Annotated in this window: 59 protein-coding genes and 1 riboswitch (1 of these 60 only partly in view); of the genes, 35 read left to right on the forward strand and 24 right to left on the reverse strand. The window is 65.2% G+C overall.

Annotated features, from left to right (window positions below):
• Positions 1-105 precede the first annotated feature (105 nt).
• Positions 106-711, reverse strand: a complete 606-nt coding sequence (phaR, locus tag PZ895_RS12155; protein WP_275839260.1) for a polyhydroxyalkanoate synthesis repressor PhaR — start codon at positions 709-711, stop codon at positions 106-108.
• A 195-nt stretch (positions 712-906) separates the two neighbouring features.
• Here phaR and PZ895_RS12160 point away from each other — a divergent pair, with 195 nt between their 5' ends.
• Positions 907-2,094: an acetyl-CoA C-acetyltransferase gene (locus PZ895_RS12160; protein WP_275839261.1), complete on the forward strand. Its 1,188-nt coding sequence runs from the start codon at positions 907-909 to the stop codon at positions 2,092-2,094.
• An 87-nt stretch (positions 2,095-2,181) separates the two neighbouring features.
• Positions 2,182-2,904: a beta-ketoacyl-ACP reductase gene (locus PZ895_RS12165; RefSeq protein WP_275839262.1), complete on the forward strand. Its 723-nt coding sequence runs from the start codon at positions 2,182-2,184 to the stop codon at positions 2,902-2,904.
• A 199-nt stretch (positions 2,905-3,103) separates the two neighbouring features.
• On the opposite strand, the gene PZ895_RS12170 is transcribed toward PZ895_RS12165, so the two are convergent.
• Positions 3,104-3,721 (reverse strand): class I SAM-dependent methyltransferase, encoded by a 618-nt coding sequence (locus PZ895_RS12170; protein ID WP_275839263.1) that lies wholly within the window; start codon positions 3,719-3,721, stop codon positions 3,104-3,106.
• A gap of 158 nt (positions 3,722-3,879) precedes the next feature.
• On the opposite strand from PZ895_RS12170, the gene PZ895_RS12175 reads away from it, so the two are divergent.
• The 5 genes from PZ895_RS12175 to PZ895_RS12195 all read left to right on the forward strand — a co-directional run bounded on the left by PZ895_RS12175 (position 3,880) and on the right by PZ895_RS12195 (position 9,971).
• Positions 3,880-7,011, forward strand: coding sequence for a helicase-related protein (locus tag PZ895_RS12175; protein ID WP_275839264.1), 3,132 nt, complete (start codon positions 3,880-3,882; stop codon positions 7,009-7,011).
• Entirely contained in the window at positions 7,012-7,392 is a 381-nt protein-coding gene (locus tag PZ895_RS12180; RefSeq protein WP_275839265.1) for an RNA-binding S4 domain-containing protein, read from the forward strand.
• Between the two features lie 128 nt (positions 7,393-7,520).
• Positions 7,521-7,859 (forward strand): ferredoxin FdxA, encoded by a 339-nt coding sequence (gene fdxA, locus PZ895_RS12185; protein ID WP_275839266.1) that lies wholly within the window; start codon positions 7,521-7,523, stop codon positions 7,857-7,859.
• 399 nt (positions 7,860-8,258) lie between these two features.
• Positions 8,259-8,837: a CarD family transcriptional regulator gene (locus PZ895_RS12190; RefSeq protein ID WP_024587270.1), complete on the forward strand. Its 579-nt coding sequence runs from the start codon at positions 8,259-8,261 to the stop codon at positions 8,835-8,837.
• Between the two features lie 273 nt (positions 8,838-9,110).
• A complete protein-coding gene (locus PZ895_RS12195; RefSeq protein WP_275839267.1) occupies positions 9,111-9,971 on the forward strand; it encodes an RNA polymerase factor sigma-32 in 861 nt (286 codons plus the stop codon).
• Between the two features lie 13 nt (positions 9,972-9,984).
• Here PZ895_RS12195 and PZ895_RS12200 read toward each other — a convergent pair whose 3' ends face one another.
• The 4 genes from PZ895_RS12200 to thiB form a co-directional block, all read right to left on the reverse strand.
• The gene (locus PZ895_RS12200; RefSeq protein WP_275839787.1) at positions 9,985-11,469 is read right to left on the reverse strand and encodes a M48 family metalloprotease; all 1,485 of its coding nucleotides are present in this window, start codon (positions 11,467-11,469) and stop codon (positions 9,985-9,987) included.
• A 179-nt stretch (positions 11,470-11,648) separates the two neighbouring features.
• Complete coding sequence (gene thiQ, locus PZ895_RS12205; RefSeq protein ID WP_275839268.1) at positions 11,649-12,374, reverse strand: thiamine ABC transporter ATP-binding protein; 726 nt, start codon at positions 12,372-12,374, stop codon at positions 11,649-11,651.
• Positions 12,371-13,978, reverse strand: coding sequence for a thiamine/thiamine pyrophosphate ABC transporter permease (gene thiP / locus PZ895_RS12210; RefSeq protein ID WP_275839269.1), 1,608 nt, complete (start codon positions 13,976-13,978; stop codon positions 12,371-12,373). The genes thiQ and thiP overlap by 4 nt, the downstream gene beginning before the upstream one ends.
• Positions 13,979-14,014: 36 nt before the next feature.
• Positions 14,015-15,010, reverse strand: coding sequence for a thiamine ABC transporter substrate binding subunit (gene thiB, locus PZ895_RS12215; RefSeq protein ID WP_275839270.1), 996 nt, complete (start codon positions 15,008-15,010; stop codon positions 14,015-14,017).
• Positions 15,011-15,048: 38 nt separating this feature from the next.
• A riboswitch (TPP riboswitch) is annotated at positions 15,049-15,149 on the reverse strand.
• 178 nt (positions 15,150-15,327) lie between these two features.
• On the opposite strand from thiB, the gene PZ895_RS12220 reads away from it, so the two are divergent.
• Together PZ895_RS12220 and PZ895_RS12225 are read left to right on the forward strand one after the other, a co-directional pair.
• Positions 15,328-16,353, forward strand: coding sequence for a class I fructose-bisphosphate aldolase (locus PZ895_RS12220; protein ID WP_275839271.1), 1,026 nt, complete (start codon positions 15,328-15,330; stop codon positions 16,351-16,353).
• Positions 16,354-16,494: 141 nt separating this feature from the next.
• Positions 16,495-17,226, forward strand: a complete 732-nt coding sequence (locus tag PZ895_RS12225) for an SGNH/GDSL hydrolase family protein (RefSeq protein ID WP_275839272.1) — start codon at positions 16,495-16,497, stop codon at positions 17,224-17,226.
• On the opposite strand, the gene PZ895_RS12230 is transcribed toward PZ895_RS12225, so the two are convergent.
• Positions 17,213-17,401: a hypothetical protein gene (locus tag PZ895_RS12230; protein ID WP_275839826.1), complete on the reverse strand. Its 189-nt coding sequence runs from the start codon at positions 17,399-17,401 to the stop codon at positions 17,213-17,215. The two genes, PZ895_RS12225 and PZ895_RS12230, sit on opposite strands and share 14 nt — an antisense overlap.
• 83 nt (positions 17,402-17,484) lie before the next feature.
• Between PZ895_RS12230 and PZ895_RS12235 the strand changes: the two genes are divergently transcribed.
• Positions 17,485-19,395: a propionyl-CoA synthetase gene (locus PZ895_RS12235; RefSeq protein ID WP_275839273.1), complete on the forward strand. Its 1,911-nt coding sequence runs from the start codon at positions 17,485-17,487 to the stop codon at positions 19,393-19,395.
• 292 nt (positions 19,396-19,687) lie between these two features.
• Here the strand turns inward: PZ895_RS12235 and PZ895_RS12240 are convergent, their stop codons facing one another.
• Positions 19,688-20,524, reverse strand: coding sequence for a hypothetical protein (locus PZ895_RS12240; RefSeq protein WP_275839274.1), 837 nt, complete (start codon positions 20,522-20,524; stop codon positions 19,688-19,690).
• An 862-nt stretch (positions 20,525-21,386) separates the two neighbouring features.
• Here PZ895_RS12240 and PZ895_RS12245 point away from each other — a divergent pair.
• The 7 genes from PZ895_RS12245 to PZ895_RS12275 all read left to right on the forward strand — a co-directional run bounded on the left by PZ895_RS12245 (position 21,387) and on the right by PZ895_RS12275 (position 25,550).
• Positions 21,387-21,644 (forward strand): type II toxin-antitoxin system RelB/DinJ family antitoxin, encoded by a 258-nt coding sequence (locus PZ895_RS12245; RefSeq protein WP_275839275.1) that lies wholly within the window; start codon positions 21,387-21,389, stop codon positions 21,642-21,644.
• A gap of 829 nt (positions 21,645-22,473) precedes the next feature.
• On the forward strand, positions 22,474-23,262 hold the full coding sequence (locus PZ895_RS12250) for an SDR family oxidoreductase (protein ID WP_275839276.1): 789 nt from the start codon (positions 22,474-22,476) through the stop codon (positions 23,260-23,262).
• Between the two features lie 58 nt (positions 23,263-23,320).
• Positions 23,321-23,485, forward strand: coding sequence for a hypothetical protein (locus tag PZ895_RS12255; RefSeq protein ID WP_275839277.1), 165 nt, complete (start codon positions 23,321-23,323; stop codon positions 23,483-23,485).
• An 81-nt stretch (positions 23,486-23,566) separates the two neighbouring features.
• Entirely contained in the window at positions 23,567-23,938 is a 372-nt protein-coding gene (locus PZ895_RS12260) for a VOC family protein (RefSeq protein ID WP_275839278.1), read from the forward strand.
• A 12-nt stretch (positions 23,939-23,950) separates the two neighbouring features.
• Entirely contained in the window at positions 23,951-24,676 is a 726-nt protein-coding gene (locus tag PZ895_RS12265; RefSeq protein WP_275839279.1) for a YafY family protein, read from the forward strand.
• Between the two features lie 42 nt (positions 24,677-24,718).
• Positions 24,719-24,946, forward strand: a complete 228-nt coding sequence (locus PZ895_RS12270) for an NINE protein (RefSeq protein WP_275839280.1) — start codon at positions 24,719-24,721, stop codon at positions 24,944-24,946.
• Between the two features lie 82 nt (positions 24,947-25,028).
• A complete protein-coding gene (locus PZ895_RS12275; RefSeq protein WP_275839281.1) occupies positions 25,029-25,550 on the forward strand; it encodes a hypothetical protein in 522 nt (173 codons plus the stop codon).
• Positions 25,551-25,611: 61 nt separating this feature from the next.
• On the opposite strand, the gene PZ895_RS12280 is transcribed toward PZ895_RS12275, so the two are convergent.
• The 3 genes from PZ895_RS12280 to PZ895_RS12290 form a co-directional block, all read right to left on the reverse strand.
• Complete coding sequence (locus PZ895_RS12280; RefSeq protein WP_275839282.1) at positions 25,612-26,307, reverse strand: DUF1013 domain-containing protein; 696 nt, start codon at positions 26,305-26,307, stop codon at positions 25,612-25,614.
• A gap of 200 nt (positions 26,308-26,507) precedes the next feature.
• Positions 26,508-27,236, reverse strand: a complete 729-nt coding sequence (locus PZ895_RS12285; protein ID WP_275839283.1) for a L,D-transpeptidase — start codon at positions 27,234-27,236, stop codon at positions 26,508-26,510.
• Positions 27,237-27,304: 68 nt separating this feature from the next.
• The gene (locus PZ895_RS12290) at positions 27,305-27,622 is read right to left on the reverse strand and encodes a hypothetical protein (RefSeq protein ID WP_275839284.1); all 318 of its coding nucleotides are present in this window, start codon (positions 27,620-27,622) and stop codon (positions 27,305-27,307) included.
• A gap of 162 nt (positions 27,623-27,784) precedes the next feature.
• Between PZ895_RS12290 and PZ895_RS12295 the strand changes: the two genes are divergently transcribed.
• The 3 genes from PZ895_RS12295 to PZ895_RS12305 all read left to right on the forward strand — a co-directional run bounded on the left by PZ895_RS12295 (position 27,785) and on the right by PZ895_RS12305 (position 29,074).
• The gene (locus PZ895_RS12295) at positions 27,785-28,162 is read left to right on the forward strand and encodes a DUF6481 family protein (protein ID WP_275839285.1); all 378 of its coding nucleotides are present in this window, start codon (positions 27,785-27,787) and stop codon (positions 28,160-28,162) included.
• 85 nt (positions 28,163-28,247) lie between these two features.
• Complete coding sequence (locus PZ895_RS12300) at positions 28,248-28,541, forward strand: YkgJ family cysteine cluster protein (protein WP_275839788.1); 294 nt, start codon at positions 28,248-28,250, stop codon at positions 28,539-28,541.
• Positions 28,542-28,660: 119 nt separating this feature from the next.
• The gene (locus PZ895_RS12305; RefSeq protein WP_275839286.1) at positions 28,661-29,074 is read left to right on the forward strand and encodes an SH3 domain-containing protein; all 414 of its coding nucleotides are present in this window, start codon (positions 28,661-28,663) and stop codon (positions 29,072-29,074) included.
• A gap of 15 nt (positions 29,075-29,089) precedes the next feature.
• On the opposite strand, the gene PZ895_RS12310 is transcribed toward PZ895_RS12305, so the two are convergent.
• The gene (locus PZ895_RS12310) at positions 29,090-29,794 is read right to left on the reverse strand and encodes a BA14K family protein (RefSeq protein WP_275839287.1); all 705 of its coding nucleotides are present in this window, start codon (positions 29,792-29,794) and stop codon (positions 29,090-29,092) included.
• A 138-nt stretch (positions 29,795-29,932) separates the two neighbouring features.
• Positions 29,933-30,937 (reverse strand): NAD(P)H-quinone oxidoreductase, encoded by a 1,005-nt coding sequence (locus tag PZ895_RS12315; protein WP_275839288.1) that lies wholly within the window; start codon positions 30,935-30,937, stop codon positions 29,933-29,935.
• A gap of 82 nt (positions 30,938-31,019) precedes the next feature.
• Between PZ895_RS12315 and PZ895_RS12320 the strand changes: the two genes are divergently transcribed.
• The 3 genes from PZ895_RS12320 to PZ895_RS12330 all read left to right on the forward strand — a co-directional run bounded on the left by PZ895_RS12320 (position 31,020) and on the right by PZ895_RS12330 (position 32,887).
• Positions 31,020-31,214, forward strand: coding sequence for a DUF1192 domain-containing protein (locus PZ895_RS12320; protein ID WP_275839289.1), 195 nt, complete (start codon positions 31,020-31,022; stop codon positions 31,212-31,214).
• 138 nt (positions 31,215-31,352) lie between these two features.
• The gene (locus PZ895_RS12325) at positions 31,353-32,627 is read left to right on the forward strand and encodes an MFS transporter (RefSeq protein ID WP_275839290.1); all 1,275 of its coding nucleotides are present in this window, start codon (positions 31,353-31,355) and stop codon (positions 32,625-32,627) included.
• Complete coding sequence (locus PZ895_RS12330) at positions 32,624-32,887, forward strand: metalloregulator ArsR/SmtB family transcription factor (RefSeq protein ID WP_275839291.1); 264 nt, start codon at positions 32,624-32,626, stop codon at positions 32,885-32,887. The genes PZ895_RS12325 and PZ895_RS12330 overlap by 4 nt, the downstream gene beginning before the upstream one ends.
• A gap of 99 nt (positions 32,888-32,986) precedes the next feature.
• On the opposite strand, the gene PZ895_RS12335 is transcribed toward PZ895_RS12330, so the two are convergent.
• Complete coding sequence (locus tag PZ895_RS12335) at positions 32,987-33,166, reverse strand: DUF465 domain-containing protein (protein WP_275839292.1); 180 nt, start codon at positions 33,164-33,166, stop codon at positions 32,987-32,989.
• Positions 33,167-33,392: 226 nt separating this feature from the next.
• On the opposite strand from PZ895_RS12335, the gene PZ895_RS12340 reads away from it, so the two are divergent.
• Genes PZ895_RS12340 through PZ895_RS12350 form a run of 3 tightly spaced genes read left to right on the forward strand, consistent with a single transcriptional unit; the run spans position 33,393 to position 35,206 of the window.
• On the forward strand, positions 33,393-33,596 hold the full coding sequence (locus PZ895_RS12340; RefSeq protein ID WP_275839293.1) for a YdcH family protein: 204 nt from the start codon (positions 33,393-33,395) through the stop codon (positions 33,594-33,596).
• A 21-nt stretch (positions 33,597-33,617) separates the two neighbouring features.
• Positions 33,618-34,115 (forward strand): 5-(carboxyamino)imidazole ribonucleotide mutase, encoded by a 498-nt coding sequence (purE, locus tag PZ895_RS12345; RefSeq protein ID WP_275839294.1) that lies wholly within the window; start codon positions 33,618-33,620, stop codon positions 34,113-34,115.
• Complete coding sequence (locus PZ895_RS12350; RefSeq protein ID WP_275839295.1) at positions 34,112-35,206, forward strand: 5-(carboxyamino)imidazole ribonucleotide synthase; 1,095 nt, start codon at positions 34,112-34,114, stop codon at positions 35,204-35,206. Before purE ends, PZ895_RS12350 begins: the two co-directional genes overlap by 4 nt.
• A gap of 5 nt (positions 35,207-35,211) precedes the next feature.
• On the opposite strand, the gene PZ895_RS12355 is transcribed toward PZ895_RS12350, so the two are convergent.
• The gene (locus PZ895_RS12355; protein WP_275839296.1) at positions 35,212-36,117 is read right to left on the reverse strand and encodes an alpha/beta hydrolase; all 906 of its coding nucleotides are present in this window, start codon (positions 36,115-36,117) and stop codon (positions 35,212-35,214) included.
• A 210-nt stretch (positions 36,118-36,327) separates the two neighbouring features.
• On the opposite strand from PZ895_RS12355, the gene ykgO reads away from it, so the two are divergent.
• The 5 genes from ykgO to PZ895_RS12380 all read left to right on the forward strand — a co-directional run bounded on the left by ykgO (position 36,328) and on the right by PZ895_RS12380 (position 42,010).
• Positions 36,328-36,453 carry a type B 50S ribosomal protein L36 gene (ykgO, locus tag PZ895_RS12360; RefSeq protein ID WP_252911966.1) on the forward strand — a complete coding sequence of 42 codons (126 nt, stop codon included), beginning with the start codon at positions 36,328-36,330 and terminating at the stop codon, positions 36,451-36,453.
• Between the two features lie 106 nt (positions 36,454-36,559).
• Positions 36,560-37,147, forward strand: coding sequence for a tetratricopeptide repeat protein (locus PZ895_RS12365; protein ID WP_275839297.1), 588 nt, complete (start codon positions 36,560-36,562; stop codon positions 37,145-37,147).
• 67 nt (positions 37,148-37,214) lie between these two features.
• Entirely contained in the window at positions 37,215-38,279 is a 1,065-nt protein-coding gene (locus tag PZ895_RS12370) for an alpha/beta hydrolase (RefSeq protein ID WP_275839298.1), read from the forward strand.
• A 61-nt stretch (positions 38,280-38,340) separates the two neighbouring features.
• On the forward strand, positions 38,341-40,440 hold the full coding sequence (locus PZ895_RS12375) for an EAL domain-containing protein (protein ID WP_275839299.1): 2,100 nt from the start codon (positions 38,341-38,343) through the stop codon (positions 40,438-40,440).
• Between the two features lie 304 nt (positions 40,441-40,744).
• Complete coding sequence (locus tag PZ895_RS12380; RefSeq protein ID WP_275839300.1) at positions 40,745-42,010, forward strand: pilus assembly protein TadG-related protein; 1,266 nt, start codon at positions 40,745-40,747, stop codon at positions 42,008-42,010.
• A 129-nt stretch (positions 42,011-42,139) separates the two neighbouring features.
• On the opposite strand, the gene PZ895_RS12385 is transcribed toward PZ895_RS12380, so the two are convergent.
• From PZ895_RS12385 to PZ895_RS12395, 3 genes are all read right to left on the reverse strand, one after another.
• A complete protein-coding gene (locus PZ895_RS12385; protein WP_275839301.1) occupies positions 42,140-42,397 on the reverse strand; it encodes a DUF2312 domain-containing protein in 258 nt (85 codons plus the stop codon).
• Between the two features lie 156 nt (positions 42,398-42,553).
• Positions 42,554-42,862, reverse strand: a complete 309-nt coding sequence (locus tag PZ895_RS12390; RefSeq protein WP_275839302.1) for a DUF1244 domain-containing protein — start codon at positions 42,860-42,862, stop codon at positions 42,554-42,556.
• Between the two features lie 4 nt (positions 42,863-42,866).
• On the reverse strand, positions 42,867-43,673 hold the full coding sequence (locus PZ895_RS12395; RefSeq protein WP_275839303.1) for an N-formylglutamate amidohydrolase: 807 nt from the start codon (positions 43,671-43,673) through the stop codon (positions 42,867-42,869).
• A 187-nt stretch (positions 43,674-43,860) separates the two neighbouring features.
• Here PZ895_RS12395 and PZ895_RS12400 point away from each other — a divergent pair, with 187 nt between their 5' ends.
• Together PZ895_RS12400 and pyk are read left to right on the forward strand one after the other, a co-directional pair.
• On the forward strand, positions 43,861-44,424 hold the full coding sequence (locus PZ895_RS12400; RefSeq protein WP_275839304.1) for a DUF1036 domain-containing protein: 564 nt from the start codon (positions 43,861-43,863) through the stop codon (positions 44,422-44,424).
• Positions 44,421-45,857, forward strand: a complete 1,437-nt coding sequence (gene pyk / locus PZ895_RS12405) for a pyruvate kinase (RefSeq protein WP_275839305.1) — start codon at positions 44,421-44,423, stop codon at positions 45,855-45,857. Before PZ895_RS12400 ends, pyk begins: the two co-directional genes overlap by 4 nt.
• 21 nt (positions 45,858-45,878) lie before the next feature.
• On the opposite strand, the gene PZ895_RS12410 is transcribed toward pyk, so the two are convergent.
• From PZ895_RS12410 to tkt, 4 genes are all read right to left on the reverse strand, one after another.
• On the reverse strand, positions 45,879-47,075 hold the full coding sequence (locus PZ895_RS12410; protein ID WP_275839306.1) for a phosphoglycerate kinase: 1,197 nt from the start codon (positions 47,073-47,075) through the stop codon (positions 45,879-45,881).
• Positions 47,076-47,144: 69 nt separating this feature from the next.
• Positions 47,145-48,971, reverse strand: coding sequence for a potassium/proton antiporter (locus tag PZ895_RS12415; protein ID WP_275839307.1), 1,827 nt, complete (start codon positions 48,969-48,971; stop codon positions 47,145-47,147).
• A gap of 231 nt (positions 48,972-49,202) precedes the next feature.
• Complete coding sequence (gene gap / locus PZ895_RS12420; RefSeq protein WP_275839308.1) at positions 49,203-50,210, reverse strand: type I glyceraldehyde-3-phosphate dehydrogenase; 1,008 nt, start codon at positions 50,208-50,210, stop codon at positions 49,203-49,205.
• 144 nt (positions 50,211-50,354) lie between these two features.
• On the reverse strand, positions 50,355-52,349 hold the full coding sequence (tkt, locus tag PZ895_RS12425; RefSeq protein ID WP_275839309.1) for a transketolase: 1,995 nt from the start codon (positions 52,347-52,349) through the stop codon (positions 50,355-50,357).
• Positions 52,350-52,582: 233 nt separating this feature from the next.
• Here tkt and PZ895_RS12430 point away from each other — a divergent pair, with 233 nt between their 5' ends.
• Together PZ895_RS12430 and PZ895_RS12435 are read left to right on the forward strand one after the other, a co-directional pair.
• A complete protein-coding gene (locus tag PZ895_RS12430; protein WP_275839310.1) occupies positions 52,583-52,855 on the forward strand; it encodes a DUF4164 domain-containing protein in 273 nt (90 codons plus the stop codon).
• Positions 52,856-52,861: 6 nt separating this feature from the next.
• A complete protein-coding gene (locus PZ895_RS12435) occupies positions 52,862-53,233 on the forward strand; it encodes a cell division protein ZapA (RefSeq protein ID WP_275839311.1) in 372 nt (123 codons plus the stop codon).
• A 1-nt stretch (position 53,234) separates the two neighbouring features.
• On the opposite strand, the gene PZ895_RS12440 is transcribed toward PZ895_RS12435, so the two are convergent.
• Entirely contained in the window at positions 53,235-53,468 is a 234-nt protein-coding gene (locus PZ895_RS12440; RefSeq protein ID WP_275839312.1) for a CcdB family protein, read from the reverse strand.
• Positions 53,468-53,622: the 3' portion of a type II toxin-antitoxin system CcdA family antitoxin gene (locus PZ895_RS12445; RefSeq protein ID WP_275839789.1), read on the reverse strand. Its footprint extends 82 nt past the window's final position; only the last 155 of its 237 coding nucleotides appear in the window; its start codon lies off the right edge, out of view; the stop codon is at positions 53,468-53,470. The genes PZ895_RS12440 and PZ895_RS12445 overlap by 1 nt, the downstream gene beginning before the upstream one ends.

Raw genomic sequence — 53,622 nt, forward strand, 5'->3', positions numbered from 1 at the left:
CCTCCCTCCCCCTTGTGGGGAGGGATAAAGGGTGGGGGTCAATTCAGGAAAAACGACTCCGCGACCGACACAGGGACAACGTCCAGATGCGCCGAAATCCGTAACCTACCGCCCCATCTGGTCCAGCTTGCGCTGCATCGCGGCGATCTGTTCCTTCAGTTCGGAAAGGTCATCGCCCTTGGCCGGCTCCGGCGCGTCCTCGCGCGCCGCCTCGCCGCCAGCCCCCGCCATCGGAAACGGCGTGAACATGCGCATCGCGTTCTGGAACATCTCGGCATTGCGCCGCGCCTGTTCCTCCATCGCCTTCAGCGGCGCGGCGGCCATCGGCATCATGCCGATCGGCGATTTGCCGACAGCGTCCTTCATCTGCTGGCGAAAGCGCTCCTGCTCCTTGGCGAAGGCCACCATCGACTGTTCGAGAAAGCTCGGCACCACCATCTGCATCTGGTCGCCGTAAAAGGCGATGAGTTGGCGCAGGAACGGGATCGGCAGCATGTTCTGGCCGTCGCGGTTTTCCAGTTCGAAGATGATCTGCGTCAGCACCGAATGGGTGATGTCGTCGCCGGACTTGGCGTCCTGCACGGTGAAGTCCTCGCCGCGCTTGACCATTTCGGCCAGGTCCTCGAGCGTCACGTAAGTGCTCGTGCCCGTATTGTAGAGACGGCGGTTGGCGTATTTCTTGATGGCCACCGGATCGTTCTTTGCGGGCATTTAGCTGGCTCCCAGTGAATTAACCGACTGTTTCCGCTCGGCAAGCGTCGAGGATATGCGCAAAAGGCGGGCAATTGAAAGCCCTTTGTGCAGCGCACGAAGGCGCATCCCCGGTTTGACTTGGGCGCGCCGAAACGGCAAGAAATGGGTCAAAGCGCTTTTCGCGCGTCCCTCACTGACCCGGAGTAACCCGACATGTCCGAGATGAATTCGATCGTCGTCGCGAGCGCCGCGCGCACGCCCGTCGGCTCGTTCAACGGCGCTTTCGCCAACACGCCTGCCCACGAACTCGGCGCCGTCGCCATCAAGGCGGCGCTCGAACGCGCCGGCGTCGACCCGAAGGATGTCGACGAGGTCATTATGGGCCAGATCCTCCAGGCCGCGCAGGGCCAGAACCCCGCCCGCCAGGCGGCCATGGCCGCCGGCATCCCGCAGGAGGCCACCGCCTGGTCGATGAACCAACTCTGCGGTTCGGGCCTGCGCGCAGTCGCGCTCGGAATGCAGCAGATCGCGACTGGCGATGCCGACATCATCGTCGCCGGCGGCCAGGAATCCATGTCCATGGCGCCCCACGCCGCCTATCTGCGCTCTGGCCAGAAGATGGGCGATTTCAAGATGATCGACACCATGATCAAGGACGGGCTGTGGGACGCCTTCCACGGCTATCACATGGGCAACACCGCCGAGAACGTCGCCCGCCAGTGGCAGCTCTCGCGCGACGAGCAGGACCAGTTCGCCGTCGCCTCGCAGAACAAGGCCGAGGCCGCGCAGAAGGCCGGAAAGTTCAAGGACGAGATCGTTCCGGTCACGATCAAGGGCCGCAAGGGCGACTCGATCGTCGAGGACGACGAATATATCCGCCACGGCGCGACGCTCGACGCCATGCAGAAGCTCAAACCCGCCTTCGACAAGGAAGGCACGGTCACCGCCGCCAATGCGTCCGGCATCAATGACGGCGCCGCCGCCGTCGTGCTGATGAGCGAGGCGGAGGCCAGGCGCCGCGGCATCGCCCCGATGGCCCGCATCGTCTCCTGGGCGACCGCCGGCGTTGACCCGCAGATCATGGGCACCGGCCCGATCCCGGCCTCCCGCAAGGCGCTCGAAAAGGCCGGCTGGTCGGTTTCCGACCTCGATCTCGTCGAGGCCAACGAAGCCTTCGCCGCGCAGGCATGTGCGGTGAACAAGGACATGGGCTGGAACCCGGACATCGTGAACGTCAATGGCGGCGCCATCGCCATCGGCCATCCGATCGGCGCTTCGGGCGCCCGCGTCTTCAACACGCTGCTGTTCGAGATGAAGCGCCGCGGCGCGCAAAAGGGCCTCGCGACGCTGTGCATCGGCGGCGGCATGGGCGTCGCCATGTGCGTGGAAGCCATCGGGTGAATGGGAAAATGGTGAATGAAGGGCGTCAACTCCCTTTCAGGCCATTCACCATTCACTATTCACCATTCACCAACAGGGAGGACAAACATGACCCGAACAGCACTCGTCACCGGCGGCTCGCGCGGCATCGGAGCGGCGATTTCCGTCGCGCTCACCAATGCCGGCTACAAGGTCGCCGCGACCTATGCCGGCAATGACGAGAAGGCCGAGGCTTTCAAAAAAGAAACCGGCATTCCCGTCTTCAAATGGGACGTGTCGAGCTATGATGCCTGCAAGGCCGGCATCGAAAAGGTCGAGGCCGAGATCGGGCCGATCGACGTGCTCGTCAACAATGCCGGCATCACGCGCGACGCCATGTTCCACAAGATGACGCCCGACATGTGGAACGAGGTCATCAATACCAACCTGACTGGCCTGTTCAACATGACGCATCCGGTCTGGACGGGGATGCGCGAGAGGAAGTTCGGCCGCGTGATCAACATCTCGTCGATCAACGGCCAGAAGGGGCAGATGGGCCAGGCCAACTACTCCGCCGCCAAGGCCGGCGATCTCGGCTTTACCAAGGCGCTCGCCCAGGAAGGCGCCAAGGCCGGGATCACCGTCAACGCCATCTGCCCCGGCTATATCGGCACCGACATGGTGATGGCCGTGCCGGAAAAGGTGCGCGAGAGCATCATCGCGCAGATCCCCGTCGGTCGCCTCGGTGAGCCCGGCGAGATCGCCCGCTGCGTCGTCTTCCTCGCCTCCGACGAAGCCGGCTTCATCACCGGCTCGACCATCTCGGCCAATGGCGGCCAGTTTTTCGTCTGAACCTGCCTCCCCCGCATCGGCGGCGCCCGCGCGGCGCCGCCTTTTCTGTTAGCATCCGGTGCACGGCCTGTGGACACGCGGTGGACAAACTTCCCAAACGTAACCCTGAAAAACCGACCTAACGGAACAGACCGTGAACCCTCCGAGTCAGCGATTCGGTCCCGGTTCGTTCAGGACTCGTTCCGGTTGCGCCACATGTTCAACGGCGTGAGAAGCGCGCGTACTGGAAGTGCTGCACCGTTCCGCCGGGCGTCTCGTGCGCATGGTCGCGTGTTTCTTCCAGCCTGAACTCCGCCCCGAATTCCCCGGCGAGGGATTCCGCGTCGTGGCGCAGCACTGCAAGCCCGCTGCAACGTTCGGGGCCGTCCGGCGCGAATGTCGCGATGACGACATGGGCGTCCGTCGTCAGCGCCTGCCGCATCGCATTCACATAGGCGCGGCGGTCGGCGGCCTCCGTCAGGAAATGAAACACCGCCCGGTCATGCCACAACCGCCACTGTTTCGCCGGCTTCCATTGGGTGATGTCGGCCACGATCCAGTCGACCTTCGACGCCGCCGCGCCGATCCGCGCCTTTGCGACGTCGAGCGCTTTCGCCGATATGTCGAGGACCGCCAGATCCGTATGTCCAAGCGCGAGCAGCCGGTCGAGGAGACGCGACTCGCCGCCGCCGACATCGATGATCGGCGCATCGGGCGGCAGTTCGGCCGCCCGGATCAGGTCCAGCGAAATCCGGGGCTCGTCCTCGAACCAGCTCACCTCCGTTTCCGATTTCGTCCGATAGACCTTTTCCCAGTGATCGGCGCGCTCGCCATTCATGGCTGTCCCTCTTGGCCTCGGCCGAATGCCGCGATATTGCTGCAAAGTTGCGGGAAGAGGCGGATCGTTTGGCATCGGTCGTGCCTTGCACTATCTGACTCTCCAGCCGACGACCGGCATCATGAGTCATTGCCGTTGAAAGGTGAAGTCCCCCACCGATGAACATCCAGCCCCGCCCGTCGCAGCCCCTGATCCTGTCTGGCCGCGACGTGACCGCGATCCTCGGTCCGACCAATACCGGCAAGACCCATCTGGCGATCGAGCGCATGGTGGCGCACGAGACGGGCGTCATCGGCCTGCCGCTGCGCCTGCTTGCGCGCGAGGTCTATGCCCGCGTCTGCGAGAAGGTCGGCGAGAGGAAGGTCGCGCTCGTCACCGGCGAGGAGAAGATCGTTCCGCCCGGCGCGCGCTATTCGGTCTGCACGGTCGAGGCGATGCCGCGCGAGACCGACGCCGCCTTCGTCGCCATCGACGAGGTGCAACTCGCCGCCGACCTCGAGCGCGGCCACATCTTCACCGACCGCATCCTGCATCTGCGCGGCCGGCAGGAAACGCTCCTGCTCGGAGCCGCCACCATGCGCGGAATCCTGGAAAAGCTGTTGCGCGGCGTCTCGGTCGTCACCCGCCCGCGCATGTCGCATCTGGCCTATGCCGGCTCGAAGAAGCTGACCCGCCTGCCGCGCCGCACCGCCATCGTCGCCTTCTCGGCCGACGAGGTTTATGCCATCGCCGAGTTGATCCGCCGCCAGCGCGGCGGCGCCGCCGTCGTCCTGGGCGCGCTTTCGCCCCGCACGCGCAATGCGCAGGTCCAGCTCTACCAGTCCGGCGACGTCGACTACCTGATCGCAACCGACGCCATCGGCATGGGCCTCAACCTCGACGTCGACCACGTCGCCTTCGCCCAGAACCGCAAGTTCGACGGCTTCCAGTATCGCGAACTGACGCCGGCCGAGATGGGCCAGATCGCGGGGCGCGCCGGCCGCCATTTGCGCGACGGCACATTCGGCGTCACCGGCCAGGTCGATCCACTGCCCGACGAACTGGTGGAGCGCGTCGAGGCGCACAATTTCGACAGCGTGAAGGTGCTGCAATGGCGCAGCGCCGAGTTCGATTTCTCCTCGCTCGATGCGCTGAAGCGCTCCATCGACACGGTTCCCCCGGTCGAGGGACTGACACGCGCTTTGCCTGCGGTCGACGCCAAGGCGCTCGACATCCTCTCGCGCGACGAGCGCGTGCGCGATCTGGCGAACACGCCCAGGCGCGTCGCCATGCTGTGGGACGCCTGCGCCCTGCCGGATTACCGCCGCATCGCGCCCGCCCAGCACGCCGAGCTCATCGGCTCGATCTTCGTCGACCTCGCCACCAAGGGCCATGTCGATGCCGACTACATGGCCGAGCAGGTGCGCCGGGCGGATTCGACCGTCGGCGACATCGACGCGCTGTCGCACAGGATCGCCCAGATCCGCACCTGGACTTTCGTTTCGAACCGGCCGGGATGGCTTGCGGACCCGGTCCACTGGCAGGAAAAAACACGCGATATCGAGGACAGATTGTCCGATGCGCTCCACGAACGATTGACGAAACGCTTCGTAGACCGCAGGACATCCGTGCTGATGCGGCGCTTAAGAGAAAACAGTATGCTTGAAGCTGAAATCAATCCGACCGGCGAGGTTCTGGTCGAAGGCCATCATGTTGGCGAGTTGCAGGGCTTTCGCTTCACTGCCGACCAGAAGGCGGAGGGTGAGGACGCCAAGGCCGTGCGCACCGCCGCGCAAAAAGCGCTGGCGACCGAGTTCGAATCGCGCGCCGAGCGCTTTTCCGCATCGGCCAATGGCGATTTCGCGCTGACGGCCGATGGTCTCGTGCGCTGGGTCGGCGCGCCCGTCGCCACGCTGACGGCCGGCGATGATTCGCTGCGCCCGCGCGCGATTCTGCTCGCCGACGAGCAGTTGACCGGTCCCGCGCGCGACAAGGTCGCCGCCCGCATCGAGCGCTTCGTCAACTACCAGATCGAGACGGCCCTCAAGCCGCTCTTCGATCTCCAGGCGGCCGACCAGCTTACGGGCATGGCACGCGGCATCGCGTTTCGGCTCGTCGAGAATTTCGGCCTTCTGAACAGGCGCGATATTGCCGAAGATGTCCGCGCGCTCGACCAGGAGGCCCGCGCCGCGCTGCGCCGGCTCGGCGTGCGCTTCGGCGCCTTCCATGTCTTCGTGCCCGCGCTGCTCAAGCCCGGCCCGGCCGGCATCGTCACGCTCCTGTGGGCGCTGAAGAATGACGGCAAGGACAAGCCCGGCTTCGGCGACGTCGTCAACGCGCTCGCCTCCGGCCGCACCTCGGTCGTCGTCGACCCGGCGATCGACAAGGAATTCTACCGCCTCGCCGGCTACCGCAATCTCGGCCGCCGCGCCGTCCGCGTCGACATTCTCGAACGCCTCGCCGACCTGATCCGCCCCGCACTGGCATGGAAGGCCGGCAACGGCGCACGCCCCGAAGGCGCGTTCGACGGCAACGCTTTCCTCGTCACGCCGGCCATGATGTCGATCCTCGGCGCGACGTCCGAGGATATGGACGAGATCCTGAAGGGCCTCGGCTATCGCGGCGAAACGAAGCCGGAGACGGACGTCAAGGCGAAGCTCGACGCGCTCGATGCCGAGGCGCGCGCCAAGGCCGAAAAGGCTCCAGAGACGTCCGATGCGGCTGCGGCCGAAAGCGCTGAAGCCGTGTCGGAAGACGCGCAGCCGACGGACGAATCCGCTGCCGCGCCCGTCGCGGAGACCGTCGCTGAACCGGTGGCCGAAGCACCTGCCGAGCCCGCGGCGGAAGCGCCGGCAGACGCCGCCACCGAAACCGCCGCTGAGCCCGCAGCGGAAACGGCAGCGCAGGAGCCTGCCGCCGGCGAGGAGCCCGAGGAGACGCCGAAGATGATCACCATCTGGCGTCAGGGCCGCTTCGAAGGCCGTCCGCGCCGCGAGCAGGGCAACCGCAACGCGCGCGGCAACGACCGCAATCGCGGCGCTGCCCCGGCCGAGGGCGAGGCGCCCGGCGAAAAGCGCGCCTTCCGCGGCAAGCCGCGCGGCGACGGCCCGCAGCGCGGCCGCGACGAGAGGCAGCGCGGTGGAAAACCCGGCGGCAAGCCAGGTGGCAAGCGGGACGGCCAGAGAGACGCCAAGCCGTCCGGTGAGCGCCGCTGGGAAGCGCAGCCGCCGCGCGACGCCAGGCCGGCGAAGCTCGACCCGGATTCGCCCTTCGCCAAGCTCGCCGCGCTCAAGGAGCAGTTGAAGAAGTAGATGGAAGGGACCGCCCGCCAGCGGATCGACAAATGGCTGTTCTTCGCCCGCGTGGTGAAGTCCCGTTCGCTGGCGGCGAAGCTCGTCCAGGCCGGCAAGGTCCGACTGAACCGCGAGAAGATGGACCAGGCGGCGCAGGTCGTGAAGCCCGGCGACGTCCTCACCATTTCGCTCGACCGGCACATCCTCGTCCTGAAGATCCTGCTTCCCGGCACGCGGCGCGGCCCGTTCGAGGAGGCCCGCACGCTCTACGAGGACCTTTCTCCGCCGCCCGAGGCGAAGGCCGCCCAGCCTGCGCCCGTCGCCAAGCGCGATCCGGGGGCGGGCCGCCCGACCAAGCGCGAGCGCCGCGAGATCGACCGTTTCGAAGGCCGGGACTGAGCCGGAGAAATTCATTCCTTTCGGGCCGGCGCTGGCGCAACGCCCGACCCTTGTCAGGGCGACCCGAACTCGCTACGTGACCAGCCGACAGACATTGCAGCGCCTTTGGAAGGCCGGAGCCGGCACGTATGACCTACCTCGTCACCGACAATTGCATCAAGTGCAAGTATATGGACTGCATCGAGGTGTGCCCGGTCGACTGCTTCTACGAAGGCGACAACATGCTCGTCATCCATCCCGACGAGTGCATCGACTGCGGCGTCTGCGAGCCGGAATGCCCCGCCGAGGCGATCAAGCCGGACACCGAGCCGGGGCTCGAGAAATGGCTTGAAATCAACACCGAATACGCCCAGAAATGGCCGAACATCACGGCCAAGAAAGAGCCGCCGGCCGACGCCAAGGCGTTCGACGGCGAAGAGGGCAAGTTCGAGAAGTATTTCTCGCCCGAGCCCGGAACGGGCGATTAGGGCCTGAAATCCCGTCCGGCACGGGTGGCTGAGCCGCTTGCCTGGCGGGTCTGCGGCATCGCGCCGCAGCGATTGCGAATCACGCCGCGCCTTACCGGCGCTGGCGTTGCGCGCCTAGTGCAAATGGTTGATTCTGTCTACATTTTGTGTTACACAATCACGACATGCCGGTGACAAACGTCGATTCATTGCGCGAGCGCATCAATCACTGAAAGGTGGGACTCAATACGGACCAGGGTGATCTGGGCCGCGCTTCACCGTTCAGGTGGGTCTGGCTCTCTACCTTGGCGCCGATGTCCGCCTTTATTGTCCCGACACCATGCTGGCCGGTTCGACCCGGCCGTTTCCGGATGACTGGCCCTTTCAGAGGCCGGTATCGCAACAGGGAGTATCGGGCGTATGGCAACCCAGCAGAAGAAATCCGCGGCACGTAATGGTTTCAAGACCGGCGAGTTCATCGTCTACCCCGCCCATGGCGTGGGCCAGATCGCGACGATCGAGGAACAGGAAGTCGCGGGCCACAAGCTGGAACTCTTCGTCATCGACTTCCAGAAGGACAAGATGCGCCTCAAGGTGCCGGTCGCCAAGGCCGTGTCCATCGGAATGCGCAAGTTGTCGGAAACCGATTACGTCGACCGTGCGCTCAAGGTCGTCCAGGGCCGCGCCCGCGTGAAGCGGACCATGTGGTCGCGCCGCGCGCAGGAATATGACGCGAAGATCAATTCGGGCGACCTGATTTCGATCTCCGAAGTCGTGCGCGACCTCTACCGCGCCGAGAACCAGCCGGAACAGTCCTATTCCGAGCGCCAGCTCTACGAAGCGGCTCTCGACCGCATGGCCCGCGAGATCGCCGCCGTCAACCGCGTCTCCGACACGGAAGCGGTGCGCCTGATCGAGGTCAATTTGAACAAGGGTCCCAAGCGCGGCGCCAAGGCCGACAATGAAGAGACCGAGACCGAGCAGGAAGAAGCCGCATAAGGCCGACGCTTCACCGCATCCGACAAGGACCCGGCCCCGCGCCGGGTCTTTTCGTTTGGAGTGGCCTGACTGGCGCGATCACGCGCGCTTGACCGCGCGCCATGGAACCGCCGAGCACGCGTCGCGTTGGAGACATGCGCGCATCAGCGATCGCGCGCTGCGTCAATACCGGACGGCAGGCAGGCAGACGTCATTCTGCGCGATGATCCGAAATCTGGTGCGGACCGTAAGAAAGACAAGACACGTCGCTGCAATATCGGGAGCGTTCAGGCCATGGAAAGCAACTCGAGAAGTTCGATGATCCGGGCGGCCATGAAGGCTCCCTACCTCGCGCGCGAGGAAGAACTGGAACTGGCGATCCAGTGGAAGGAGAACCGCGACCAGAACGCGCTCCACAAGATCACCACCGCCCATATGCGGCTCGTCATCTCGATGGCCTCCAAATTCCGCCATTTCGGCCTGTCGATGAGCGATCTGATCCAGGAGGGCCATGTCGGCCTGCTGGAAGCAGCAGCCCGCTTCGAACCGGACCGAGAGGTTCGGTTCTCGACCTATGCGACATGGTGGATCAGGGCCTCGATGCAGGACTACATCCTGCGGAACTGGTCGATCGTGCGCGGCGGCACGTCGTCGGCGCAAAAGGCGCTTTTCTTCAATCTGCGCCGCCTGCGCGCCAAGCTCCAGAGCGGCCCCGAGAACCTCTCCAACGCCGATCTCTATCGCCAGGTTTCCGCCGCGCTCGGGGTCAACGAGGCAGATGTCGCGACCATGGATGCGCGCCTGTCCGGTCCCGACACCTCGCTCAACGCGCCCGTCATGGACGATTCGCCCGGCGGCACGGACCGCATGGCCTTCCTCGTCTCCGACGCGCCGCTGCCCGACGAGGTGGTGACCGAGACGATCGACACGGAGCGCCGCAGCCAGTGGCTGTCGGGCGCATTGAGCGCCCTCAATCCGCGTGAGTTGAAGATCATTCGCGAGCGCCGCCTGCGTGAGGACGGCGCGACGCTGGAATCGCTTGGCGAGCGGCTCGGCATTTCCAAGGAGCGCGTCCGTCAGATCGAAAGCCGCGCGATCGAAAAGCTGCGCACGGCCCTCGTCAACGGCAATCCGCACATGGCCGCCAGCGCCTGACGAATTTCCCGATCTAACGGTCGGAAACGATCTTCACCCGGTCTCCGACCGAAAGGCTGGCGCCCGGGCCCAGGCCGTTGAGCAACTGGAACAGTTCCAGCGGCCGGTTCGTCCCGACCATCCGTCCGGCCATCGAGGCGACGTTGTCGCCCGCGCCGACCTGCACCACGCGAATGCGCAGCGGCCTGATTTGCGCCTTTTCCGCATCCGACAGCGTGCGGAAGCTCGCTGCGACCGAACCGGCAACGTTCTTCAGATTGTTGCTGGAAAGCGGCGCGGCGGTCAGGAGCCGGTAGACCTGCCGTCCCGAGCGGATCAGCGTCACGTCGAACTGCCAGCCCTCGGCCTGCGCCTGCGCGTTGACAGCTTCGTTGCCGTTGATCGTCGTCTGCCGCACCGAGGCCGGATCGAGCCCGGCCACCCAGCCCGACTGCACATAGGCGGTCAGCGACTGGCGCGGCTCGACCGTCACGCCGTCGAAGCGCACGGCCATGTCGCCCGGCCCCGCCGCGGTGACGGCGGCGGCCGAATTGTCGATCACGAAGCCCTGCGGCACCTCGAACGAGATGCCGAGGATCGGATGGACGAAGGACGTGCCGCGCACGAAACCCTCTTCCGGCGTATCGCCGAACAGCATCCCGTCAATGCCGTCGAGGAATGAATTGCGTTCGCGATTGCCCACGCCCGGCATCCCGAACTGGCGGGCATGGCGCGTGGCAAGATCGATGCGCTGCGGCGGGTTGGGGTGGCTGGCGAGGAAATCGAGGCTGCGGTTGGCCGAGGATTCGACTGTACGCGATTCCGCATAGGCCGCCATCGACTGGAGGAAGCGCGAGGCCGCATAGGGGTCGTATCCCGCCCGTCCGATCGACCTGATGCCGATCGCGTCTGCTTCCAGTTCCTGGTTGCGCGAGAACTGCGCCAGCCGCAGCTTGCCGCGGATCAGCGCCACCTGCCCGCCCGTGTCGCCGCCGCCCAGCACATCGGAGACGACGCGCGCGGCGAGCACCTCCTCGGCTTCCTTCTGCTGGCGCTGGATGCCGTGATTGGCCGTCACATGCGCCATTTCATGCGCGACGACGGCCGCCACTTCGGCCGAATCGTTGGCGAGCGCGAGCAGCCCGCGCGTGAGGTACAGGAACCCGCCCGGCAGCGCGAAGGCGTTGATGTTGGGCGAGTTGAGGATGGTAATCTGGTAGGTCTGGTTCGGATTGTCCGGGTCGAGCGTCAGCGAGCCGACGATGCGCGCGATCGACCGCTCCAGCTTCGGGTCCGAATATTCGCCGCCATAGGTGGCGAGGATGCGCGGATGCTGCTCGCGCGCGATCGCCGCCATGCGGTCGTCGCGCGTCACGCTGTCCACGGTCACCGGATTGGCGGAGGGCCGGAAGGCGTCCTCGCTGAGCGAAGCGGCATCGAATGCCTGGCAGGAGGTCAGCGCCGTCGCCAGGGCAAGCGCGATCGCCAGCCGGCCGAGATTTTTCGGCCCGGCCTTCATGCCGAAATCAGGTTCGATCGCTCGTGCGGCCAGTTCGGCCTCCCCACTTTTGGACGGGACTCGGCGCAGACGGTTGCGGGATGCCCGCGCAGACAACAGAATCCTTGAGGAAAGACAAGTCCCCTTCAGCCTGACTGCTCTGTGCCTCGCGAATGTGGTGACATGCGGGCGTTTTGCCGTCAAAGCGTGGGCAAGCGCCCCGCATAATCGGTGAAAACGCCCGGCGCACCCGGTTCGAAGAAGATCGCGGCCGGCCCGTCCGCCGCGACCGCGCCGTCGACGAGGAAGATGATTCGGCCGGCAAGCGCCCGCGCATCCTCCGGCTGGTGGGTGACGAAGACGATCGTCATGCCGGTCTTGGCGGCAAGGCTGCGCACCAGTTCCACCATCTCGCCGCGCAAGGCCGGACCGAGCGAGGCGAAGGGCTCGTCGAGCAGCAGCAGCGGGCGCTGGCGCACCAGCGCGCGGGCGATCGCGACGCGCTGCCGCTCGCCGCCCGAAAGCTCCGGCGGCAGCCGCGCCTCCTTGCCGGCAAGCCCGACATCGCCCAGCGCTTCGGCAATGTTCGCCCGGTCCTGTCCCGAAAGCTTCAGGCCCGGCGAGCGCCCCAGCCCGACATTTTGCGCGACGGTGAGGTGATGGAAGAGATTGCTTTCCTGAAACACCATTGAGACCGGCCGCTTCGCCGGATCGAGCCCCGTCACGTCCGCGTCGTCGATCAGGACGCGGCCCTCCTGCGGTTCCTCGAAACCGGCGACGAGATGCAGCAGCGTCGACTTTCCCGAACCACTCGCCCCCAGAAGCGCGACGACGCTGCCGGCCGCGATGTCGAGATCGAAGCACATCTCGCTCCCGCCCGGATAGGCGAACCGCACCTGATCGAGTTGAAGTCGCGCGCCCGTCATGTCCGCCTTCGCCCGAACCATTCGGCCGCCAGCATCAGCATCAGCGTCAAAACCGCAAGCATCAGCGCGATCCCTGCCGCATCCGCCGTTCGATAACTGCCCATCCGCGCCAGCAGCAGATAGGGCAATGTCTGCACCGCATCCGAACCGAACAGGGCGATGACGCCGAGATCGCCGAGCGACAGCGCCATGGCAAACGCGAAGGCGGTGCCGAGCGGCCGGCGCATCAGCGGCCAGTCGACGAGCCGCAGCCTTGCCCACCCGCCAAGCCCGAGCGATGCCGACAGCCGGTCGTAGCGTGCCGTCGCCGCATCATATGCCGGGCGAATGACCCGCAGCGCGAAGGGCAATGCCATCACCGCGTTGACAGAAACCACCATCGGCGCGGCCAGCGCGAGCACGTTGCCCGACTGCCGCAGCAGGATGAACCAGCCGGCCCCGACCACGATGGGCGGCACGACGAGAACGAAGCCGGCACCCGTATCCATCGCCCGTTCAAGAAAGCCGGCCGGCCGGCCCCGCCGCGCGGCTTCCAGAAGCTGCCGCGTTCGCACCAGCGAAACGGCGAGAAGGAGCGTTCCGCAGGCGGCGAGCGCGGAAAGCTGGAGGCTGGTCATCGCCGCCGCGTGTACGGCCGGATCGCCCGCGAGCCGCGCAAGGTCCGCGCGCAGCCCTGAAATGACGATCGCCGCCATCGGCGCCGCGACGAACAAAAAGGCGAGCCCGATCGGAATGCCGTCCGCGATCCGCCCTGCCCAGCCGCGCGGCTCCGGCCGCCGCGCCGCCATGCCGATCGTGGCATCGGCCGCAAGGTCGCCGCCCGCCCTGCGCAGCGCCAGCACCGCGGCAAGCGTCAGAACCACCTGCACCGCCACCAGCGCCACCGCCCGCGCCGGGTCGAAATCGAACCGCAGCGCCTGGTAGATCGCAACCTCCAGCGTCGTCGCGCGCGGCCCGCCGCCGAGGATCAGGACGATGGTGAACGACGTGACGCACAGCATGAAGACCAGTCCCGCCACGCCCGCAAGGCTCGCGCGCAGCACCGGCCATTCGACGAAGCGGAACGTCGCCAACGGCCCGAACCCAAGCTGGCTCGCCAGCCGCCAGCGGTCGTTTGGCACGGTGTCGAGCGCCTGAAGGAAAAGCCGCGTCGCCAGTGGCAGGTTGAAGAAGGCGTGTGCGACGAGGATGCCTGAAAGCCCGTAGATCCCCGGCCACCGCGCACCCGTCAGCGCAGTGAGCGGTTCGGCCAGCAACCCCGCCCGGCCCAGCAGCGCCAGAACGCCGAGCGCCACGACGATTGCCGGCAGCGCGAGCGGCACGGCAAACAGCGCCAGCACGATCCGTCGTCCGAAGAAATGCGGCCGTCGTGCCAAGGCGCGCGCGACGAGAATTGCAGGAACGATGGAGACCAGCGTCGACAGCGCGGCCTGCCACAGCGTGAACCGCGCGACGCGCAGGAGATAGGTGTCGAACGCGCCGGTCGCGCCGGAAATATCCCGTCCGGCCTCGACGACGAGCCCGACGAACGCCCCGCCGACGAGGATGGCTATGGCGGCAAGGGCGAGGATGCCGGGCATCATGGTTCCCGACCGACGCTTCATGCCCAAGCCCGGCAGCGCAACCGCTTCAAACCCCCATCACCTGCTCATCACCCCCAACCACTCATCCACCCACGCACTCCGATTGGCCGCAATCTCCGCCGCCGGCAATTGCAGCGCATCTTCCGGCGCCACGGCATCCTCGAACACCGGATTGAGCGGCTCCGACGTCGGTCCGGCCGGAAACATCCAGTTGTGCTCCGGGATCGCATCCTGGAACCCCGGCCCGGTCATGAACGTCAGGAATTGCGCCGTCAGCGGGTTCTCCGCGCCCTTCACCGTCGCCGCCGCCACTTCGACCTGAAGGTAATGCCCCTCTTCGAAGATCGCCGCCTGATAGCGGTCGGTGCGCTCGGCGATCTGGTGGTAGGCCGGCGAGGTCGTGTAGGAGAGCACCATCGGCGCCTCGCCGGAGGTGAAGAGCCCATAGGCTTCGCTCCAGCCGGGCGTCACGGTCAGCACCCGCGCCGACAATTTCTCCCACGCCGCCTCGGCCTCCTCGCCATAGACCGCCTTGATCCAGAGCAGAAGGCCGAGTCCCGGCGTCGAGGTGCGCGGGTCCTGGATGACGATCTTCTGCTCGGGGTCGCCGTCGACCAGTTCGGCAAGGCTCGCCGGCGGCGTGTCGATCGCCTCGCTATCGTAGACGAAGGCGAAATAGCCATAGTCGAACGGCACGAACATGTCGTCGGTCCACCCGCCCGGCACCGAGACGTTCTCCAGCGAAACGCCATGCGGCGCAAACAGTCCGCTCTCCCGCGCCTCATGCGTCAGGTTCGTGTCGAGCCCGAGCACGATGTCCGCCTCGGTTCCCTCGCCCTCGAGCTTCAGCCGGTTCAGAAGCGCCACGCCGTCGGCGGCGGAGACGAAATTGACGGTGCAGCCGCATTCGGCCTCGAAGGCCGTCTTGACCAGCGGCCCCGGCCCCCATTCGGCGGTGAAGCTCTCATAGGTGTAGACCGTCAGCGTCTCCTGCGCGGCAGCGGGCAGCGAGACCGCCATGGCAATGGCGAGAACGGAAAGGGATTTCATCATGCGCCTCCTTGTCAAACATGGGTTGAAGGACAGGCGCTTCGATCGGTGCGTCTAATCCCTCCGCCGGTACGAACCGGATCAGGTTCTGCGGGTTGGCATTCGCCTCTCAGCCGCGCGCGCGGCACCCCGTTAGAGTGCTTCAAGACATAGAATGCGGGTCGCCCGAGCGCAAGATGGGCGGTCCTGCCGCTAACCATTTCCCGCTTCGATCGCATTTCCCGATCATTCAATCGATTGGAGCACTTGGCGCGGCATTCCGTTTGTCGAACCCATCTGCTATGCGCCTTCCCGATCATTTCATCAGGAGAATTTGCAAGATGACGGAACGTCTCGAAGACATCGCGCTCGCCATGGTCGCAGACGGCAAGGGCATTCTGGCCGCCGACGAAAGCTCCGGCACGATCAAGAAGCGTTTCGACGCCATCAAGGTGGAATCGACCGAGGAGAACCGCCGCGACTATCGCGAGCTGATGTTCCGGGCGAACGACGCCATGAAGAACCACATCTCCGGCGTCATCCTCTATGACGAGACGATCCGGCAGAAGGCCGCCGACGGCACGCCGCTGGTCGACATCATCAAGGCCGCCGGCGCCGTGCCGGGCATCAAGGTCGACGCCGGCGCCAAGCCGCTCGCCGGCTTTCCGGGCGACACGATCACCGAGGGCCTCGACGGCCTGCGTGAGCGTCTGGCCGAATACTACAAGCTCGGCGCGCGCTTCGCCAAATGGCGCGCCGTGATCGACATCAACGAGGAGGAGAACGTCCCCTCCGCCACCGCCATCGACGCCAACTGCCACGCGCTCGCCCGCTACGCCGCGCTCTGCCAGGAAGCCGGCATCGTGCCGATCGTGGAGCCGGAAGTGCTGATGGACGGCGCGCACGACATCGACACCTGCTACGAGATCACCAAGGTCACGCTGTTGCAGCTCTACTCCGAACTCTACGCCGCCGACGTGAAGCTCGAAGGCACGATCTTGAAGCCGAACATGGTCATCCCCGGCAAGAAGTCCGGCACCAAGGCTTCGCCCGAACAGGTCGCCGAGATGACGCTGAAGGTCTTCCGCGAGACCGTCCCGGTGGCCGTTCCGGGCATCGCCTTCCTCTCGGGCGGCCAGTCCGACGAGGAAGCGACCGCCAACCTCAACGCCATGAACGCGGCCGGCCCGCTGCCCTGGAAGCTCACCTTCTCCTACGGCCGCGCCCTCCAGGCCGCCCCGCAAAAGGCATGGGCCGGCAAGACCGAGAACGTCGCTGCCGCCCAGAAAGCCTTCGCCCACCGCGCCCGCATGAACGGCCTCGCCGCCCAGGGCAAGTGGTCGGCCGCGCTCGAAAAGCAGGGCTGATCACCGACGCCTGTCCAGCCTGGGTTCCTCTCCCCTTTCGAGGGGGAGAGGTGGCCCGTAGGCCCGGAGTGGGGATGGCTGCGCGGCGGCGGACAAAGTGCCGCTTTTTCTTTGGCCGTCCGCGCGGCTATACCTGCACCCATGCCCAGCCTTCTCCCCCTCCTCACCTGGCTCGCCTTCCCCGTCTATGTCTGGCAGGGCCTGACCGTGCGCCGCCGCATCGTGCGCATGTTGCCGGCCGAAGGTCCGGTCATCCACCGCATCGAGGGCGCGGGCGAACCGATCAACCTTCTCGTGCTGGGCGATTCCTCCGCCGCCTCGGTCGGCGTCGAATCGTCGGAGCGCGGCCTTGCTGCCCGCATCGCCCACCGCGCGCACGAGGCGACCGGGCGCCCGGTCGTCTGGCGCGCCGCCGGCTTCAATTCCGCCACCGCCGGCCGCCTGCGCGACCATGTCGTGCCCAACATGGACCCCGGCCACTGGACGCATCTGGTGCTGACCGTCGGCTCCAACGATGCCAAGAACTTCCACACCGGCGCCCGCTTCAACCGCGAATTCGGCACGCTGCTCTATGCGCTCCGGGCCAAATGGCCGGAGGCGCGCGTCGTCTGGTCGCCGGTGGTGGAAATGTCGCTGATGCCGGCCCTGCCCCCCGCGCTCGGCCGCATTCTCGAGATCCGCGCCGGGCTGATCAACTATTGGGGCCATCGCCTGTGCCTCGAGCGCGGCGCGGTCCCCGCCACCCGCCTGCCGATCGACGACCCCATCGCCGGCTTCTCGCTCGACGGCTTCCACGCGTCCGAAGCCGGCTACGACCGCTGGGCCGAGCACCTGCTGCCATTGCTCCTGGACACGCGCATCACTGAGGCCTGATCAGCACCGTCAGCATCATCACCGCGATCGCCGCCACGGCGATCTTCCAGAAGTCGCCGCGCTTCTTCAGCCCCGGCAGGCCGAGCGGCTTGATGACCTGCACCACCATGGCGGCGATGAACAGGAACGCCACCACTTTCGACTGCATCTTCACCCCCTGCGATTCGACGCCCATCCTATAGCAGCCCTTCCGACTTTTGCCGAACTGGACACGCCGCGCCCCGCCCGCTACCTCAAGGGCAGCAGGGGAGGAACCGCATGTCGCGTTATCATCAGGTCTACGAAAGCTGGAAATCCGACCCGGAAGCCTTCTGGCGCGACGCAGCTAACCTCGTCGACTGGACCCGCCCCCCGCAACAGATCTTCGACGCCGATGCCGGCATCTACGGCCGCTGGTTCCCCGACGCGACATGCAACACCTGCTGGAACGCCGTCGACCGCCACGTCGAGCGTGGCCGTGCCGACCAACTCGCGCTGATCCACGACAGCGCCATCACCGGCACGGTGCGCAAATTCACTTATGCCGAACTCAAGGCCGAGATCGTCGCCCTCGCCGCCGTCCTCTCCGATGCCGGCATCGGCAGGGGCGATCTGGTCGTCATCTACATGCCGATGGTCGCCGAGGCCGCCATCGCCATGCTCGCCTGCGCCCGCCTCGGCGCGGTTCATTCGGTGGTCTTCGGCGGCTTCGCCGCGCGCGAGCTCGCCACCCGCATCGACGATGCACGGCCGAAAGCCATCATCACCGCCTCCTGCGGCCTGGAGCCCGGCCGGACGATTCCCTACCAGCCCCTCTACGATGGCGCGATCGACATCGCGAAGCACAAGGTCGAGACCGTCATCGTCCTCCAGCGCGAGCAACAGGCAGCCGACCTCACCCCCGGCCGCGACATCGACTACGCGTCCGCCACCGCCAAGGCCAAGTCCGACGCCCGCGACATCCCCTGCGTCTCCGTCAACGCGACCGACCCGCTCTACGTCCTCTACACCTCCGGCACGACCGGCCAGCCCAAGGGCGTGGTGCGCGACAATGGCGGCCATCTGGTCGTGCTGGCCTGGTCGATGGAGAACGAGTTCGGCGTCAAGCCGGGCGAGGCGTTCTGGGCGGCATCGGATGTCGGCTGGGTCGTCGGCCATTCCTACATCGTCTACGCCCCGCTCATCCATGGCTGTACCTCGATCCTGTTCGAGGGCAAGCCCGTCGGCACGCCCGATGCGGGCACCTATTGGCGCGTGATTTCCGACCATGATGTCGTCGCGCTTTTCACCGCCCCCACGGCATTCCGCGCCATCAAGGGGCAGGACCCGAAGGGCGAATTCGTCAAAAAGTACGACCTCACCAATTTCCGAACCCTGTTCCTGGCCGGCGAGCGTGCCGATCCCGAAACGATCAAATGGGCGGAAAACCAGCTCCAGAAGCCCGTCATCGACCATTGGTGGCAGACGGAAACCGGCGCGCCGATCACGCAGAACCCGGTCGGCCTCGGCAGCCTGCCGGTCAAATACGGCTCGCCCGGCGTGCCCATGCCCGGCTGGCAGATGGAAATCCTCGACGATTCCGGCCACCCCGTCCCGCGCGGCACGCTCGGCAACGTGGTGGCGAAACTCCCCCTGCCGCCCGGCAGCCTGCCGACCCTCTGGCACGCCGACGAGCGCTTCAAAAGCGCATACCTCGCCGAGTTCCCCGGCTACTACAAGACGGCCGACGCCGGCATCATCGACGAGGACGGCTACCTCTTCATCATGTCCCGCACCGACGACATCATCAACGTCGCCGGCCACCGCCTGTCAACCGGCGCGATGGAGGAGGTCCTCTCCGAACATCCCGACGTCGCCGAATGCGCCGTCATCGGCATGGCCGACCCGATGAAGGGCCAGGTCCCCTGCGGCTTCGTGGTCCTCAACGCCGGCGTCGACCGCCCGGCCGCCGACATCGAACGCGAAATCATCGCCCTCGTCCGCAACCGCATCGGCGCCATAGCCGCCCTCAAGACCGTCGTCCCGGTCAAGCGCCTGCCGAAGACGCGCTCGGGGAAGATCTTGCGGGCCACGATGCAGAAGATCGCCGACAGGGAGGAGTGGACGATGCCGGCGACGATTGATGATCCGGCGATCTTGGAGGAGGTGGAGGTGGCGTTGCGGGGAAGGGGGATTCGTCCACTTCGTTGAAGCCTATTCCTTCCGAAATTCAGGGACCTATATACGTGTGTGACCTAGCGGCTAGCCGCCTCCTTTTAGCCTCGTGAGTGCCGCGCCAATCGCCGCCGCGTGTTGTGGCCAGCGCATTTTGGCCTGGTCGGCTGACATCGTTTGGTTCCGCTCTTCCAGCCCTCTTCGGCTAGCAGTCCAACTCGTGTTCTCGGTGTGGTATGTGACCGTGCCATCATCGTTGACGTCGATCCACTTTTCGGTGTTCCCGCTCTCGAAGTGATAAATCGTTATGGACACGGCTGCTCCATCCCTAGTGGTTCTCGGCTCCGACTTCTTCGCCCGTAGCGGCAGTCGAAGTGTTCTCCGGCGAGCCGGCTTTGCGCGCCAGACGCTTCCTCTGGCGCTTCACAAAATCTTCGATGGCCTCCAACAGATAGTCATCCAGATCACCGCTAGCGACGAGCTTTAGATACTGCCCCGGCGCACCCTCTTCACAATAGACAGTTCTCTCCTGCTCATTCGCTTCGGCGTCGATCATCAAGAGATTTGGCGGCACTCTGCGACTAGGCGGCGCTTCGCCCGCCGACATCGGCTGCATGTGATCCATCACCCCGTATCCTTTCTCTCTTTGGTCCGGTGGCGATGATTCTAAGGCACTCGGAAAGGGGCTGTCATAACTTTCGTAAGCGTTTTCTTGCTGTAGAAACTGGCAAGTCTCCGAATAGGCCCGCGAGGCCGGCTGAATCGCGACCTCCTGAAAGCCCATCCGGGACAAAGCGTTCTTCAAGGCGGCGTCGGAAAAGTGCCCATCCGGGAATCTTTCCCGCAGAATTGCAAAAAGTTGTGGATTGAACGCAGCAGTCTGGAGAGCTTCAGCCCTTGAAGCCTCGTTTTCCGGCCGCAGAATATCAACGGCCAACTGACTAATCCTCACCTCCCCTTTTCCGGCCTTGTCGAGTAGTCCGTAATGAGCAAGATTAGCAATCGTCTTGTCAGATGCACCGCTAGAACCGCCATATCCCATTGATTTTGCAGCAGCTTCTCGGTCAATCGCGTTCGTCCTATTTTGCGAATAAATCTTCTCGGCTTGCATAAGCGCAACTTGAAGCGGCGCGCTAGGGTAGCCAGGGCTGCGTTGACGGCTCATTTGTTCGCTCTCCGTTTCGGATTGAGCGACTATACGCCTGCGGAGAAAATAAGCAAGAAACGTTAGAGCTAGCGAGCAAGTGTAAAAAGGCTTGTCGAGATCGACCGGGGCGGCTATATAGATTCTCGCGTTGCCTGGTAACGCAAACGGCCCGAGCTGCGAACTCGGGCCGTCTTGAGGTGCCAGCGTCTCTCGGGCCTGTGATTGTGCCAATCCGAGAGCGAAGGCTAAACTATGTGCGTGGAGTTTCTATATAGTTATTCGCATGAGAACGCAAGCGGCACGCCCTAACCAGGAGTGCCCAAATGGGACTGCGCTCACGCGTATGTCACTTGGTGCGCGCCTATATTCGCATACGGTTCGGCCGGATCGAGTATGTGCGAGCCCACAGCCGCTGCTGCGGCTAAGCCTTAAGTAGGCTTTGTCCTGCTTGACGGCGTAGCCTTCCGGCGGGTCTTGGCCGCCGGGGCCGTCTCTGGTCCCGGCGGCTTCTTCTCTTTAGCGCGCTCCATCAGATCCTTGACCTCTTTCGGGTCGGTTGTCCCGAATCACTCTAGGGCTTCGCCAAAATCTATGGCGAGATAGAGTGCTTTTCGTATTTCTTGCCGGTCATGCGATCAGCGCCTTGTATGTGAGCCGGCCATCGACGCGCCCGAAGAATGCGGTCGCCGTCCTGCACGTCTCGGCGATTGTAGCGCCATGTCATCTCGGAAAGGTAATTGCCGAGATGCTTGTCGGAAATCCAGTGGTGAATGCCGTAAATCTGACGCTTGATGTGCGGCCGCCGTGGCCTTCATACCGAGTCAACATCCAATCGCAAACGTGGAAATCTTTTTAGGATGTAGCTAGATTGGAGTTTGTCATGTCCACCGACACCGTAGTCCGCGCACGCATCGACAGCGCAACCAAAGATCAGGCCACCGAAGCCTTGGCGGCCATGGGCCTGTCCGTCTCCGACGCCATTCGCCTGCTTCTCGTCCGCGTCGCCGCCGACAAGGCGTTCCCGTTTGCGGTCAAAGTCCCCAACGCCACAACGCGAAAGGCGATGACGGAACTGGAACAGGGCAAGAGCAAACTGCACGCCTCAGCCGACGAGCTTTTCGACGATCTCAAGATTTGAACTTGGAACACTCACGCTGAGCGTGACGGGTCAGGCGAAGCCTGGATTCCTGTGACAAGCACAGGAATGACGGAGGCAAGGGCGGTGCCAGTCTCCGTCGTTCGCGATTTGCGGACACGTCCATGAAGGTCGTCATTCCTGTGCTTGGCACAGGAATCCAGGCCTCGGTCTGTCCATTCGCGCAACGTTGCAACTTATTCGATGAAGTCCGCAGATACTGAACCGTCGCCGCCCCCTCCGCCTCGCGGTGCTCGGCACCTCCCCCGCTTCGCAGGGGAGGACCCTCTAGGTCGAGGACGGCCGCTACCCTAATCCTCCCCTGCGAAGCGGGGGAGGGGGACCGCCGAAGGCGGTGGAGGGGGCGCCTGGCAAACCCATATCCACAAATCTTATCCCCCTTCCCAAAACCTCCCCTACAATCCGTCCCATCGCTCTGACGGGAACCGGTCCGGACCGGGATTTGGCAGGGCGGCGGTGGCCTCCCCTGTGGCGTGGTAAACCACAGGCACGTGAGGGCGCGGGACAGGTCGGCGTGGGTGGCGGGCGATGCCTTCGGGGCAGAAGCGCAAAACCCATGCGGGAAAAGCCGCGGGCGCACCTTTTTCAAAGGCGCGTCTGTGACCGGCCGAAAGCGCGACAGACACCGGGCGACGGTCTGCGGATCGCGTTACAATTAGAAATCAGGAAGCGAGACGCAGACCGCCGCCTTCCCGATCTTCCTGTCCATGATCCGGCCGATGCGGCGCGGTGCCGAAGACGCGCGCGTGCTCGTGCCTTTTCCCCCTCGCCCCCACCCGCTATAACGCCCCGAACGAAAAAGGATGACGACATGGCACTGGACGGAAAGACGGCGATCGTGACGGGGGCGGCCGGCGGCATCGGCTATGCGATCGCGGAGCGCTTCCTGCGCGAGGGCGCCCGCGTGATGTTCGCCGACATCGATGTCGAGAAGGGCGAACGCGCCGAGGCCGATCTGCAAAAGCTCGGCGATGCGCGCTTCGTGAAGGCCGACGTGTCGAAGCGGCTCGACGTCCACAACATGGTCGCAGCCACCATCGACGCCTTCGGCGACATCGACGTCCTCGTCAACAATGCCGGCATCGTCCACGGCGCGGAGTTCCTGGAGATTTCCGAGGAGGATTTCGACCGCGTCCTCGCCGTCAATCTGAAAGGCTCGTTCCTGGCCGGGCAGGCCGTCGCCCGCTTCATGGTCGACAAGGTCAATGACGGCAAGCCGGCGGGCGCCATCGTCAACATGTCGTCGATCAACGCTGTCTTCGCGCTGCCCAACCAGGTGCCCTATTCGATCTCCAAGGGCGGCGTGATGCAGTTGACCAAGGTCATGGCGCTGGCGCTCGCGCCCTACGGCATCCGCGTCAACGCGATCGGGCCGGGCTCGATCATGACCGACATGCTGTCGGCCGTGAATGCCGACCCGGCGGCCAAGAACCGCATCCTGTCGCGCACGCCCATGGGTCGCATCGGCGAGCCGTCCGAAATCGCCTCCGTCGCCGCCTTCCTCGCCTCCGACGACGCCTCCTACATCACCGGCCAGACCATCTACGCCGATGGCGGGCGGTTGCCGCTGAATTATACGGTGCCGGTCAAATCCTCATGACAGGAGGCTGTCGGGAGGGGTGGCGCATGATCGTCTTCCATGAAAAGGGAGACGAAAAATGCACGACACCAATCTCATCGACCGCCTGCGCCGGGCCGTCGCCCGCCGCCGCACGGAAATGCTCATCGACGCGCTGCCGCCGGACATCCGCCGCGACATCGGCTGGCCCGGACCCCGCCGCACGCGGCTCAAGACCGGCTGGCCGCATCTGTGGACCCTCTGACGCGCCACGCGCCTCCTGACACAATGCTGTCAGGAGGCGTGGCGCATCATGCCAATTCACCGCTCCGCGAGAGGGACCGCCATGAGCCATCATCTGCCGAAGAACGCCGCCGTCTGGTTCGAAATCCCGGTCACCGACATGGGAAAGGCCAAGGCCTTTTACGCGACGGTCACCGGCCACGACCTGGAAGATCAGAAGGACGCGCCGAACCCGATGGCGAATTTCGCCGTCGCCAACATGCGCGAAGGCGTTTCGGGCCACATCTACCCCGGCAAGCCCGCCGCCCCCGGCACCGGCCCCACCATCCATCTCGCGGTCTCGGACCTCGAGGCCGCGATGGAGCGTGTGTCGCCCAATGGCGGACAGGTCGTCTCGCCCGTGATATCCATACCGGCCGGCCGCTTTTGCTATTGCCTCGATCCCGACGGCAACAGCTTCGGCCTGTTCAGTTGAGGATAAGGCCAGATGCGGCGCGCCGACCGGCTGTTCCAGATCGTGCAATATCTCCGCGGTGGCCGTCTGGTGACGGCGCACATGCTGGCCAAGCGGCTGGAAGTGTCCGACCGCACCATCTATCGCGACATCGCGGATTTGCAGTCGACCGGCGTGCCGATCGATGGCGAGGCAGGCGTCGGCTACATCCTGCGGGAAGGCTTCGACCTTCCGCCGCTGATGTTCACGCGTGACGAGATCGTCGCCCTCGTCGCCGGCGCGCGCATGGTGCGCGCCTTCGGCGGCGCGGCGATGGCGCGCGCGGCCGAGGAGGCGCTGGTCAAGATTTCGGCCGTCCTGCCCGACGCCGAGCGCAGCCGCATCGACCGCACCGAAATCCACATGCCGCTCTGGGTCGTCTCGGAAGAAGAGCGCCGGACGATCGACACGCTGGAACGCGCCGTCGAGGCGCGCCACGCCCTGAAGATCGACTATCGCGACGAGGCCGGCCAATCGTCCTGCCGCGACATCCGCCCGCTCGGCCTGTGGTTCTGGGGCAAGGTGTGGACCGTCGTCGCCTGGTGCGAGTTGCGCGGTGACTTCCGCGCCTTCCGCATCGACCGCATCGCCTCCATCGCCTGCGACGGCCGCGTCTTCAGGCATGAGCGCGGCAAGCAGCTCGCCGATTTCTACCGCCAGATGGAGCGCGACGAGGCCGCGCGCGACTGGGCGCATATCCGCTCGCAAAAGGCGACCTGACCACCTATCTCTCGGCTGAAACGATTGGTTGGAGCGAGGCGCATGAAATCGGGACCCGTTGCATTTCTTCTCTGGCTCTTGGGCCTCGTCGGCTTCTGCGGCCTCCACCGCTTCTACACCGGGCGTATCTGGACCGGCCTCCTCTGGCTCCTGACGCTGGGCCTGCTCGGCATCGGCCAGATCATCGACCTCTTCCTGTTGCCTTCCATGGTCCGCCAGGCCAACCTCGAACGCCGCGTCGAGACGATGGAGGCGGGGCGGCTGCGCTGAGACGTTTTATCGCGCAACGATCCGCGCCGCTCACCGTTGTCTGGCTGAACATCCGCAATCGGAAGAAAAGGGGAGATGACCCATGGCGATGACACGCAAGCAGGAAGAGCGCGCGCTCGACAAGGACGAGCGCGAATTGGTGGCGAAGTCGCACCATCCCGCCTTGCAGGATCTCGACGATAAGGAATTGTCCTCGCTGGTCAAGCTGTTGCGCGAACGGCGCGACAAGGCGGGCGGCGAGGTGCAGCGCCGGCGGCGCGAGATGCGCGGCAAGGCGGCGCCCAAGGGGGCCGAGCCGGCCGCGTCCGCATCCGGCAACAAGGCCAAGCTCGAAGTCCTCGCAACGGCGATGCGCCGCCTGAATTCCGAAGCGGCCCGGCGCGAGCGCATGGCGTCGCAGGTCTCGCAGGCGGAACTGTCGCAAAAGGCGCTGAAGCTGAAGCAGAAGGCCGATGGCGACGACGCGCCTGCCAACACTCGTCACGCCCACAAGGGAATGCGCAAGACCGCGTCAGATCGCCGCCAGAACCTGGTGCGGCCGATGGAGCTTGGCCGCCAGCGCAAGGCCGGGGCCGTGGCGCAGGCCAAACGCGACGCGAAGTAAAATCCCGGACACGAAAAAGGGCGCCGCGCGGCGCCCTTTTTGCATTCGATCGTCAACATGCTCAATAACGGTTGTCGTCCTCGTCTTCGTCCGGCTGGGTCGACTTCAGCGACGACAGCTTGGCGAAGACGGCATCGGCGTCGAGTTCCTGCTCGTCGCGATCCTCGCCCACCTCGAGAGACTCCGTCTCGCGCGCCGGAAGCAGCGTGCCGCCGACGGGCTCGGCCGCCGGCTGGCCGCGCGAGGCTTTCTGGACTTCGAGGTCGAGATCGATCTGCGAGCACAGGCCCAGCGTCACCGGGTCCATCGGCACGAGGTTGGCCGCGTTCCAGTGCTTGCGCTCGCGAATCTGCTCGATGGTCGACTTCGTCGTGCCGACGAGGCGCGAAATCTGCGCGTCTTTCAGTTCGGGATGGTTGCGCACCAGCCACAAAATCGCATTCGGCCGGTCCTGGCGCTTGGAGACGGGCGTGTAGCGCGGCGTACGGCGCTTGGTTTCAGGCACCCGGACCTTGGGTTCGGACAGCTTGAGGCGATGGTTCGAATCCGCCTCGCCCCTGGCAATCTCTTCGCGCGAGAGTTGGCCGGTCATGACCGGGTCGAGACCCTTGATGCCCTGCGCGGCCTCGCCATCGGCGATAGCCTTCACTTCGAGCGGATGCAGCGTGCAGAAATGCGCGATCTGATCGAAGGACAAAGCGGTGTTGTCGACCAGCCAGACGGCCGTGGCCTTGGGCATGAGAAGCGTGTTGGCCATGAATTAAATCCTTCCTGTTCGCCCGCGGTCCCTGCCGCGGGCGGTGGGCAGAGCCACCGATATTGGGAAAATCAACATGCCATATAACGAGATTTGGACCGTCTCGCAACAATCCTCGAACGCGGATGAAGCACGGCCGATCGGAGGTCGCGTGGGCGGCGCCGGTGCTGGCCGCCGCCGCTCACGCCTCAAAAGCCGCCTCAGGCGGCGGCGATCTCCATGCCGCCATCGTGCATGACGACGATCGGACTGCCATCGCGAACCTTGTCGTGGAGATGGATCACATCCTGGTTCAACAGGCGTATGCAGCCCGACGAGATCGAGTTGCCGATCGACCAGGGTTGGTGTGTACCATGGACGCGGTAAAGCGTATCGCGGCCGTTTTCGTGGATGTAGAGCGCGCGCGCACCGAGCGGATTGGTCGCGGACGGCGCCATGCCGCCATTGGCGATGCTGTACGGTTCCAGCTCCGGCTGGCGGGCGACCATGGAATCCGGCGGCGTCCAGCGCGGCCATTTGCGCTTGTAGGCGACGATGGCGCGGCCCTGCCAGGCGAATCCGTCGCGGCCGACGCCGATGCCGTAGCGTGTGGCCCGCCCGCCGGAGCCGACATGGTAGAGATACCGGGCGGCCGTATCGACGACGAGCGTGCCCGGCCGCTCCTCGGTGTCGTAATCGACCTCGGCCCGCCACCATTGCGGATCGACCTGATCGACGTCGACGGCGGGAACGGAGAATGGCTCCTCGGGGAGCGCATCGTACATAAGCGGCCGGATGCGCGGCGCGGGTTCGGGCGCAGGCGCCGGCGGGGCGACCTGCGGCTGGGGCGAGGAGACACACCCCGAAAGTACGAGCGAGCCGGCGCCCAGCATGAAAAAGCGGCGGCCGACGCGCCCGGCAATGCCGGGGCCGGGTGAAATGATGGTCATGATTGCCTCGAAGACTGAAGTGAGCGGTAAATCATGCGCCCGTGGCAGGGCGCGCGCGATGATCGGGCTCAAACCTTCGGGGGGCGTTCGATGCCCCAAGGTCGCAGGGACAGATCGAGGCTGTGTTCGATGCTCGCGCGGTCCGCGCCGCTATCATCGGCAGGAAGGGTCGCGTCCGCTTCGACGATGGCGCACATCGCATGGCAGGCGGCGGCGATGCCGTCCTGCGCGATCGCATCGGGGGCGGTCACCTGCGTGGCTTTCGCGCCCGCGGTCAGATGGCGACAAGTTTCGCTTCCGGCGCCCGGCCAGCCTCCAGCCTGCGCCGGCGCGGTGAAGGCGAGGCAGAAGGCGAGAATGAGGAACAGGGGCCGAAGGCAGGTCATGCCGTGTCGGGTAGAGGCACAAAGTGGCGAGAATGGTTCGGCATCGAATTGGATACGCTCCGCCCATGACGCTTTTGTTGACGCCGCCGCGCGGATGCCGGCTGGAAGTCGGCGCGGATATTCTCTAAAGGGAGCCCTCCCTCTCGCAGAAGAAAGCCGATTTTGTCGATCTCCAAGCACCAGAATTTCCAGGACCGCCGCGCTGCGGCCGACGCCGCCAAGAAAGAGCTTCTCGAAAAGTTCAAGGCGCGTCCAGCACTCGATTCGCCCGAAATGCGCGCCAAGCAGGCCGAGCGCGCACGCATCGCCGCCGAACGCGAAAAGCGCGCGGCCGAACGCGAGCAGGCAAGGCGCGCAAAGGCCGAGCGCCTCAAGCGCGAGGAAGAAGAACGCAAGGCCGCTGCCGAACTGGCCGCGAATGCCGATCGCCTTGCCAAGGAAGAAGCAGACAAGGCCCGTATCGAGCAGGTCATGCAATATGAAGCGGAGCGCAAGGCCGCGCGCGACGCCCGCTATGCAGCGCGCAAGGCGCGCAAGTAAGCTGAAGCGGCTCCCGGCGAGCGGGCCGCGCCCGCCGACATTGCGATTTTCCCATCCCGCTCACGCCGCGTCGAGCGGGTTGAAAATCCGCGCGCTGTCGGATGCGGATTGCCAAAGCTGCGGCGCGTGCTGCGCCTATTCGTCGGCTTGGCCGCGTTTTTCGACGGAGGACGAGGCGGCTCTTGCGCTCATTCCGCAATCGCTTGTCTCGGCCGACCTCACCGGCATGGCCTGCGACGGATCGCGTTGCGCGGCGCTGCGCGGCGAAGTCGGACATGCGACCGCCTGTTCCGTCTACGCGATCCGTCCGGTGGTCTGCCGCGAATGCGCGCCCGGCGGGGACGATTGCCTGATGGCGCGACGCGCCTATGGGCTCTGACCTGGACCTTCGCTGCCGGAGCTTTTTTCTGAACGCCCTTCACGCACCGGTCAGGCTCGCTTAACTTCATGTGAAGGCGCGACGGTCTATAGAGCGCTCATGACAGTTCGGAGTGCCGGATGAGAACGGCAACAGCATTTTTCGGAGCCTTGCTGCTCGTGGCGGCATTGGGGATCGGTTGGTGGTCGCCGATCGAGCGCACCGAGCCGATCGAGGTCAGCGCCATTCGTCCGAGCGCGCCGGAGCCGGCACCGTCCGAACCGGAGCCGACCCCCGCAGCGCCGGCCAGCACGGAGCCCGTGCCCGAAGAACCCGTCGAAAACGCCGAGCCCGAATTGCAGGCCGACATCTTCACCACGACTGCCAATGTGCGGCTGCGCAGCGGGCCGTCCTCCAATTTCGGCATCGTATGGACCGCACCTGCCGGAACGCGGGTGCGCTCGCTCCAGGTCGACGGCAACTGGCATTTCGTCACCACGCCCGACTATGAAGGCTGGATCTACAATCGCTATCTGAGTGCCGAAGCCCGCTAGGCGCGAAAAGGGCGTTTACCGGCACTGTTGGCGCGGCCCGCCGCCATAAGGCTGATAGGTGTTGTCTTCCGGGCGGTAGGAGCGGTAGCGGTCGAAGCAGGATTGGAGATGGCGCGACGTCATCTCGACATGGCGCCCGCTCGCAGATGCCGGTTCCGCAACGGGGAGGTTTCGAGCGGACGCCTGCACGACCATCGCGCCGCCTTCGCTCTGCGCTGCTTCGGTATAGGGCGAAACGCAGATCCTGCTGCCGCCGCTATAGGGCGTGTAGCTGTTCGTCTCGGGCCGATAGGAACGGTAGCGATCGGCGCACCATTGCAGATGCGCGACCGGCAATCCGGCATCGCGCATCTCATCCGCAGCCGACGGCAGTGCCGATCGGGTAGCGCTCGTCGTTATCTCGTCGATTGCCGGATCCGACTCGGGCCACGCCATCGGATCGGCGCTTGCCAGGGTGATCTCATTCGGCTCGCCGTCATCGTCGGCGATCATCGCCTCGGGTTCGACCGGAAGCGGCGCGGCTGCAATGCGCTCCAGATCCTGATCGTCCTGATCGATCGTCCTCGGCTCGGCGGTCCAGAGATCCGCCACATCCTGGGCCGGGCCGGCTTTCACGGCAACCGGCTTTGCGGACAACGTATAGGTGGCGAGCACGGCCCCTCCCGCGAACATGCCCAGCGACAGCGTGAATCCTGTGGCGGCGGCGAGAAGGGGTTTCATCGGGTTCTCCATTTCGTTGACTGAAGGGAGAATGCGAATCGGTATGCCCCGGTTCCCCGATTCGCCGTCCGGAAGGCCGCGGCGCCGCCGCCGCCCATGACGCGGCGGCGGTGCGAACCGGCATTCATGCGCGTGCGATCAGGCGACGTCGAGCACGATCTTGCCGACATGGTCGCCCTCCTCCATCCGCTCATGGGCGCGCCATGCGTCCTTCAGCGGGAAGATCATGTCCATCACCGGCGCGATCTCGCGCGAGGCCAGAAGCGGCCAGATGCGCGCCTCCAGTTCGGATGCGATCTTCGCCTTGAACTCGGTGGTGCGCGGGCGCAGCGTCGAGCCGGTATGGGTCAGCCGCTTGACCATCAGCTTGGAATAGTTCGCCTCGCCCGTGGCGCCGCTCATCGTCGCGATCTGGACGATCCGCCCGTCGATGGCGGCGGCGTCGTAATTGCGGCCGACATAGGAGCCGCCGACCATGTCGAGGATGACCTCGACGCCCTTGCCGCCGGTCGTCTCCTTCACCGCCGCGACGAAATCCTCCTCGCGGTAATTGATCGCCCGCACCGCACCGAGCGCCTCGCAAGCCTCGCATTTCTCCTTCGAACCGGCCGTGACGACGACCTTCGCGCCGAGCTTCGTCGCGATCTGGATCGCCGTCGTGCCGATGCCCGACGAGCCGCCATGGACGAGCAGCGTCTCGCCCGGCTGCAATCCGCCGCGCTGGAAGACATTGTGCCAGACGGTGAAGAAGGTTTCCGGGATCGCGGCGGCCTCGGTGAAGGTATAGCCATGCGGGATCGGCAGCGCGTTGGTCTCGTGGACGCGGCAATATTCGGCATAGGCGCCGCCCGGCGTCAGCGCCGTGACGGCATCGCCGACGCGCCAGCGCGTGACGCCCGGCCCGACGGCGGCGACTTCGCCGGCGGCTTCCAGTCCCGGCAGGTCGGAGGCATCGGGCGGCGGCGGGTAGGCGCCCTTGCGCTGCTGGATGTCCGGCCGGTTGACGCCCGCCGCCCTGACGCGGATCAGGATCTCGCCCGCGCGCAATTGGGGCAGGCCGCGCCGCTCAGGTTTCAGGACGAGCGGTCCTCCGTGCTCGGTGATCGCGATCGCGGTCATCTTTTCCGGCAGGCTCTGGCTCATCTGTCGCTCCTTCGGGGGATTTGATCGGCAAGGTCTCCTTATGTAGGTTTAGCCGGTTGCGATCAAACCGGAGAAATGCGCCATGGCCATTTTCGACGACGAACCGATCCGAAAGACGCCGATTCACGAAATCGGACAGGATCTGTCGCTGCTGTCGGTCGGTGAACTGGGCGACAGGATCGAGGCGCTGAAGGCGGAGATCGCCCGCCTCGAAGCCGACATGGCGGGCAAGAGTTCCACGCGCTCGGCCGCCGAGGCGCTCTTCAAGCGGACATGACGGGCGAAGGCGTGCGCGGATATCTCCTGAGGCGACGGTTTTGCCGATGCGGCTGTCGCACCCGCGCCGTCAAAACGACGTAAAGGGTCTATTGTCCCGGCGCCTCGATGCCGCTTCGAACGCTATGAGATTCGCCTGATGTTCATGTCCTTCCGCCCCGTCCTGTCTCTGCTCTGGGGCACCGCCTTCCTGCTTGCCGGATCGGGCCTGCATGGCCTCATCCTGCCGTTGCGCGGCCAGGCGGAAGGATTCTCGACGACGGCGCTCGGCCTGCTCGGCACGGCCTGGGCGGTCGGCTTCGTCGCCGGCTGCTATCTCGCGCCGCGCCTCGTGCGCAAGGTCGGGCATGTGCGCGCCTATGGCGCTTTCGCCGCCTCGGCCTCCATCGTCGCGCTGATGACCGGCATCTGGATCAACGAATATGCCTGGATCATCCTGCGCATGTTCACCGGCTTCGCCATGGCCGGCGCCTTCATGGTCATCGAAAGCTGGCTCAACGAGCGCTCGTCGAACGAGAACCGCGGCACGGTCTTCGGCCTCTACATGATGGTCACCTACGCCTCGATCATGGCCGGCCAGATGGTCGTCGCCTCGGCCGACATCGGCAACGGCTCGCTGTTCATGATGGCCGGCATCCTGTTCTGCGCCTCGCTGATCCCGACCGCGATCTCCTCCGCCATGGCGCCGAAGCCCCTGCAAAGCGTCTCGCTCGACCTCAAGGGCCTTTACCGCAACTCGCCGGTCGCCTCCGCCGCCTGCCTCCTCGTCGGCATCGCCAACGGCGCATGGGGCACGCTCGGCGCGGTCTATGGCGCGCGGATCGGCATCTCGACCTTCGAGATCGCGCTGATGATGAGCCTCGTGGTGCTGGCCGGCGCGCTGGCGCAGATGCCGGTCGGGCGGCTCTCCGACCGGATGGACCGGCGCTACGTGCTGGCCGGCGCGGCGGCCGGCTGCGGCGTCATCGCGCTCCTGATCTTCGTCGCCATGCCGCGCTCGGGCATCGCCGTCCTCGTCATGACGGCGGCCTACGGAATGCTCGCCTATACGCTCTATTCGATCGCCGTCGCGCACGCCAACGACCATGCGAGCCCGGAGGATTTCGTCAAGGTGTCGGGGGGGCTGCTGCTGCTCTACGGCTTCGGCACCATGATCGGCCCGATCCTCGGCGCGCCGCTGATGGACTATATGCGGCCCGAAAGCCTGTTCCTGGCGACGGCGCTGCCGCATTTCGTGCTGGCCGGCTACACGCTCCTGCGCATCTCGCGCCGCGCGCCGGTGCCGATCGAGGATCGCGAGGCATTCAAGACGCTGCCGTCCGAACGCGCCGTCACGCCGCAGGCCGTGCTGCTCGACCCGCGCAGCGACATGGACGACGAGGCCGACACGGCCGAACGCCAGGACGCCGCATGAGCCGCGCCGACGCCTTCGCGGCCATCGCCGACGCCAACCGGCGCCACCTTCTGGAGGAATTGCGGCGCGGCCCGAAGACCGTCAACGAACTGGCGCAGGGGCTGCCGGTCTCGCGGCCGGCCGTCTCGCAGCATCTGAAGGCGCTGCGCGATGCAGGTCTGGTATCGGTCACCACCGAGGGCACGCGCCGCGTCTACCGTGTCGAGGAGGCGGGATTCCTGAAGCTCAATTTGTGGCTGGACCAGTTCTGGCAGGGCTGAACGTCCCTGAAAAAACGAAGCCGGCGGCGCTGGCGCCACCGGCAGGTTGCCTTGTCTGACTTTCGCACCGGTTCGCCCGATGCGCCGAGCGAACGCCGCTCAGTGTCGGGTCGGATGCGACCGGAGTTTTTCCATTTCGTCCTTGAGGGCCAGCTTTCGCCGCTTGAGGGTGGCGATTTCGAGCGGATCGGTCGACGGATGCAGCATCGCCTCGTCGATCCGGCGTTCGATGTCGCCGTGTTTACGCTGGAGTTCCTGCAAGTGGGACGCAAGAGACATTCCGGGCTCTCCCTTCCTGGTTCCTCGTTTGCGTGCCTGCCGTCCGGCTCCCGGCGGGAACCGGATATGACAGCACGATGACAGTCTGCCACCGCTTTCGAAACCTGTCGAACATCTCGTAGTAGCATTTGCTGACGATTCGACATGTGCTATGAATCGACGACGAGGACTGTGCGACGCGCGGCCTGCACCCGCGAGCGCCGCTCGCATTCTTTAGACGGTGAAGATGTCGGAACAGGATCAGGCGGAGATTCGTCTCGAATTTGCCCGGACCAAGCAGGAACATGCGGATTTCGACGCGGCCATCAACGCCATGATGAAGGTCGGCTGCGACCCGCTCCAGATCCAGCGCATGAAGAAGAAGAAGCTCGCCCTCAAGGACAGACTGTCCAAGCTGGAAGACGGCATCATCCCCGACATCATCGCCTGACAGGCCGGACGGAGCATCGCCATGGCCGACCAACGCGCCCCAATCGCCATCATCATGGGCAGCCAGTCCGACTGGGCCACGATGCGCCACGCGGCCGAGACGCTGGCCGCGCTCGACCTCGCATATGACGCGCGCATCGTTTCCGCCCACCGCACGCCCGACCGGCTCTACGATTTCGCCAGGGGCGCTAAGGCGGATGGTTTCAAGGTGATCATCGCCGGCGCCGGCGGCGCGGCGCATCTGCCGGGCATGACGGCGGCGATGACGCCGCTGCCGGTTTTCGGCGTGCCGGTCGAATCGAAGGCGCTTTCGGGGCAGGATTCGCTTCTCTCCATCGTCCAGATGCCGGCCGGCATTCCCGTCGGCACGCTCGCCATCGGCAAGGCCGGCGCGATCAACGCCGCGCTGATGGCCGCAGCCGTGCTGGCCTTGAGCGACGACGCGCTCGCCGGACGGCTCGACGCCTGGCGGGACAGGCAGACGAAGGCCGTGGCCGAACGGCCGAAGGACGAGGCATGAGCGCGCTCAGGCCCGGCGCGACGATCGGCATCATCGGCGGCGGCCAGCTCGGCCGGATGCTGGCCATGGCGGCGGCCCGGCTTGGCTACCGCACGGTCATCCTCGACCCCGAGGGCGACTGCCCGGCCGCCCAGGTGGCGAACGAACAGATCGTCGCCGCCTATGACGACGCGCACGGGCTGGCGCGGCTCGGCGCGGCGAGCGACGTCGTCACCTACGAATTCGAGAACGTGCCGGTGGAAGCCGCGCGCAGCCTTGCCGCCGGCCACGCCGTCCATCCGCCGCCGCGCGCGCTCGAAGTCGCGCAGGACCGGCTGACGGAAAAGGAGTTTTTGAACAAGGCCGGCATCCCCACCGCGCCCTTCCGCGCCGTCGACAGCGGCGCTGAGCTTGCCGATGCGCTCGACCTGATGGGCGGCTCGGGCGTCCTGAAGACGCGCCGCCTCGGCTATGACGGCAAGGGCCAGAAGGTCTTCCGCGACGCCGGCGGCGACCAGGCGCACGGCGTCTATGAGGGCATGGGCGGCGTGCCGCTGATCCTCGAGGGCTTCGTGCCCTTCGCGACCGAAATCTCGGTCGTCGCCGCGCGCGGCCAGGGCGGGACGAAAGCCGCCTTCGACCCGGCCGAGAACCTCCATCGCGGCGGCATCCTGAAAAGCTCGACGGTGCCCGCGAAAGTCGCGCCCGAGACGCTGGAAGCCGCGCGCGCGGCGACCTTCCGCATCCTCGACGCGCTCGACTATGTCGGCGTCATCGGCGTCGAGTTTTTCGTGCTCGGCGACGGCTCGGTCATCGCCAACGAAATCGCCCCGCGCGTCCACAATTCCGGCCACTGGACCGAAGCCGCCTGCACCGTCTCGCAATTCGAACAACACATCCGCGCCATCACCGGCCTGCCGCTCGGCGACCCGAAACGCCACTCGGATTGCGTGATGGAGAATCTGATCGGCGATGAGGTGGGGCAGGCGGAAGCACTGCTGACGGAGCCGGATCTGGTGCTGCACCTTTATGGGAAGAGCGAAGCCCGGCCCGGGCGCAAGATGGGGCATTTTACGCGGGTGATGCGGAGCGGGGGTGAGAAGCGGCGATAAGCCGGTCAAAGCGATCGTTCGCAACTGGAACATTGGCGCACGATCGCGGCAGCGATTTCCGGAATGTCTTTTGCGGGCAACTCATGCCCCCGACCTTCGAGTAATACCAGTTCAGTTCCGGGCACGGCTTCGAATGTTCGATAGGCAGCCTTCACGGAGATGATCGGATCCTCGGTTCCGTGAATCACCAGAACGGGGAGTTTCAACGAAGCTGCCGTCAGGCTTTGATCCATCCCCCCGCCTATTGCCGAATGATTGAACGCACTCTGAATTGAAGAAGTCCGATCCAATTCGCCCCGTATCCGCTCCAACGCGGCTTTTTCATCGAACGGTATGGCCGGACCACTGCTCAGTCTTGCAATACCGAGCATGAAATTTTCGACAGCGTTTTGATCCGACCAGTCCAGACCTGCCATCTGACCAAAATGGTCCATGAACTCGACCGCTATCCCCTCTGCTTCGTAGTCGAGCCCGACGGGTTCTGACGCAATCAAGGTTAGCGTCCTCACCCGTTCAGGATACCTCAGCGCCAGAATCTCCGACAGATAGCCGCCAAGCGACATCCCCACGAGATGCACATCCTCCACTCCATATGCATCCAGGATAGCCAGTATGTCACCAACCAGATCATTCAGATCGTAGCAAACATTTCCAGGTGCATTCGTGGTGGAAAGGCCAGTGTCGCGATGATCGAATCGAATGACGCGATATCCGGCGGCCGACAGGTGGTCGATCAATTTCTCCGGCCACCAAAGCATCGAAGCCGTTGCCCCCATCACAAGTAGGATCGTCCCGCGCCTCGCTGTTCCTCTCGCTTCGGTAGCGATCCTGATGCCTTTATTATCAACGAATTGCACAGCACTCTCCAACTTCGGCTCCCGTAGCGTCGCGTATGTTACGACCTGGTTCATCGAAATGCGTTGTCATTCGATGGAGGCGACGTAACCGACCACATAAAGCGAGAACGCCCACCATTCCACTCGCCCCGCACAAGCGACTCCAGTTGACAGCCCGGCTGCTCCTCCGCTATGAGCCAGCGCAACGATTTCAGGCGCGTCCTCGTGGCGCGTCGTTTCAGTTTGGCGCCCGATAAAGGGCAATAAGAAAAAACGGGCAGACCCATGAAGATCAAGAACTCGCTCAAGGCGCTCAAGGGCCGTCACCGCGAAAACCGCCTCGTGCGCCGCAAGGGCCGCATCTATGTGATCAACAAGTCCAACCCGCGCTTCAAGGCGCGCCAGGGCTGATCCGCAGCGGTCCCGTCGGGGACTGCGAGCGGAGGTTCGAGGCGGACTTCCCGCCTCACGGACATTTCAGTTTGACGTTCCGCATGTCGGGCATACCATGCCTGTCATGCGGAACGTTTTGTCATGCGCGCTCGTGATTCTCCTCTCCACCGGCCTTGCCCATGCAGCCGGGGAGAGCGAAGCGGTCGCGGCACCGGCGATCGAGCGTTCAGCCGGCTCTTCCCTCGACGACCTCTTCCACGATTTGAAACGCAGCGGCAACGAGGCGGCGGCGGCGCGGATCGCGAGCCGTATCCAGCGCGAATGGACCCGCTCGGGCAGCCGCTCGATCGATCTTCTGATGCAATGGGCCTCGGTCGCGATGCAGGCGCGCAAGTTCGACACCGCGCTCGATCTTCTCGACCAGGTGGTGACGCTGTCGCCCGATTATGCCGAGGGCTGGAACCGGCGCGCCACCGTCCACTTCATGATGAACAATTACGCGCTCTCCATGTCGGACATCGACCGCACGCTGCGTCTCGAACCGCGCCATTTCGGAGCGCTGGCGGGCATGGCGCAGATCCTTCAGCGCACCGGGCGCAAGGAACCGGCCTTGAAGGCCTATGAGCGCGTGCTAGATGTCTATCCGATGATGCGCAACGCGCAGGATCAGGTCGGCACGCTCGCCGACGAACTGGCCGGCGAAGGCATCTGAGTTTCCCGCAACCGAACCGGGATCGCCGCGCGCAATCCGGTGCCCAACGGACAAGCATCGCGACCGCATGAACCTCCTGACCGCCGCGGCGGCCTTCTTCCTTGCCCTGATCCTGATGTTCGTCGGCGTCACCCGCGTCGGCGCGTGGCTGATCGAGCGCCGCAACCCGCCGATCGGGACCTTCACCACCGTCAACGAGACGCGGATGCATCATCTGCATCTGCGCGCGCAAGGCGAGGCGGACCTGCCGCCGGTGCTCTTCATCCATGGCGCGAGCGGCAATCTGCGCGACCAGATGCTCCCGGTGCGCGCCGCGCTCGAAGGACGGGCCGAGCTTCTGTTCCTTGACCGGCCGGGCCATGGCTGGTCGGCGCGCGGGCCGGGCAATAACGAGACGCCCTTCGGCCAGGCCGCGACCATCGCCGCCTTGATGGACGAACTCGATATCGAGGACGCCATCGTCGTCGCGCATTCCTTCGGCGCGGCGGTGGCGACGTCGCTGGCGCTCGACCATCCGCAAAAGGTGCGCGGGCTGGTGCTGCTCGCGCCCGCCAGCCATCCCTGGCCGGGCGGCGACACGTCCTGGTACTATGATCTGGCGGCACGGCCCTTCGTCGGCCGGCTGTTCGTCGAGACGCTGGCTTTGCCGGGCGCGTGGGCGAGGATGCGCGCCGCCTCGCAATGCGTCTTCTCGCCGAACGCGCTGTCCGAAACCTATCTCGACGAGGCCGGCATCGCGCTTCTCCTGCGCCCGGCCACCTTCCGCGCCAACGCCATCGACGTCGCAGGGCTCTACGAACACGCACTGGCCGCCTCGCCACGCTATGGCGAGATCGATGCGCCGACGGTGGTGATCTCGGGCGACCGCGACACCGTCGTCTTCGAGGAGATCCATTCGGGCGGTCTGATCCGCGACATTGCCGGCGCCGAGGGGGTGTGGGTGCGCAATCTCGGCCACAAGCCCGACTGGTTGGCGCCCGAGCTGACGGTCGCCGCCGTCGAGAAACTGGCCGGGCGCGACATCGACCTTCAGGCCCTCTCGCTGATCGTTCAGGACCGCATCGCCGGCGACGCCTTCAATGTCGAAACCTGCGCCGAACCCGTCGAACCGCAGGCCGCGCCCGCCACTTAACGTTTTCTTCTGGCTTTATGGTCCAGCTTGCGCCTCGGGGAAAACGCGGTCGAGACGGGGCATGACTGGCGAAGACGAGAAAAATGGCGCGCGAAGCGACCTTTGGGCGCACGCGATCGATCGCGCGGGGCTCGGCGTGTGGGATGCCGATCTTGCCAGCGGCGGCTGCTATTACTCGCCGAGCTGGTTGCGGATGCTCGGCTATGCGCCGGGCGAACTGCCCGACGATCCCGATCTGTGGCTGACGCTGCTTCATCCCGACGACCGCGAACACGCCCTTGCCAGCGGCGACCGGCATATCGCCGGACTGTCCGAGCGCATCGATACCGAAATGCGCCTGCGCCACAAGGACGGGCACTGGGTATGGGTTCTCGATCGCGGCGGCATCGTCGCCTGGGACGAATCGGGAAAGCCCTCGCGCGTGGTCGGCGTGCAGACCGACATCACCCGCCGCAAGCACGCCGAAGACCGCCTCGCCCAGATCAACGCCCGTTTTCGCCTCGCACTCGCCGCCAGCGGCACCGGCATCTGGCATCACGATTTCGAAACCCGCACCAGCTTCTGGGATGCGCGCACGCACGGAATATACGGGCTGCCGGCGATCGACGGAGAAGTCCCGCTCGACTACTGGAGCGCGCAGCTTCATCCGCAGGACCGCGAACGCGCCGAACGCGAGCACATGATGCCGCGCGAAACCGGCGAGACGGTTCAATTACGCTACCGGATGATCCGGGCGGACGGCGAAGTCCGGCATATCGAGACGCTGGTCTGCTTCGTTGCCGAATTCGGCGGGGCCGGACAGTTCGTCGGCACGGTGCGCGACGTCACCGACGCCTGCCTGCGCGAAGAGGCGCTGGACCATGCCGCCCGTCACGACCAGCTCACAGGGCTTCTGAACCGGAGCGCATTCGACGTCGAACTCGCCGCCGCGCTGGCGGGCGCCGCCGAACGTCATTTCGCGATCTACTATATCGACCTCGACTACTTCAAGGCGCTGAACGACTTCGCCGGTCATGCCGCCGGTGACCGTGCCTTGCAGATCATCGGCGGCATCATCGCCAACGCCCTTCCCGAAGGGGGCATCGCCGCGCGCCTCGGCGGCGACGAGTTCGCCATCCTCGCGCCCATTGCGAAAGGGCAGGACATGGCCGGCCTCGGGCGCGCGATCCTGAGCGAGATCGCCGACACCTCTTTCGGCGGGAATGCAGGTTCGCCCAAGCTCGGTGCCAGCATCGGCTATGCGCTGATCTGCGACGCCGCGATTTCGCCCGCCGACGCGCTCGCCCGCGCCGACGACGCCTGCTACGCCGCCAAGGCGTCGGGACGCAATCGCTGCATGGCATTCGGCGAGGGACCCGGCGCCTCCACCTCGGGCCTCACCGCGGCGCGCATCGTGTCGGAGACCATCGATGCGATGGAGGACGGCCGGCTGCTCCTCTTCGGCCAGCAGATCCACATTCTGGGGCAACCGTGGAGCGTTTCGCACCGCTGCGAGGTTCTGGCGCGCCTCGTAGATCGGAACGGCAAGCTCATCGCGCCCGCCGCCTTCATCCCCGCCGCCGAACGCTTCGGCATGGCGGCGCGTCTCGACAGATGGATCGTCCGCACCGCCCTCCAGCGCCACGGCAACGCCATGCGCGGCGAGGGCGACCTGGTGCTCGGCTTCAATCTGTCGGCGCAGACGCTCAGCGACCCGGGCCTCTGGCAGTTCGTCGACCGCGAGGTCGAATCCTCGCAGGCGAGCCATTCCAATCTCGTCTTCGAGATCACCGAAACGGCAGCCGTCACCAATTTCCAGGCGGCCGAGCGCTTCGTCCATGCCGCGCGCGAACGCAAGTGCCGGGTCAGTCTCGACGATTTCGGCTCGGGCCTCAGTTCGTTCGACTATCTGCGCCGCTTCCCGGTCGACAGCATCAAGATCAATGGCGATTTCGTCGAGAACCTTGCCGGTTCGGCATTCGACCAGGCCGTCGTGCGCGCGATCAACGACGTCGCCAAGGCGATCGGCCTGACCGTCGTGGCCGAGAAGATCGAGGATGACGGGACGCTGGCGCTGCTGGCCGGCCTCGGCATCAGGTACGGGCAGGGCTTCTTCCTGCACCGCCCCGAACCGCTCGATGACATCGTGACAAGTCTGGAACGCGGCCGCGCCGCCATGTGAACTTCTTGCGGCTCCTATATGACGAGGCCGGTCCCTCTATCCGAACTGTCTGACATCATCGCTTACCTCGAAAGTGTTCCGGCAACTGAATGAACACCGGAGCGGCAGTCGCTTCGGACGAATGCGAAGCCGTCGCGGCACCAGGGCTGATGGTCAGCATCGGCAACCACGATGACGGTCGGGCATTGCTGTTCGGTTGGCACTGTCAGCCAAACGATTTCGCCGTCCGGTAAAATGCGAACGATGATTTTCACGGCCTGTTACCGCGCGCATCCGATCTTGATGCCCAAGGCTGGGGATCAACATGATGTTGAAGCGCTTTGCAGTTTCGGAGAGCGGTAATTTCGCGGCGATCTTTGCCATCGCCGCGATTCCGGTGGTGACGGCAGTGGCTGGTGCGGTCGATATCGCACAGACACAGCGCAAGGCATCGCAGGTGCAGCAGGCACTCGATGCGACGGCGCTCGCTATGGCCAATCTGGAGATGAACGGTACCGTGCCGACCGTGGCGCAGGCAGAGGCCTATTTCCAGGCCAATCTCGCCAACTGGTCAGGCGCGTATCCCGATTTCAGCTACATCGCGCCGACGAACCCGGACAGTTTCGCTGTCCTTCTGGTGGATTTGCAGGCGCAGGCGATCCTCGGCGAGGCGGCGGAGGGCGAACTCGTCCGCGGTGTCACCGCCTCGTTCCGGCACGAGGGGATCACGTCCTTTTCGGTGGAATGGAACGTCACGCGGCAGGCGAGCGTGCGCATGGCGGCTGGATTGCCGGCCTGCATTCTGGCGCTCAATCGAACAGCCGCGTCGGCTGTCAAGATCCAGGGGTCGACCGAAGTCAGCATGGCGCATTGCGTGTTGGCGGCAAATTCGAGCGCGGAAGGCGCGATATCGCGCGGCGGCGCAGCGAAGATCAAGGCCGAATGCGTGACGACCGTGGGTACCGTCAACGGCTTCGGTTCCAGTCTCGCCGACCTCGAATGCGAAGCCCCGCTGGAGCGTCGCTGGCAAAGCACGGACCCCATGAGGGACGTTACCATTCCCAGTTACACGAACTGCCAGAAGGCCGTCGGCACCGGCAAGGCAAAATCGTTGAAGCCAGGCACCTATTGCGGCGAGCGCATTTCAGGTGAGGTCGTGATGGAGCCCGGCACCTACATCCTGCGTGGCGGCAGCATCAGCCTGAACGGCAATGGCTCGCTCACCGCGCCCGGTGTCACCATCTTCCTGCTCGACGATGCGGCCATGTCGATCGGCGCAAACCAGATCGTGCAGCTTTCGCCGCCGACCAGCGGGACTTACAAGGGTATCAGCGTCTATCAGGAGCAGGGCAACAGAAACGCCATGCAGATTCTGGGCACGTCCGGCTCGGCGGTTTCGGGCATCATCTACGCGCCCTCGGCGCATGTGCAGTTCGCCGGCAACGCCACCGCCAATGCCGCCCCCGAATGCCTGCGCATCATCGCCGATACGATCGAAATGACCGGTAATTCGACTTTCGAGAGCGACTGCGAGGACGAATTTGCGGGTCGCAAGATCGAAGCCGAGGCCTCGCTCTCCCTGATCCGTTGACAAAGCGACCTCGATGCGCAGAGCCGGAAAGCCCATGGATATTTACGGACTTTTCACATTGCAGTCGGCTTTCGACGGCATTGCTTGCCGGACCAAATGGTCTCAGGGGAACCCGGTGCAGTTCCACAGTCACATGCCGAGAGCGTTCATGTACAAGTCGAGAATGGCTTCCGCTTCCTCGCGCTCGGCCTTGTCCTGCTTGCGGATTCTGATCAGTTGCCGGACCGCCTTGACGTCGAATCCGGTGCCTTTGCACTCCGCGTAAACTTCCTTGATATCGTCGGCGAGCGCCTTCTTCTCCTCCTCCAGGCGTTCGATACGTTCAATGAAAGAGCGCAGCTGCCCGGCGGCAACGGCTTGGGAGGAATCGCTTACTTCGTCTGCCATTATGTTCGGTCCTAGTCGCTTGATAGGTGTCGTCGTCGAGCTGAGGCTCCGGTGCATCGCCAGCGCCATGAAATGGAAATCCGCCTCGCCGGACCGGACCCGTCGAGTCGCCGGGGGAGGGATCGGGCGCTTGATTGCCTCAGCCGCGCGGCAGGGTCAATGGTCTTTCGGCCGCGCCGCCTCGAAAGCCGCCTTCTGTGATGCGCTCGCCTCGCTCTGGTGCTTTGCCTGCCATTCGGCATAGGGCATCCCGTAGACGATCTCGCGCGCCTCGTCCTTGGAGAGCGCCGCCCCGTCCGCCTCGGCGGCATCGCGATACCAGTTAGACAGGCAGTTGCGGCAGAAGCCGGCAAGGTTCATCAGGTCGATGTTCTGGACGTCGCTGCGCTCGCGCAGATGCGTCAGGAGCCGGCGGAAGGCAGCAGCCTCATAGGCTTGGCGTTGCGTGTCGGTGAGTTCCGTCATCATCTCATCCTTCGAAGATCGGGCCGGTGCGCGAGCCGAACTGCTGCGCGACGTGAATGTCGGGCCGACCGTTGATCGCGTCAAGGATCGGCGCCAGCCGGTCGGCCCAGGCGTCGGCGCCGGCCTGGTCGGCGATGAGGTCCTGGCGGATTTCGATCAGCAGGTGGGCATAGCCCTCGACGATGGCGTGCTTGAACATGGTGTCGCCGCGCAGTGCACCGTCATAGGGCTCGTTGTCACCGACCGTCAGCGCCGGATCGGCGCGCAAAGCGGCCAGCATCGGCTCGACGGCGCGCGGGTCCGAATCCCACAGGATGCCGATCTCCCAGGGTCGGGGCTTGCCCTGCATGTGCGGCGTGAAGGAATGGATGGAGACGATGAAGGGCGCCGCCGCGCTCGCATGGGCGACGGAAGAGACCAGCGCGCCGACCGCGTCGTGATAGGGCCGGTAGTAGCGCTCCAGCCGGCGCGCGCGCTCGGTTGCGCTCATCGGATAATTGGCCGGAACGATGGTGCCGTCATAGAGCTGGCGGATCAGCGTCGGATCGTCCTCGCCGCGATTGGGATCGATCAGCAGCCGCGAATAGGTTGCCATTGCACCGGGGGCGCGAAGCCGGGCGGCCAGCCCGCGCGTGACCATCTCGACACCGATGTCATAGGCGATATGGCGGGCGAATTCGCTCGCGGGCAGGCCCAGATCGCCATATTCGTCGGGCAGCGCGTTGCGGGCGTGATCGGCCAGAAGGACGATGCCGCGCGTGCGGTCCCCCTCGACCAGTTCGACGGGATTGAAGAGAGCGTCGCGCGTCATCGAATGGCGGATCCTCTTGAGGGGCGGGCAGGCAGAGCCTGTCATGGACGAAAGATCGGGTGCGGCGCAAGGCTGGTGCAATGTCCTTCATGCGACAAGATCGTCGCTGACGATCGGCCTAAATCGATTTGTCCTGCGTCCTTCGCGCGTTGACAAGGTCCGGCGGATTGCCGAAAAGGTTGAAACCATGCTGATTTCACGCTTCATGCGCACCCTTTCTCCCGTCGCGCGGCGGTATCGAAGGCGCGCGCCGCTTCTGGCGATCCTGGCGGGTCTGGGTTTCGGCGCGAGCGCCGCTCCCGCCCTTGCCGATTTCCGCGTCTGCAACGCGACGCAAAGCCTCGTCGGCGTCGCCATCGGCTATCGCGCGCAGGCGGGCTGGGTGACCGAAGGCTGGTGGCATATCGAGGCGTCGAGTTGCAAGACGCTGATCGAGGGCGCGCTCGCCTCGCGCTACTACTATCTCTATGCCGAGGACGCCCAGCGCGGCGGGCGCTGGGAAGGCGAGATCAACATGTGCGTGGCCGAGCGGGAGTTCAAGATTTCCGGCCCGGGCGACTGTTTCGCACGCGGTTTCCAGCGCGCCGGATTCCAGGAATACGACACCCGCGAACAATCGAGCTGGATGGTGCAGTTGACGGACGAGCCGGCCGGCAACGGACTGCCGGCCGTGACCGGCGGCGCGGCCCCGGCCAATGGCGCGACGCCCAACCAGACCTCAAACGGCGCGACGCCGGATGGCACCCAATGAGACGCAGCCGCAAGGTCAAGATCCTCGCAACGCTCGGCCCGGCCTCTTCCGACGAGGCGATGATCCGCAAGCTCTTCGATGCGGGCGCCGACGTCTTCCGCATCAATATGAGCCATTCGAGCCACGAACTGATGCGCACGCTGGTCGAGCGGCTGCGCAAGGTCGAGGCGGAGGTGCAGCGCCCGATCGGCATCCTGGCCGATCTGCAAGGGCCGAAGCTGCGCGTCGGCAAGTTCAAAAACGGCGCGGAGACGCTCGAGATCGGCCAGAGTTTCACGCTCGACGACGACACGGCGCCGGGAACGAAAGCCCGTGTCCAGCTTCCGCATCCCGAAATTCTCTCCTCCGTCCAGCCGGGCCACCGGCTGCTGATCGATGACGGCCGGCTGGCGCTGCGCGTGGAAAAGACCGACGGGCGCAAGGTGCGTTGCACCGTTTTGTCCGGCACCAAGATTTCGGATCGCAAGGGCGTCTCGCTGCCCGACACCGAACTGCCGGTCGGCGCGCTGACCGAGAAGGACCGCAAGGACCTCGATGCGGTTCTGGCGACCGGCGTCGACTGGGTCGCTCTGTCCTTCGTCCAGCGGCCCGAGGACATCGCCGAAGTGCGCAAGATCGCGCGTGGCCGCGCCGCGATCATGTCGAAGATCGAGAAGCCGCAGGCCGTCGCGCGGCTCGCCGAGATCATCGAACTGTCCGATGCGCTGATGGTGGCGCGCGGCGATCTCGGCGTCGAGATGCCGCTCGAAGCCGTGCCCGGCATCCAGAAGCAGATCACACGGGCGGCGCGCCGCGCCGGCAAGCCGGTCGTCGTCGCGACCCAGATGCTCGAATCGATGATCTCCGCACCGGTGCCCACACGCGCCGAGGTCTCGGACGTGTCGATCGCGGTCTTCGAGGGCGCCGACGCCGTCATGCTTTCGGCCGAATCGGCCGCCGGGCAATATCCGGTCGAGGCCGTCGCGACGATGAACGCCATCGCCGTCCAGGTCGAACGCGATCCGCTCTATCCGGGCATCATCAATGCCCAGCGCACCGAGCCCGAAGCGACCGGACCGGACGCGATCGCGCTCGCCGCGCGCCAGATCGCCGACACGCTGAACCTTTCCGCCATCGTCTGCTACACCGGATCGGGCACGACCGGCCTGCGCGTCGCGCGCGAACGGCCGCAGGTGCCGATCATCGCCCTGTCGCCGGTCATCGAGACCGCGCGGCGCCTGTCGCTGCTTTGGGGCACGCATTGCGTGGTGACCGATGATGCGAGCGATCTCGACGACGTCGTCGACCGCGCCTGCCGCATCGCCCACCGCGAGGAATTCGGCGGGCCGGGCGATCGCATCATCATCACCGCCGGCGTTCCGCTGCGAACGCCCGGCGCGACGAACATGCTGCGCATCGCCTATATCGCATCGGACGGCAAGAGCGGGCTGTAGGCCCGCTTTTCCAGATCGCCCTCAGCGCGCCAGCGCCGCGACGCCCGGCAGTTCCTTGCCTTCCATCCATTCGAGGAACGCGCCGCCGGCCGTCGAAACATAGGAAAAGCCGTCGGCCGCACCCGCCTGATTGAGGGCGGAAACGGTATCGCCGCCACCGGCGACGGAAACGAGGTTGCCGGCGCGTGTCTCGGCGGCCGCAAAGCGCGCAGCGTCCATCGTCGCCTTGTCGAAGGGCGCGATCTCGAACGCGCCGAGCGGCCCGTTCCAGACCAGCGTCGCAGCGCGGCCGATCCATTCCTTGATCCGGATGACGGATTGCGGCCCGGCGTCGAGGATCATTGCATCGGCGGGAACGTCTTCCACCGGAACCGTCTCGCTCGTCGCACCCGCCTTGAATTCGCGCGCGACGACGGCGTCGACCGGCAGGATGATCGCGCAGCCGGCCTGCGCCGCCTCGGTCATGATCGTCCTGGCGGTGCCGGCAAGGTCGTGCTCGCACAGCGATTTGCCGACATCCGTGCCGCGCGCGGCGAGGAACGTGTTGGCCATGCCGCCGCCGATGACGAGCGCGTCGACCCTGGTGACGAGGTTCATCAGGAGGTCGATCTTGGTCGACACCTTGGCGCCGCCGACGATCGCGACCACAGGCTTTTGCGGCTTGCCGAGGCCCTTTTCCAGCGCTTCGAGTTCTTCCTGCATCGTTCGCCCGGCAAAGGCCGGCAGGAGATGCGCAAGACCCTCGGTCGAGGCGTGGGCGCGGTGCGCGGCGGAAAAGGCATCGTTGACGAAAAGATCGCCGTTTGCGGCCAACGCCCTGGCGAATTCGGGGTCGTTCTTCTCCTCGCCCTTGTGAAAGCGGGTGTTTTCCAGCAGCAGGATGTCGCCCTCGTCCATTTCGGCGATCGCGGCCGCCGCCGTCTCGCCGATGCAGTCGGATGCGAAATGGACGGCACGGTCGACGACTGCCTCCGCCGCGCGTGCGATGGGCTCGAGCGACATGTCGGCGACCACGGTGCCCTTGGGGCGACCGAAATGCGCGAGCAGGATCACCTTGGCTCCCATGTCGGAAAGTTCGGTGATGGTCGGCGCAACCCGTTCGATGCGGGTGGCGTCGGAGACCGAACCGTCGTCGTTGAGCGGCACGTTGAGATCGACGCGCACGAGCACGCGCTTTCCCTTCGCGTCGATGTCGTCCAGCGTGCGGAATGCGGCCATGTTCTCGTCCTTCGCGGCTATGCGGAAAATCGGCCGGACAATAGCGCCTGCCGGGACTGGCGCAAGCCTTCAGCCGCGCGGGTCTTCGTTCGCCCCGTTCTTGGGCGTGGGGCGCAGCCATCCGCCGACGAGGCCGAAGATTTCGCGCAGCGACAGGAAAGCCGGAATCTGCGGTTCGCGCTGTTCGGGCTCCAGCGAAACGCCGACGGAGATGATGTCGCCATCCTGGTCTGTGTCGCGCACGATCAGTTCGACCGGCCCGACCGAGACGCGGTCCGCATATTCGGCGCGGCCACCAAGCCGCGCGACCATCAGTTCGCTGATGGACATCTCCTCCTCGCCCTGGCGCAGCGATGGGCCGTAGGCGGCCTCGAGGTCCCGTGCCGGCCGTTTCGGATCGATCGCAAAGGCGCCGAAGAATTCGGCGTCGTCGCCATCCACCGGCGCTGGGCTGGCGAAGAGGCGGTCGAGCAGGCGCGGATAGCGCGACGAGATGAAGAGATAGACATAGTCGCCCGCGCGTAACCGGCCGGCATATTGATAGCGCATCGACTGACCCTCGCGGATGACCAGCGAGGGACGCGCCCAGCGCGGCACGCGCTCTCCCTTGGCGACCGGCGAATTGGTGACGACGCGATAGACCAGAAGCTCGTGATTGGCGGTGCCGGGCAGTTCCAGTTCGACCTTGTCGACGGGACCGATGCGCGGCGGCACGACGAGGCCGAGCCGCTTGGCCAGCGGATTGATGGTCCAACCCTGGACGAGCAGGGAGACGAGAACGATGATGAAGGCGTAGTTGAAGAACATCGAGCCCGTTTCGAGTTCGCCCAGAAGCGGGACGAGCGCGAGCAGGATCGACACCGCGCCGCGCAGGCCGACCCAGGAAATGAAGGCGGTTTCGGCGCGCGGGAAGTTGAACGGCAGCAGCGACAGCCAGACGGCCAGCGGCCGGGCGATGAAGATCAGCACCAGCGCGAGCGCCACGGCCGACACGCCGATGGCCGGGAAATCGGAAGGCGTCGCCAGAAGCCCGAGCATCAGGAACATGATGATCTGCGCCAGCCAGGACATGCCGTCCTGAAAGCGCTTCAGCGTCGGCGCGGAGCGGATGTTGCGGTTGCCGGCATAAAGACCGGCGACATAGACCGCGAGAAAGCCCGAGCCGCCGATGGCGCCGGTGACCGAAAAGACGAGCAGCGACAAGGCGAGCACGAAGATCGGCGACAGGCCACGCTCCATCTTCAGCCGGTTTACCAGGAAGACGATCATCGCCCCGCCGGCAAGCCCGGCAGCAAGGCCGATGCCCATCTGGGTGACGAACAGGGTCAGGATCTCGACGCCGATCGCCTCGAGCCCGGCGCCCTGCGCGATCAGTTCGACGATGGCAATGGTGAGGAAGATGGCCATCGGATCGTTCGAGCCCGATTCGACTTCGAGCGCGGAGCGCACCCGGTCGCGGATCTGGATGCCGCCGATGCGCAGCAGGAAGAACACGGCGGCCGCATCGGTCGAGCCGACGATCGCGCCGAGCAGAAACGATTCGAGCATCGGCAGGCCGATGACGTAATGCGCGAAAAGGCCGAAGAAGCCGGCCGTCAGGACCACCCCCAGCGTGGCCAGCGTGATCGCCGGGCCGGCCGCCTGCCGGAACGCCTGGATCGACGTGCCGAAGCCGGAATCGAACAGGATGACGGCGAGCGCCAGCGAGCCGATGAAATAGGCGATGCCGGCATTGTCGAAGCTGATGCCGAGCCCGTCGACGCCGGCGGCAAGACCGATGCCCAGAAACAGGAGCAGCAAGGGGGCGCCGAAGCGGAAGGCGAGCAGGCTCGAAAAGGCGGCGACCAGCACGAGCAGCGTGCCGACCAGGGTGATGAGATAGATCCCCTCGAGCATTCGCGCCTATGTCCCCTCTTTTTCCCCTGCCCGGCGGCAGGCCATCGGATATTTCGTTCCGGTCTCCCTCGCCGACGCCGCACACTCCGCCCGTCTTGCCGTGATCCCGACAAGCCGGTCCTCGCCTTGAAGCTGGAAATGCGCGAAACGCGACTATGTCTTTTATCTAGTAACGAAAACGCCCGGTTTTGAGGCCGGGCGCGCAGTTTCATCGAAAAAAGTCGATCGGGGTCAGATCAGCTTGCCGAAGGCGACGGCCGTGTCGCTCATCCGGTTCGAAAAGCCCCATTCATTGTCGTACCAGGTCAGGATGCGCACCATCGTTCCCTCCATCACCTTGGTCTGGTCCATGTGGAAGATCGAGGAATGCGGATCGTGATTGAAATCGATCGAGACGAGGGATTCGTCCGTATAGCCGAGGATGCCCTTGAGACGGCCGTCCGCGGCAGCGCGGATCGCGCCGTTGATTTCCTCGACGCTGGTCTCGCGCCTGGCGATGAAGGTCAGGTCGACCACCGAGACGTTGGGCGTCGGCACGCGGATCGCGACGCCGTCGAGCTTGCCCTTCAGTTCCGGCAGGACGAGGCCGACGGCTTTGGCCGCGCCGGTCGAGGTCGGGATCATCGACAGCGCCGCCGCGCGGCCGCGATAGAGGTCCTTGTGCATCGTGTCGAGGGTCGGCTGATCACCCGTGTAGGAGTGGATCGTCGTCATGAAGCCCTTCTCGATGCCGACGGCATCATTGAGGACCTGGGCGACGGGCGACAGGCAGTTGGTGGTGCATGACGCGTTCGAAATGACCATATGGTCCTTCGACAGCTTGTCGTGATTGACGCCGTAGACGACGGTCAGGTCGGCATTGTCGGCGGGCGCCGAGACGATGACGCGCTTGGCGCCGGCTTCCAGATGCGCCGATGCCTTTTCCTTCGAGGTGAAGATGCCGGTGCATTCGAGCGCGATGTCGACGCCTTCGGCCTTCCACGGCAGTTCGACCGGGTTGCGAACGGCATGGACCTTGATCGGACCGCGGCCGGCGTCGATCGCATCGCCCTTGACGGTGACCTCGCCGGGAAAGCGGCCATGCACGCTGTCATAGCGCATCAGATGCGCATTGGTCTCGACCGGGCCGAGATCGTTGATCGCGACGACCTCGATGTCGGTGCGGCCGGATTCGTAGATCGCGCGCAGCACGTTGCGGCCGATGCGGCCAAAACCGTTGATGGCAACTTTCACAGTCATTCGCTGTCTCCTGGGAGAAGGGTAAGGCTCGGATGCGCCGTCTTTAGCGGCGCAATGCGGATGAATCCAGCGCCAGAAAAGAGAAAAGGGCGGGTCAAGGCCCGCCCTCTGCGTCTAAATCGTTTCTATTTTCCGTAGCTTGGCTCAACCGCCATTGGCGATCCGTTCTTCCACCGCCTTGACAATGGCCTCGGCAGTGAGGCCGAAATGCCTGTAAAGATCTTCGGCAGGGCCGGAGGCTCCGAATCCCGTCATGCCGACGAAGATGCCGTTCGAGCCGATCAGGCGCTCCCAGCCCATGCGGATGCCGGCCTCGATGCCGACCTTGATGGACGCATCGCCGACGATCGCCTGACGGTATTCATAGCTCTGCTCGCCGAAAAGCTCGAAGCACGGCACGGAGACGACCCGCGTCGGGTGGCCCTTGGCCTCGAGAACCTCGCGCGCCTTCATCGCGATCTCGACTTCCGAACCCGAGGCGAAGATCGTGACCCGCGCCTCGTCGCTGGCGGTCTCGAGTTCGTAGGCGCCGTAGGAGGACAGGTTCTCCTCGTCATGCTCGACGCGCAGCGTCGGCAGGTTCTGCCGGGTCAGCGCAAGTGTCGACGGCGTCGTCTCGGATTCGAGCGCGATCTGCCAGCATTCGGCGGTCTCGACGGCATCGGCCGGACGGAAAACGTAGTGATTGGGGATCGCCCGCAAGGCGGCGAGATGCTCGACCGGCTGATGCGTCGGGCCGTCTTCGCCGAGTCCGATCGAATCGTGCGTCATGACGAAGATGGACCGGATGCCCATCAGCGAGGCGAGCCGCATCGACGGGCGCGCATAGTCGGAAAAGACCAGGAACGTGCCGCCATAGGGAATGATGCCGCCATGCAGCGCCATGCCGTTCATCGCCGCCGCCATGCCATGTTCGCGAATACCGTAATAGACGTATCGGCCGGAATAGTCCGACGGCGTGATCGGCTTGGTCTGCGAGGTCTTGGTGTTGTTGGAGCCGGTCAGGTCCGCCGAGCCGCCGATCGTGTCGGGCAGGATGGCGTTGATGACTTCGAGCGCCATTTCCGAAGATTTCCGCGTCGCGACCTTCGGCTTGTCGGCGGAAAGCTTCTTCTTGTAGTCGACGATCGCGGCGTCTAGGCCCTCGGGCAGTTCACCGCGCATCCGGCGCTCGAACTCGCTGCGCTTTTCGCCCTCGGTTTGGGCGAGGCGGCCCTCCCAGGCCTTGCGTTCCTTGGCCGAACGCAGGCCGGCAAGGCGCCAGGCGTCGAGAATGTCGGAGGGAACGGCGAAGGCTTCCGCATCCCAGCCCAGCGCCTTGCGGGTGCCCGCGATCTCGTCCGCGCCGAGCGGCGAGCCATGCGCCTTGTTGGTGCCGGCGCGGGTCGGCGCGCCATAGCCGATCGTGGTCTTGAAGGCTATCATGGTCGGGCGGTCGGACTGGCGCGCCGTCTCGATCGCGTGTGCGATGGCCTCGGGATCGTGACCGTCGGCGCGCAGCGTGTTCCAGCCGGACGCGGCAAATCGCGCGATCTGGTCGGTCGAATCCGAAAGCGAAACGGGGCCGTCGATCGAGATGTCGTTGTCGTCCCACATCACGATCAGCTTGGAGAGCTTCAGGTGTCCGGCGAGCGAGATCGCCTCCTGGCTGATGCCTTCCATCAGGCAGCCGTCGCCGGCGAGAACATAGGTGTAGTGGTCGACGAGCCCGTCGCCATATTCTGCGTTCAGGATGCGTTCGGCGAGCGCCATGCCGACGGAGTTGCCGAGGCCCTGACCAAGCGGACCGGTCGTCGTCTCGATGCCGGCTGCGTGGCCGTATTCGGGATGGCCGGCGGTCTTCGAGCCGAGCTGGCGGAAATTCTTGATCTCGTCGAGGGTGATGTCCTCGTAGCCGGACAGATAGAGCAGCGAATAGAGCAGCATCGAGCCGTGGCCCGCCGACAGGACGAAGCGGTCGCGGTCGGCCCAGGACGGCATCTTGGGATCATGCTTCATGAAACGGGTGAACAGCACGGTCGCGATGTCGGCCGCGCCCATCGGCAGGCCGGGATGGCCCGAATTCGCCTTCTCGACCGCATCCATGGAAAGGAAGCGGATCGCATTGGCCATCCGGTCGTGCTTGTCGCGTGTCGTCATGATCGCTCTGGTCCTGCCGAAATAGTGGAATTTTGAGGCGCGCGCTGCCTTTTTGGCAGGCGACACATAGCCGTTCACGCCGGGGAGTCAACGCCGCCGGCCTCAAGGCGGCCTTACAATGACGGGGATAGTGGACGGGTTCGGTTGACGCCCGATTCGTCCGCCGCTTAATGTTTTTCGATTAAGACGTTCTCATGTAACAATGATTCGCGTCGGGGGCCTGAGCTGGAGCCATGACAGGGGAAACGACACTCAGGGAAGTCATAGGCCGCCTCGGTGCGGCGGTCGACGCGCTGGAAAGCGCCGTCGCGGCGCGGCTGGAAAGCGACCAGGATTATCAGGAAGCCGATGCCGAGGCGCAGCGCATGAATGCGGACCGCTCCCGCCTCGCCCAGGAACTCGACGCCTCGGAAGCGCGCGCCGAACGTCTCGAAGACGCCAACAAGGAAGTCTCGCGCCGGCTCGTGACCGCGATGGAGACGATCCGCGCCGTGCTCGACAGGTAGGGGATTATGGCTCAGGTTACCGTGACGATCGACGGCAAGGCGTATCGGATGGCCTGCGACGAAGGCCAGGAAGAGCATCTGATCTCGCTCGCCACCCGGTTCGACCGCTATGTGATGCATCTGAAGGAGTCCTTCGGCGAGATCGGCGACCAGCGGCTGACGGTCATGGCCGGCATCATGGTGATGGACGAACTCGCCGAACTGCAAAAGCGCACCAAGGGCTTCGAGACCGAGATCGGCACGCTGCGCAAGACGCGCGACGATGCTCTGACCAAGGCCGACAAGAACGATGCCGCATTGACCGGCGCATTGTCGAACTTCGCCGAGCGGATCGAAATCCTGGCCGACCGGCTGAGCGGCCGTCCGCGGCAGGTGTGATTCAAAAACCCTGAAACAGCAAATCGAGCGCGGCGGTGATCTCGTCGCGATTCTCCGCGACATTGCCAGCCACCACGATTACGGGATTCAGCTTCTTCAGCGGTGTCCTGTGCGGGTGCTCGGGAAGCAACGGTATGGCCATGCGCGTATCGATGACCTCGAAAACCTCGGACTGGATGCAAACCAGCAGATTGTCGCTACCGCGCGGGTCTCGATAGACATCGTATCTGGCCATCAGAAACCGCGATATTCCGAGAACGGCAGGCCGTGCTGCTCGAAATAGCGGTTGTTCTCCTCGATAGCCTTCGCGTTCTCGATCAGCCAGACCTCGGCCTTTCGGCGACTGATGGCTTGAGCAAGACCGGCATCCGCAGCACGCGACAAGTTAA

The organism is Mesorhizobium sp. YIM 152430 (assembly GCF_029210365.1).
Taxonomy (GTDB): Bacteria; Pseudomonadota; Alphaproteobacteria; order Rhizobiales; family Rhizobiaceae; genus Aliihoeflea.

What these genes read in the sequence shown, in the direction of transcription:
- PZ895_RS12395 (WP_275839303.1), bottom strand. Translation starts at nt 43,673, where the DNA reads ATGACGCGCGACGCTCTCTTCAATCCCGTCGAACTGGTCGAGGGGGAC.
- PZ895_RS12430 (WP_275839310.1), top strand. Translation starts at nt 52,583, where the DNA reads ATGACAGGGGAAACGACACTCAGGGAAGTCATAGGCCGCCTCGGTGCG.
- PZ895_RS12390 (WP_275839302.1), bottom strand. Translation starts at nt 42,862, where the DNA reads ATGACGGAACTCACCGACACGCAACGCCAAGCCTATGAGGCTGCTGCC.
- PZ895_RS12275 (WP_275839281.1), top strand. Translation starts at nt 25,029, where the DNA reads ATGGCGATGACACGCAAGCAGGAAGAGCGCGCGCTCGACAAGGACGAG.
- PZ895_RS12350 (WP_275839295.1), top strand. Translation starts at nt 34,112, where the DNA reads ATGAGCGCGCTCAGGCCCGGCGCGACGATCGGCATCATCGGCGGCGGC.
- PZ895_RS12240 (WP_275839274.1), bottom strand. Translation starts at nt 20,524, where the DNA reads ATGAGCCGTCAACGCAGCCCTGGCTACCCTAGCGCGCCGCTTCAAGTT.
- PZ895_RS12415 (WP_275839307.1), bottom strand. Translation starts at nt 48,971, where the DNA reads ATGCTCGAGGGGATCTATCTCATCACCCTGGTCGGCACGCTGCTCGTG.
- PZ895_RS12290 (WP_275839284.1), bottom strand. Translation starts at nt 27,622, where the DNA reads ATGACCTGCCTTCGGCCCCTGTTCCTCATTCTCGCCTTCTGCCTCGCC.
- PZ895_RS12160 (WP_275839261.1), top strand. Translation starts at nt 907, where the DNA reads ATGTCCGAGATGAATTCGATCGTCGTCGCGAGCGCCGCGCGCACGCCC.
- thiB (WP_275839270.1), bottom strand. Translation starts at nt 15,010, where the DNA reads ATGATGAAATCCCTTTCCGTTCTCGCCATTGCCATGGCGGTCTCGCTG.
- thiQ (WP_275839268.1), bottom strand. Translation starts at nt 12,374, where the DNA reads ATGACGGGCGCGCGACTTCAACTCGATCAGGTGCGGTTCGCCTATCCG.
- PZ895_RS12235 (WP_275839273.1), top strand. Translation starts at nt 17,485, where the DNA reads ATGTCGCGTTATCATCAGGTCTACGAAAGCTGGAAATCCGACCCGGAA.
- PZ895_RS12310 (WP_275839287.1), bottom strand. Translation starts at nt 29,794, where the DNA reads ATGAAACCCCTTCTCGCCGCCGCCACAGGATTCACGCTGTCGCTGGGC.
- tkt (WP_275839309.1), bottom strand. Translation starts at nt 52,349, where the DNA reads ATGACGACACGCGACAAGCACGACCGGATGGCCAATGCGATCCGCTTC.
- PZ895_RS12225 (WP_275839272.1), top strand. Translation starts at nt 16,495, where the DNA reads ATGCCCAGCCTTCTCCCCCTCCTCACCTGGCTCGCCTTCCCCGTCTAT.
- PZ895_RS12230 (WP_275839826.1), bottom strand. Translation starts at nt 17,401, where the DNA reads ATGGGCGTCGAATCGCAGGGGGTGAAGATGCAGTCGAAAGTGGTGGCG.
- PZ895_RS12330 (WP_275839291.1), top strand. Translation starts at nt 32,624, where the DNA reads ATGAGCCGCGCCGACGCCTTCGCGGCCATCGCCGACGCCAACCGGCGC.
- PZ895_RS12400 (WP_275839304.1), top strand. Translation starts at nt 43,861, where the DNA reads ATGCTGATTTCACGCTTCATGCGCACCCTTTCTCCCGTCGCGCGGCGG.
- PZ895_RS12175 (WP_275839264.1), top strand. Translation starts at nt 3,880, where the DNA reads ATGAACATCCAGCCCCGCCCGTCGCAGCCCCTGATCCTGTCTGGCCGC.
- purE (WP_275839294.1), top strand. Translation starts at nt 33,618, where the DNA reads ATGGCCGACCAACGCGCCCCAATCGCCATCATCATGGGCAGCCAGTCC.
- PZ895_RS12190 (WP_024587270.1), top strand. Translation starts at nt 8,259, where the DNA reads ATGGCAACCCAGCAGAAGAAATCCGCGGCACGTAATGGTTTCAAGACC.
- PZ895_RS12260 (WP_275839278.1), top strand. Translation starts at nt 23,567, where the DNA reads ATGAGCCATCATCTGCCGAAGAACGCCGCCGTCTGGTTCGAAATCCCG.
- PZ895_RS12365 (WP_275839297.1), top strand. Translation starts at nt 36,560, where the DNA reads ATGCGGAACGTTTTGTCATGCGCGCTCGTGATTCTCCTCTCCACCGGC.
- PZ895_RS12410 (WP_275839306.1), bottom strand. Translation starts at nt 47,075, where the DNA reads ATGGCCGCATTCCGCACGCTGGACGACATCGACGCGAAGGGAAAGCGC.
- PZ895_RS12195 (WP_275839267.1), top strand. Translation starts at nt 9,111, where the DNA reads ATGGAAAGCAACTCGAGAAGTTCGATGATCCGGGCGGCCATGAAGGCT.
- PZ895_RS12320 (WP_275839289.1), top strand. Translation starts at nt 31,020, where the DNA reads ATGGCCATTTTCGACGACGAACCGATCCGAAAGACGCCGATTCACGAA.
- PZ895_RS12440 (WP_275839312.1), bottom strand. Translation starts at nt 53,468, where the DNA reads ATGGCCAGATACGATGTCTATCGAGACCCGCGCGGTAGCGACAATCTG.
- PZ895_RS12200 (WP_275839787.1), bottom strand. Translation starts at nt 11,469, where the DNA reads ATGAAGGCCGGGCCGAAAAATCTCGGCCGGCTGGCGATCGCGCTTGCC.
- fdxA (WP_275839266.1), top strand. Translation starts at nt 7,521, where the DNA reads ATGACCTACCTCGTCACCGACAATTGCATCAAGTGCAAGTATATGGAC.
- PZ895_RS12180 (WP_275839265.1), top strand. Translation starts at nt 7,012, where the DNA reads ATGGAAGGGACCGCCCGCCAGCGGATCGACAAATGGCTGTTCTTCGCC.
- PZ895_RS12435 (WP_275839311.1), top strand. Translation starts at nt 52,862, where the DNA reads ATGGCTCAGGTTACCGTGACGATCGACGGCAAGGCGTATCGGATGGCC.
- PZ895_RS12250 (WP_275839276.1), top strand. Translation starts at nt 22,474, where the DNA reads ATGGCACTGGACGGAAAGACGGCGATCGTGACGGGGGCGGCCGGCGGC.
- PZ895_RS12265 (WP_275839279.1), top strand. Translation starts at nt 23,951, where the DNA reads ATGCGGCGCGCCGACCGGCTGTTCCAGATCGTGCAATATCTCCGCGGT.
- PZ895_RS12285 (WP_275839283.1), bottom strand. Translation starts at nt 27,236, where the DNA reads ATGACCATCATTTCACCCGGCCCCGGCATTGCCGGGCGCGTCGGCCGC.
- gap (WP_275839308.1), bottom strand. Translation starts at nt 50,210, where the DNA reads ATGACTGTGAAAGTTGCCATCAACGGTTTTGGCCGCATCGGCCGCAAC.
- PZ895_RS12245 (WP_275839275.1), top strand. Translation starts at nt 21,387, where the DNA reads ATGTCCACCGACACCGTAGTCCGCGCACGCATCGACAGCGCAACCAAA.
- PZ895_RS12325 (WP_275839290.1), top strand. Translation starts at nt 31,353, where the DNA reads ATGTTCATGTCCTTCCGCCCCGTCCTGTCTCTGCTCTGGGGCACCGCC.
- PZ895_RS12170 (WP_275839263.1), bottom strand. Translation starts at nt 3,721, where the DNA reads ATGAATGGCGAGCGCGCCGATCACTGGGAAAAGGTCTATCGGACGAAA.
- PZ895_RS12255 (WP_275839277.1), top strand. Translation starts at nt 23,321, where the DNA reads ATGCACGACACCAATCTCATCGACCGCCTGCGCCGGGCCGTCGCCCGC.
- PZ895_RS12380 (WP_275839300.1), top strand. Translation starts at nt 40,745, where the DNA reads ATGATGTTGAAGCGCTTTGCAGTTTCGGAGAGCGGTAATTTCGCGGCG.
- thiP (WP_275839269.1), bottom strand. Translation starts at nt 13,978, where the DNA reads ATGAAGCGTCGGTCGGGAACCATGATGCCCGGCATCCTCGCCCTTGCC.
- PZ895_RS12335 (WP_275839292.1), bottom strand. Translation starts at nt 33,166, where the DNA reads ATGTCTCTTGCGTCCCACTTGCAGGAACTCCAGCGTAAACACGGCGAC.
- PZ895_RS12165 (WP_275839262.1), top strand. Translation starts at nt 2,182, where the DNA reads ATGACCCGAACAGCACTCGTCACCGGCGGCTCGCGCGGCATCGGAGCG.
- PZ895_RS12315 (WP_275839288.1), bottom strand. Translation starts at nt 30,937, where the DNA reads ATGAGCCAGAGCCTGCCGGAAAAGATGACCGCGATCGCGATCACCGAG.
- PZ895_RS12280 (WP_275839282.1), bottom strand. Translation starts at nt 26,307, where the DNA reads ATGGCCAACACGCTTCTCATGCCCAAGGCCACGGCCGTCTGGCTGGTC.
- ykgO (WP_252911966.1), top strand. Translation starts at nt 36,328, where the DNA reads ATGAAGATCAAGAACTCGCTCAAGGCGCTCAAGGGCCGTCACCGCGAA.
- PZ895_RS12370 (WP_275839298.1), top strand. Translation starts at nt 37,215, where the DNA reads ATGAACCTCCTGACCGCCGCGGCGGCCTTCTTCCTTGCCCTGATCCTG.
- pyk (WP_275839305.1), top strand. Translation starts at nt 44,421, where the DNA reads ATGAGACGCAGCCGCAAGGTCAAGATCCTCGCAACGCTCGGCCCGGCC.
- phaR (WP_275839260.1), bottom strand. Translation starts at nt 711, where the DNA reads ATGCCCGCAAAGAACGATCCGGTGGCCATCAAGAAATACGCCAACCGC.
- PZ895_RS12355 (WP_275839296.1), bottom strand. Translation starts at nt 36,117, where the DNA reads ATGAACCAGGTCGTAACATACGCGACGCTACGGGAGCCGAAGTTGGAG.
- PZ895_RS12340 (WP_275839293.1), top strand. Translation starts at nt 33,393, where the DNA reads ATGTCGGAACAGGATCAGGCGGAGATTCGTCTCGAATTTGCCCGGACC.
- PZ895_RS12375 (WP_275839299.1), top strand. Translation starts at nt 38,341, where the DNA reads ATGACTGGCGAAGACGAGAAAAATGGCGCGCGAAGCGACCTTTGGGCG.
- PZ895_RS12220 (WP_275839271.1), top strand. Translation starts at nt 15,328, where the DNA reads ATGACGGAACGTCTCGAAGACATCGCGCTCGCCATGGTCGCAGACGGC.
- PZ895_RS12305 (WP_275839286.1), top strand. Translation starts at nt 28,661, where the DNA reads ATGAGAACGGCAACAGCATTTTTCGGAGCCTTGCTGCTCGTGGCGGCA.
- PZ895_RS12385 (WP_275839301.1), bottom strand. Translation starts at nt 42,397, where the DNA reads ATGGCAGACGAAGTAAGCGATTCCTCCCAAGCCGTTGCCGCCGGGCAG.
- PZ895_RS12270 (WP_275839280.1), top strand. Translation starts at nt 24,719, where the DNA reads ATGAAATCGGGACCCGTTGCATTTCTTCTCTGGCTCTTGGGCCTCGTC.